The following is a 43,462-nucleotide window of genomic DNA, read 5'->3' on the forward strand; positions in this document are numbered from 1 at the left end:
GTTAAAGAATGTGTAACACCATGTGTCTATGATCATAAACAAAGAGAGAGGTGATGTTCACCTCTCTCTTTGTTGGTCGTTAATCCATTAATGATGGAGAATTTGAGAGAGAAAATTGCGCGTTCTATCGGATTGAGGATTTTCAAAAAATTCAACAGGGTTATTTTCTTCAATGATCTCACCAGCATCCATGAAAATAACGCGATCGGCCACTTCTTTAGCAAAGCCCATCTCATGGGTAACACAAAGCATCGTCATGCCTTCTCCTGCGAGTTCAACCATAACATCTAATACTTCCCGTACCATTTCCGGGTCAAGTGCAGATGTTGGTTCATCAAATAACATAATCTGTGGGTTCATGCACAATGAGCGTGCAATCGCAACTCGTTGCTGCTGACCGCCAGAAAGTTGACCGGGATATTTGTCTGCTTGATCAGGAATCTTTACGCGTTCCAAGTACTTCATCGCAACCGCTTCAGCTTCTCCTTTAGGCATCTTTTTTACCCAAATTGGAGCGAGTGTACAGTTTTCTAACACGGTTAAATGTGGAAAAAGATTGAAATGTTGGAAGCACATACCGACCTCGCGTCGCACAGCTTCGATATTTTTAAGATCTTCCGTCAGTTCGTTGCCCGCGACGACGATTTGTCCTTTTTGGTGCTCTTCCAAACGGTTAATACAGCGAATCATGGTCGATTTCCCTGAGCCTGAAGGGCCACAAATAACGATCTTTTCGCCTTTTTTAACGGTAAGATTGATGTTCTTTAGTACATGAAATTCACCGTACCATTTATTCATATCATTAATCTGAATCATGATTTCTTCAGAAGGTGCGAGGTTGCGTTGCTGCGTCATAATACGTCCTTGATTTGTAGTTATCGTTTGTGACCAGTATGGAGTTTGTTTTCAAGCCATATCGAATATCTAGACATAGAAAAGCAGAACACCCAGAACACTAACGCGACAAATATATAACTTTCAGTAGAAAAGCCTAACCAATCCGGATCGGTATTGGCAGCTTGTCCAATACCGAGCACGTCAAACATCCCGATAATGAGTACTAAGCTGGTATCTTTAAATAGGCCAATGAAGGTATTAACGATAGATGGGATCGTGATCTTCAGTGCTTGCGGCAAAATAATCAAACCGACTTTTTTCCAGTAACTTAAACCTAACGCATCGGCGGCTTCGTATTGACCTTTAGGTATCGCTTGTAAACCACCACGAACCACTTCTGCCATATAAGCCGAACTGAACATAACCACCCCAATTAATGCTCTAACCAATTTATCCGTTTCTGAGCCTTGCGAGAGGAACAGAGGCAGCATAACGGATGCCATAAACAAAACTGTAATCAGTGGCACACCTCTCCAAACCTCGATGTAAACGGTACATAGGCTGCGAATAATGGGCATCTCGGAACGCCGGCCCAACGCCAGTACAACGCCAATCGGTAACGAGACAACAATCCCAACTAAGGCAATAATCAGCGTAACTAATAAGCCTCCCCACTTATGCGTTTCAACCACTTCTAGGCCGAAAAAGCCGCCATAGAGTAACGCCGCGATAAGAAATGGGTAGATGTTGACAAAAAACAACCAAATCCACGTTTTTTTCGGTGTATTTTCATAGGCGAGCAACGCACTAAAAATAGCAAGAGTGAAATAGAAGAGGCGAGGTCGCCATAGCTCAGCTTCTGGATAAAATCCATACATAAACTGATCCCAGCGTACGCTAATAAACACCCAACACGCCCCCTCACGAGTACAATCACTACGTTGTGTACCTACCCAATCTGCATTAATAATCGCCCAATCGACCGTATGCCAAACAAGCCAGAAGACGAAATACCCTAAGATCAGTGTAACGATGGAATTGAGTGCGTTATTAAAAAGATTTTTGCGCAGCCACCCAATGAAGCCAACGGTATTGGCTGGCGGTGGCAAGTTAGGTTGAAACTGATGTACTTTCATCTTATCTCTCCACCAAAGCAACTTTACGGTTATAGATATTCATTAATGCTGATGTCGTCAAACTGAGAGTGAGGTAAACACCCATAGTCATCGCAATAATTTCAATCGCTTGACCCGTTTGATTGAGCGTTGTGCCGGCAAAAACAGAAACCAAATCAGGGTAGCCAATCGCCATCGCTAATGATGAGTTTTTGGTTAAGTTCAGATATTGGCTGGTGAGTGGCGGAATGATGATGCGCAGCGCTTGAGGAATGACCACGAGTTTTAATGTTTTTGAACGAGATAATCCTAATGACATTGCTGCTTCGGATTGGCCATGGCTCACCGCATTAATGCCAGAACGGACAATTTCGGCAATAAATGCGGCCGTATAAATACTCAGTGCAATCAGCAGTGCGGCTAACTCAGGGATAATACTGATGCCACCTTGGAAGTTGAACCCTTGCAGTTGTGGATACTCTGCTGACACTGGACGGCCCATAGCAAAGTACACAATGACAGGAAGTAGGATGCACAAGATAGCCGCAATTCTACCCATAGGCGTCTGCTGACCTGTTAAACGCTGTTTGTTTCGAGCCCAAATGCCAATAATTAAGGTGGTTAGTAAGCCAGCAAGAAAGGCAATAAAGATAAATGTGCTGCCACTTTCGAAAATGGGAGCGGGGAAGAACAGACCACGTACATTGAGAAAAATAGAATCCCCTAACTGCATGCTTTGCCTAGGCGATGGTAGAGCCTGTAACACGGCAAAATACCAAAAGAAAATTTGCAGTAATAAAGGAATATTACGGAAGATTTCTATATACACAGCAGCAAGTCGACTGACTAACCAGTTGGAAGAGAGACGAGCAATACCGATAAAAAAACCTAAAAGGGTGGCAAATACAACGCCTAAAAAAGAAACTAGCGCGGTATTGAGTAAACCTATGATAAAAGTTCGCCCATAACTAAAGGTTTCATTGTATTCGATCAAAGTAAGGCCAATCCCAAAGCCAGCTTCTTGATCTAGGAAGTCAAACCCCGTGGCAATGCCTCGAGAGCTTAAGTTAGAGAGTGCATTGGTCACAATGGTGTAAAAGAAAAAAACCAGAACGAGAACAGCAATAATTTGAAAGGCGACTGAACGAAAAGTAGGATTGTAGAACAAATTTGCGCTTTTAGCCGAGGGAGCTCCTGAGCTAGCCGCAATAGTTTTAGTAGGTTTCATACAACTATAACCTCAAATCCATTTTTCCAAAAAGGCGGTTAAAACCGCCTATTTGGGATTGTGTGACTATTAACGAAGTGGTGGAGCGTACATAAAGCCGCCAGCATTCCACAACGCATTTGCACCTCGTGCGATTTGTAGTGGAGAACCTTTACCTACAGTGCGTTCAAAACTTTCACCATAGTTACCGACTTGTTTTACAATTTGGTATCCCCAATCATCGCGAATGCCCAAACCTTTACCTTTAGGACCATCCAGGCCAAGTATGCGTTTGATATTAGGATCGCTAGATTTAAGCATTTCATCTGCATTTTTTGAGGTAATACCGTACTCTTCTGCGTTAACCATCGCATTGAGAGTCCATTTCGCCACGTTAAACCACTTGTCATCATCTTGACGAACAACGGGCCCAAGTGGTTCTTTAGAAATGATTTCAGGTAATACAACCGCGACGTTAGGATCAGTTAAGTTCAAACGTAGCGCATACAAACCAGATTGGTCGGTTGTTAGAGCATCGCAACGGCCCGCGTCAAAACCTTTTGAGGTTTGCGCTGCTGTATCGAATACCACAGGTTTGTATTTCATGCCCGTGTTGCGGAAGTAGTCCGCCAAGTTCAGCTCAGTAGTTGTACCGGATTGGACACAAACCGATGCCCCATCAAGCTCTTTTGCACTTTTCACTCCTAGGTCTTTTTTCACCATGAACCCTTGACCGTCATAATAGTTTACGCCGACAAAATTAAGGCCGAGTGCTGCGTCGCGTTGGAGCGTCCAGGTTGTATTGCGCGAAAGAACATCGATTTCACCTGATTGTAGGGCGGTAAACCGTTCTTTTGCTGTGAGTGGAACATATTTTACTTTCGATTTGTCACCAAGAACTGCTGCGGCAAGTGCCTGGCAATATTCAACATCAATGCCTTCCCATTCCCCTTTTGAGTTCGGGTTGGAAAAGCCTGGTAGACCAGTGCTCACACCACAAGTAATAAAACCTTGCGAAAGTACTTTATCTAAAGTGCTATCTGCTGCTGAAGCTGTCGTCGCCATCATGGCAGTAGAAGCTGCTACAACAGAAGCAAGAACAGTGAGTTTATTCGCCATTTGTATCCTTCCTGTATGATCCATGTTAAACCAGGTGACACCTGATACAACGTACTAAAAATGTTGTTGTGTAGCTTTCCAAGTTGTATTTGCATGCAATCGCACATTTACAAATCAACCGTTTATAAGCGTAGGTAATGATTTGTATTTTCTCAAATTAGTAATTTGAAAGATTTTTGATTAGATTCACAAACCTAAGCTGCAGCTAGAATGAACAAATGTTGCAAGATTGTAAATAGTGCAACCATGTTCAATAGTGGGGCAACAGAATAGAAGCAGTATATTTCTCTTTTAACGTAAAATTAACAATTGTGTCATTAGTGTGTTATCAGGATTTTCAACTGTCTAATGGCGAAAATTTGGTTGATAATTATTTGGCTACATTTAATTAGTGTCGCAGATGCCCTATTTTTGGTAGCATCAAGCGAATAGTTATCTAGATTATTCATGGAATGAAATGCAGTATTTTCCTCTGTTTTTGAATTTATTGGGCAAACCAGTGCTGGTTGTGGGTGGGGGCGAAGTCGCCTGTCGAAAAGTAGAAGCATTGATTCGAGCTGGGGCTCAAGTCACCGTTGTATCACCTAAGATTGAACGTTATCTTTTGGAACTGGTAGAGCAGAATCGTTGCCAATGGGTTCAAAACTTTTATTCATCAGAACTATTAACGAAAGAATACTGGCAGGTATGGGCCACAACGGATAATCCGTCGCTTAACCACCAAGTGCATAAAGATGCAAGAAAGACAGGTGTTTTGGTCAATGTTGTCGATGATCAACCATACTGTGATTTTATTACGCCATCGATGGTCAACCGTGGACGAATTCAGATCGCAATATCCAGTGGTGGTGCATCACCAGTGTTGGTGAGAAATATCCGAGAAACATTGGAAGCAGTTCTTCCGCAAAATCTCTCGTTGCTTGCTGATTTCGCTGCCTCCAAGAGAAATTCAATTAAACAATCACTCAATTCTGTCAGTGCTAGAAGAAAGTTTTGGGAAGCCTTTTTAAGTGATTCCAAAACAGAAAATGCAGTAAGCCGTGAAGAATTAGAGCGTTTATACCAACAAGCTCTCTTAGTGCCTATAGAAGAATCAGCACAATGTACATGGATAAGCTGTGGCGATGATGTTGAAATGCTGCCGATCAAAGCGCTACGTTACATGCAAAGGGCAGAGGTGGTTTTTTATGAACAACATTCTCCTTTTGAATTGATTGATCTTGTTCGCCGTGATGCTGAAAGGGAAAGTTTTAAGAATGCCGCGCAACTTGCAGAAAAGCTTGAGCAAGCAAAGTCTGATCGCAAAAGAATATGTATTTTGTTACCTAGAAACAGAGCAGAGTACGCTTTGCTTGTGGGGAAAGACTTAATGTTGTAAGACGTTGGGTATTCACTCATCCAAGTTAGAGGCAAGGAATCGATTCATTGTAAATGATAGTTATCAGTGATTGAAAAGCCACCTAATGAGGTGGCTTTGATATTTTATTCGTGGTGCTGTTAGTCTCGAAAATTGTCATATTGGAATGGCTGGCCCATATCCGATTCACGCATTAGAGCGATCACTGATTGTAAATCATCTCTCTTTTTACCCGTTACTCTTACTTTTTCACCTTGAATGGATGCTTGGACTTTGAGCTTGGCATCCTTAATGGCCTTTACCACTTTCTTGGAGGTTAACGGGTCCAGTCCTTGTTTAAATTGGACATCTTTAAACCAGCGCTTGCCGGAATGTACGGAATCTTTCGCTTCCATCGCTTTGGCATCAACACCTCGTTTCGCGAGGTTGCCACGTAAAATATCCATCATTTGACCCAATTGAAAATCATCTTCTGCAGACAGTTTTACAACTTCATCTTTGAGTTCAAATCCAGCTTCTACATTACGAAAATCAAAACGAGTAGAAAGCTCTCGGTTTGCATTATCGACAGCATTACGAAGTTCAACAGTATCGACTTCTGAAACGATATCAAAAGAAGGCATGGTGTTTCCTTATCTATTGCTTAGTATTTACTTTAAGTTACGGCGGTCAGTGATCGCTTGTGCCAGCATATCCCGCATAGTTGCTGGGTTATCCCATCCTAAGCATGGATCGGTAATCGATTGACCATAGGTGAGGTGATTTAAGTCATGCATTGGCTGATTACCTTCGATAATGAAGCTTTCAGCCATAATACCAGCAACGAAATCCTTACCTGCACGTATTTGTGTGCAGATGTCGGCCGTTACATCTATCTGTTTTCTATGCTGCTTTTGGCAATTCGCGTGGCTAAAATCTACGATGAGGCGCGGGGCTAAGCCGAATTCGATCAGTTGCTCGCAGGCTGAAGATACGGAGTCAGCGTCATAGTTTGTCCCTGTATCACCACCGCGTAAAATAACATGGCCAAAGGGGTTACCACTGGTACGATAAACGGTCATACGGCCATTTTTATCCGGTGAGTAAAAGTAATGCGATGCTTGGGCCGCTCGAATGGCATCAATAGCAATTTTGATGTTGCCATTCGTGCCATTTTTAAAACCGACAGGGCACGACAGTGCAGACGCCATTTCTCGGTGTATCTGAGATTCCGTAGTACGCGCACCAATAGCTCCCCACGTGATGAGATCTGCGATGTATTGCCCGGTGATCATGTCTAAAAATTCAGTCGCAGTAGCAAGGCCTAGCTTGTTGATATCTAATAATAATTTCCGTGCTTTATTGAGCCCTGTTTCCAGTGCATATGAACCATCCAGATTGGGATCCGTAATCAAACCTTTCCAGCCCACAACGGTGCGTGGTTTCTCGAAATAGGTACGCATGACGATAAACAGTTCATTTTTATATTGGTCTTGGATCGCACTCAAACGTTGAGCGTAATCCATTGCGGCTTCAGTGTCGTGTACTGAACATGGACCGACAATGACTAACAAGCGATCATCGTGACCAGTCAGAATATTTTCAATTTGACGGCGTGAGTTTGCGATGCGCTCTGCTACGTCGTCTGTGATCGGATGCGCATTTCCAAGCTCTGCCGGAGTCGGCATTGGGCCCAAGGCTTGAGTTCTTAATTCATCTGTTTTTAATGGCATGGTAAAGCCTGTACTCTTATTGCGAAGCGGTAAAGATAACGGAATTGGCAATAGGAATAAACTCCAAAACGGAAAACTTATTACTTATCATCTGCAAGATGAAATTTTATTCATAAATTTATCATAAATATTTACTTTTACTTGAATTAATACTCGGCTATGGGTATTTTCCTGAGCAAGATAATTAAAAATGTAGGGAGTAATGAATGAGTTTGGCACAACATGATACGATCCACCCTCAGTTGATCTTAGGTGATGCCCTTCCAGCGGCAATTGAATCAAGTGGAAATGCCCAGCATTTGTATGTATCGCTGTCCGACATTATTTTAGATTCGTTGTTTTATCATCCTTCGATCGAGCAACATTTTGCGAATCTAACTGAACTTGAGCAAGGCTCTTTGCAATCCATTCTTGATGACAAAGCGGTTGCGGAGCATTTTACGTCAACTATCGTCGATAGAGTCGTGGCAGCGGTTCAAAAAAATCACACTACGATTCGTGTCTGTTTGAGTGATGCAGATAGTTACACTTATAAGGCGTTGATCGGTGGAAGTGTTGAAACGGATGAAATTAACCCAGCGATGGGAGTGCGTGGCGTATCGCGTTTTTCTTCCAACCAGTATGCAAAAGCGTTTAGTTATGAATGCGCTGTGATCAAGGCATTGCGCAACCAAGGATTGAACATCGAAATTGTGGTGCCATTTGTTCGAACATTAAGTGATGCGGCTACGATCATTGACCGACTGGCAGAGCAGTCTTTACCTCGGAGTTTAGATGGTTTGAAAGTGCTTTATTCTTGCGATGTTCCATCAGCGGCATTGTTGGCAGAGCGTTTGATGCACTATTTTGATGGTGTGGTCATCAACATCGATAACTTAACACAATACACCTTAGGCATTGATAAAGAGAATCCTGAACTTTCCCATTTGTTTAATCCAGAGAGTGAGGCGGTCATCACGCTGCTCGATTTAGCATCAAAAGCGGCACGTCATGCGAATAAGCCGATTTTGGTCGTCACCCAAGCACTCGCAAGTTATCCAAAGCTGCAGGAGCACTTAGCTGAAAGTGTTCAGGCTGATGTTGTGGTAAAAATGTAATGATTTGATTTGGGCGCAGAATAGCTGCGCTCAACCCTAACTTTTTGTAACAACTTATTGACATTTCACAGCGTATACCTTGAACTGGTCTGACAACCATATTGAAAAGGTCAAGCCTCATGCTCTCCCCATTAACAAAAGCGAATCTTTACTTAAATCTGTTTGGTTTTTTAAAAGTGCCACTGATTTGGTCCTGCAGGCCAAAGATTTTAGTGCTAAACGAACACTCTGTAGAAATTCGAATTCCACTTAAACGTCGCAATAAAAATCATTTAAATAGTATGTATTTTGGTGTGTTAGCCGTTGGTGCAGACGTAGCGGGCGGTTTTATGGCAATGCATAAAGCACAACAGCGTGGCTCCAAAGTATCGTTGGCGTTTAAAGCGGTTAGTGCGGAGTTTTTAAAAAGGCCGGAGGCGGATGTTCATTTTCATTGCCATGATGGCCAGCTAATAGACAGTATGCTTGATGAAACTATCGCGACCGGAGAGCGAGTCAATCAGACAGTAAAGATCATTGCAACCTGTCCTTCATTGCATGGTGACGAGCCTATGGCGGAGTTTCATCTTACTTTATCGTTAAAGCGTATTGGTAAATAAGGCTGAATTAGAGACTACTCGCTTAATTCTATCGGTTCAATGTCGACAATCTTATTTCTATTTAAAACAATTTTCCAACGGTAGTAGCGGGGCTCTTCTTTATGGTTATCTTCTTTGATAATCAAGTTAAGCAAGTGCCGTTTTTCTACGGTTTCTCGACTCACTTGACCACCACTTAACTGATAAATGCGATTAGAGCCTTTGTCCATCAAACGGGTAATCGGGCGTAGATCAATGTGTAAAGTTTCGCGTGTTTCCTCATAGCCACTCATGAAGCGTGAGGTTGACATGGCCGTTTCTGAGCGATAGTGAAGTACCTGTTCCTCCCTTTGAACAATGCGTTTCTTGCGAATTGTTTTGATTCGGTCTGGTAATTTACTCAGGTTGGTATAATCAAGCCATTCAATTTTGTAACCCACAGATTTTCCGGTTGTTGGATCTATATAACGACGCTTCCATTTAGGTTTTCCTTTACGGATCCAGCGCCACAGCATATCGCGTAAGTCATCTTTAAAGATCTCGCGTAATGCATAAACAAACGACATAGCGATGATAAAAGAGGCGGTGATTTCCCCCCAATAGTCGCGAGCTGTAATGGCGATGACGGTGACAAACAGCATCACAAGCCCAGTCGCGATGCCTTTTACGGCACGCTTCATGTTATTACCTAAAGAGGTGACGTGTTCATTAAGCACAATGGGATGCTCGATTAAACGGCGTAGTAGGCGCATCTTGTTACTCAGCCGAGTGATGTCTTCCCCTGCCTTTGCCGAGTTGTAATTGTTAAGTTTACGATGTGCCTGTTCTTTCTCAACCAGTGTAATTAGACGCTCTTTGATGGTTTTATATTCACCATCGCGGTTCATGTGTGCGACTAGGGAAAGAAACTTTTGCTCAGTATACCAAGATAAATAGTTATCAATATTGGCGTAATAGCGTTTTAAGCTCTCTTCATAAGGAATGCTGCGGCGCAATCTTTTCAAAATATCTAAAGAGAGTTCAATGACACTATCAACTTCATCTGATGTGACGGTGTCACTCGTCGTATTGAGTTGTACTACAGCTTTATCTAGAGCGATAACATACTGATAAGCAAATAAACTCAAACTGACTCGATACTGAGTAGAAGAGAGATGGCCTCGTTGTGCAAGTCGGCTGTGCACTAAGGGCAGTAACGTTTTATCACTGTAATACGCACGCTCTTGGTGGATGAAGCTATAGTAAAAGTCAGATTCAGGAAGTATTTCGGGTGTTAGACCTAAATCACCGGGAATGAATAGGTAAATGTCTAGATCAAGTTCTTTGCTCTGAGACATGGCATGTGAAATTTTAAGCGTGATGGCATCTTGCTTATCGACATTAACCAAAGAAAGCTCCTGAAAAAATGCTTATTTTTCCCTTGAATGCAGGAAAGGATAACAGAGATCACGTATAATCTCTGCAAAATTGAGGTGAGACATAGTAAATGATTAACGTTGGTCAAATAAACAGTTTAGAAGTCGTGAAGATTGCTGATTTCGGCGTATTTTTGGATGCTGAAGATTTTGGAACCACTTTACTGCCTAAACGATTTACCCCAGATGGGGTTGAATTGGGGCAGAAAATAGACGTATTTTTGTATTTCGATTCAGACAATCAACTTGCCGCGACGACTGAAAAACCGATTGCAAAAGTAGGCGAGTGGGGATTGATGAAAGTGCAGGGTGTGAATAGCACTGGTGTTTTTGTTGATTGGGGTCTGAAGGGTAAAGATTTATTGGTGCCTTACAGCGAACAGCGTGCTCGTTTTAAAGAAGGACAAATGATTTTAGTGTATGTCTACACTGATAAGGCTTCCGGCCGCATCGTAGGCACAACAAAATTCAACAAGTGGCTGGACAAAACCCCTGCAAACTATACGCAGAATCAGCAAGTTGATCTATTAATTGCAGAACACTCAGAACTCGGATACAAGGCCATCATCAATGGCGAGCACTGGGGGATGATTTTCCCATCAGATGTGTTTGGTAAGTTGTTTATTGGTAAGACCTTAAAAGGCTACATCAAAAATATCCGTGAAGATGGAAAAATTGACCTAGCTCTGCAAAAAATTGGCGTAGCAAAAATGGATGAGCTAAGCACTAAGATCATAGAGTTACTTGAGAAAAAGGGTGGTTTTCTTCCATTAAGTGATAAATCGACACCAGAAGCTATTTTTTCGATGTTCCGTACCAGTAAGGGAACCTTTAAGAAGAGTATTGGTGGTTTGTACAAGCAGGGAAAAATTACCATTGGGGAAGATGGAATTCATCTTGTATAGCTGAGGCGTCCACCTCCTGTTGCAATCTATTTTCCTTGACGATAAAAAAAGGCCCGAAACTTTTCCGTTTTTGGGCCTAGGGGAATGGCTCATTTGAGCCTACGCTAATCATTAAAATAGTCGTACTTATGCTTCCCTGTAAGTATAGTCGTTATCGCTAGAAGTGCGCGTGTTTTCTAGATTTTTGTCCTATTTTGGGGCGTGTTAAAACAAATTTTTATCTTTAACGAGTTCTCTTGGTAAACCATTTTTTATGCGGTTTCCTACCCATTTCCCTAGGCCAATCACATCGTTACCGAGTTTAACCAGCACTTCGCCAGAGCCAGTTTGTAGTGCTGGTTTGACATCTCTGCCCATGTACCAATCTCGCGCTTCTTCAATCGATAGTGTGATGCAGTTTGATTCGTTACCAGTCGCTAATGATGTAGCGACTTGATGTTGCCAACGATAACCTTTTTTATGTGTTTCAGCGATTTTTATCCCCATGCGAGAGAAGCGGAATTTGCCGAGCATAGGTTCCAGTGTGTTTGGAAATAACCATACATCATTATCACGTAGCCAGACACTGGTATCATCGGGGATCGCAACTTCAAACGTTTTCATTAGTTGATCCGCGATCTCTTGTGTGAGTTTAAGGTTGGCTTTCGCAAAAGGAAATTGACCTAAGCGTTTGTTGACTTCAGGGTGGGGTACAGAGCTAAGTTTACGGATTTTCGCAACAAAAAAACCTTCACAATCATAAGTTTGAGGGAATATATGCAAAAACCCTTCGTCTGTAATAGCTGCTTTTGCATCCTCAAACAATGAGCTAAGGGAAACAAATTCAACTGATTGTGGATATTTTTCTTTTAGATGCAAGCACACTTGTTGGTTCTCTTCTGTACTCAATGTACAGGTTGAGTAGACCATCACACCGCCGGGCTTTAAAGCTTGAAACGCACTTTCAATCAAATCTTTTTGTGTTGCAGAAATCGACAATACAGATTCTTTGCTCCAGTTTTTCATCGCATCAGGATCTTTACGAATGGTACCTTCTCCTGAGCATGGAGCATCTATTAACACCGCATCAAATTGTTCCGGTAACCAACCGCCAAAGACTCGACCATCAAAATTGCTCAGTGCACTGTTGCGTACACCGCAGCGTTCGATATTAGCATGCAGCACTTTAACACGGCTGGCTGAAAATTCGTTGGCGACTAATACGCCTTCATTTTCCATACACGCCGCAATTTGCGTTGTTTTTGAACCCGGAGCCGCCGCCATGTCGAGTACTGAATTGAACGATTCATCGCCAGTGAAAAGAGCGGACACTGGCATCATAGAACTGGCTTCTTGAATGTAAAAAAGCCCTGCCATATGTTCGGCGGTATTACCTAAAGGTACGACAGACTCATCGGCTTCAATCCAAAAACCCGTATTACACCAAGGCACTGGTGATAAAGCCCATCCTTTCTCTACGGCGCGTTGACAAAAGCTATCGACAGAGATTTTTAGCGTGTTGACTCGGATACTTTTACGCAAAGGACGCTGGCAAGCTGCAATAAAATCACTCATCGTTAGATGTGTGGGCAGTATCGCTTCAATTGTCGCAAGAAAAGGTTCAGGTAGGGTTATATTGGCGTGCAAAGCAGTATCTCGTCTGGGAGTTGAGGCCGGATTATATAAGAATCGTGATGAGATCAAAATAATAAAAAATGCAGCCGATCAGCTGCATTTTATAAGAATCAAGGTTAACCCTTTAAGGTTTTGGTATGGCTGTTCGCCATTGGTGCCATTCTGGTTTGGCTTCAGGATATAAGTAAAATGCTTGGCCTTGTTTAGCGATAGGCTGTAGCTGTTTTTGCTCTGGAGTGGCAAATGTAATTCCGCCTTTCATGATGCTATCTAACGTGCCTGCTTTTATATTTGCACCAGATAAACCGATGGATACATCGACGCCAGAAGTGTTCCAAAATACGCTATTGCTGCGAACCAGATAAGCGAACTCTTTTTGGATTTCAATGGTAAACATGACGCGGTCTGCAAAGTCTCCTAGAGCAACATGGGTTACTTTGCCTACTTCCATTTCACGGTAGAGAACAGGGCTGTCTTCAGCCACTGATCCTCGTGTTTCACTTTGTAAGGTGAATTCAATACCGAGTGCTTGTTGTGGCTGTTTTTCTAGTTCAAATTGATACTGCACATCGCCAAACCCGGGTTGGACCTCAATGCTGGAACTGAGTAAGTTTTGCAGATTTTCAACACCATTGAAGCCAATCTTAGTTTTCGCTACCCAAAAGTGAGAGCCATTTCTGGCAATGCCTAATGCGTAGCTAGGCTCAATTCTCGCTTGGAGTGTAATTTGGTTTGTCTTGAAATTAGGTGTTACAGAAACAACCTCTCCCACAGTGATATTGTTATATTTGATGGATGTTCCTAGCGTAATGCCAAAGGATGCGTCAGCCGTTAAAATGATTTCTTGGCCCGCCTTACGTGCTTGATCGTAGCTGTCATAGAGTTTCCACAAGTTCTGATCTTTGTTATCAATACCTTGCAACGAATCAAATGCAATGCCTCCTTGAATTAAGGTTTTTAAAGGAGCAGCTTTGACTTTTACGCCTGCAAGTGTTGCATTAATTTCGACGCCAGAACGGTTCCAAAAAACAGTTTGATTCGTAATCAGATGGCGATATTGATTCTCTATTTTGACCTCGATTTTCACACCTTCTTTAGTGAGCTTAAAGCCAAAAACACTGCCTACTTGAAGGTTACGGTATAGGAGCGGGCTGCCCGGATTGATGGGAGGAAGCTCGTCGGCAAAAAGAGTCAGTGTCTGTGAGCCGCTTTGATTATATTTTGCAAGCTCAGCTAAGGATTTACTTTGATATAGCGGGTATTCATTACTCGCATTTTCAGCGCCTTCGCTGATGAAACTGATTGAGCCGGCGAGCAGTTGTTTGGCAGGAGGGATCGAAACATTAAGGCCTGATTCGGTGAGCTCTGCGGTGGCCGAGCCTGTAATGTAAAAACGATTCTGTGAGCGTATGAGTGATGAGTACTCTTCATCAATCAGCGTATTGAGCACAACACTGTCTTGCTGCAACTTTACGTCAATTACTGAACCTACCGCGATGCCTCGATACAAAATCTGGCTGCCCACATCTAAGCCATATGAGCTTTCCGCTGTAAGTTTGATAGCAATCGATTTTGCTTGTGACTGATTAAATTCAAATTGGCGAATTGCAGTGAAACTTCTGGCCTTTTCGCCCTTGCCAGGAATGAGTGTCAAGTAATTTCCTTTGATCAAATTACCGATGTTCTCAACTCCAGAGAGTGAGACTTTGGCCTCTTCCAACACAAAACGGCTTCCCGAATTGAGCATATCGCTAAAAGCCGGTTGGATAGCTGCAGAGGCGATGATCTGTTGGTGACTTTTACTGAGCTGCAATTCCGTGATTTGACCGACTTCTATTCCTCGGTAAATGATGGGGGCACCGGTTTGGTTAATATTATGTTGATCGGGTAGGGTGATTTTCACAGGGATACCACGCCCTGCGGTTTTTAAATCGCGATAGAGACTAAATTGGGTATTTTGTTCAACAGGCTCCCCACCGTCCGGTGAATCGACGGCAATTGAACCACCGATTAATGCACTTAAACTTTCTAAGCGGACGTCAACACCTTCAAAGCCAATGCTTGCACCAACACCGCTGACATTCCAAAAACGGCTTTCATTGGTAATAATGTGGCGATACTCGTCTTTTATCGAGGCTTGAATGAGTACCGACTTTGCATCGTCATCGAGTTTGTAGTTAAACACTTCACCAATCGGAATTTTTTTATAGACGATTTGTGAGCCAACAGAAATACCTCCGAGATCGCGAGCCTTTAGAGAAATGATAAGCCCTTGATTAGGCAGTAGATCAGAAGGTGCACCATCTAAAGCACTAAACACTTTATCGTGTTCAGCTGAACTATTTTCGTTACCCGGTTGAATCGCAATATAGTTTCCTGAAACCAACGCATCTAGGCCTGAAACGCCAGATAAACTGGCCGTTGGCTTCACTAACCAAAATCGGGTATTGTCATTGAGTAACTGAGTAGCTTCTGGATAAATATCGGCTTCCACATAGATGTTTTCTAATCCTTCGGACAGTTTAATATCTCTTACCATGCCGACTTCGAGCCCTTGGTAGCGAATTGTTGTTCGTCCTGCGACTAAGCCTTGTGCGTCCGAAAAATAGATCTGGATTCGTTCGCCAGCATCGTGAATGGCTTTAACGACTAACCAACCTGCGAGCGCCATGGTGAGTATGGGCAGTATCCACAAAGGTGAGATGCCCCTGTTTCGCTTAACATCGGGAGTGTATGAGGGCTGGCTTGAAATTTGTTTACTCATGTGAAGGCTCGTTTTGGTCTGCGATTTCTGGGTAATTATCCCAGATGAGTCTTGGGTCCATACTTTCCGTGGCGAGCATGGTGAGTACAACCACCAAGCCAAAGGCAACGGCTCCATAACCGGGAGTGAAGTCGAGAATTTGACCGCGATCAACCAGTGTCAACATAATTGAGATGACAAACAGATCCATTACCGACCATTTGCCGATCCATTTAATCGCGAAATAAATGTTCATTCTCTGACGGTGGTAAACCGTTCGCTTAAATTTAATCGCCAGTAATAGATAGGTCAGGCCGAATATTTTTACAATAGGCACGATTATACTGGCCACAAAAATGATGATTGCAATTCCGACCATACCACTATTAATCAGTGACGCAACACCAGAGAAGATGGTGTCTTCTAATCGCTGTCCGTTGGTAATTAAAATCGATATTGGAATCAGGTTCGCGGGGAAAATAGCGACACTTGCTGCAATTAAATAGGCCCAAGTTCGTTGTATCGAGTTGGGTTTCCGGTGATATAATTTTTGCGCGCAACGCACGCAGTGCGTATTTTCTGGTTGTGAAAGATGGCAATGGTGGCAATGCACCTCTTTACGCTCGAAGGCATATTGATTCTCTGGCTGCCACGCTTGCCAATAGCGCCTTACGCTAACTCGAGTCGCTAACAATACGGTTGCCAGTTGCAGCAAAACTAAACCATACAACCCCACACCGATAAAAATGTCGGAATAATCTTGAAGTTTAAAACAAGATACCGCCACGCTGACTAAAAAAACATCGAGCATTACCCATGCTTTTAATCGCTGAATAATGATCAGTGAGCCACGCAGTAGATGAAACCATCGATAACGCAAGGCGATATGAGCGGTCACTACGGAACCACACACTAAAAGTGGCGCAATAGAGCTGCAAAATAGCACCAATAAAGCGAGCGCTCCAAAGCCCTCTTCAGCCAGCGCAAAGACACCGGATGGCAAGGTGGCGGGGATCATCACCCCAACCAAGCGAATGCTGATGAATTCAAAAAAATGAGAAGGGATAAACAGTAACAAGCAAGTGATGGCGACGGCTAAATCCCCAGACAAAGAGGGAGACCCACCGCGGTACAGTTGGGTACCGCAGCGTGGGCAATAGGCACTTTTCCCATGCTCAACCTCGACGAGATCAACGGCCAATTCACAGCCGTGACACAACCTCACGCCGTTAGGTGATTGTGGATGTTGAATAAGCGCTGAATGTTGAGACAAACAATCATCCTAATTTATTGTTACCCAATCACTAAACGTACGATTGGAGATTTCCATAAAGGGTCTGATATAACCCATCTTGCTCGACTAATTCTCGATGCGTACCCATTTGGCTAACTTGACCATCTTCCAGCACGTAAATTATATCGGCTTGTTTCACAGCCGAAAGGCGGTGTGCAACAATTAAAGTAGTTCGACCTTTCAAAAATCCAGTCAGAGCATTGTGCAATGCCGCTTCAGTTACCGTATCTAACGCGGATGTTGCTTCATCCAAAATAACAAATTTAGGATTGCTCAGTACCATCCGAGCGATGGCTAAACGTTGACGTTGTCCGCCTGACAAGCGAATACCATTTCGGCCAACTAGCGTTTCTAAACCGTCACTGAGATTCGCAGTCACATCATCCAGTTGTGCAATATGCAGCGCTTGCCATAATTCCTCTTCTGCATATTGACCGCCGAGGGTCAAATTATGCCTTAAGGTGTCGTTGAATAGTATAGGTTGTTGTAATACCACGGCAATGTTATCGCGAATAATATCAAAACTTATCTCTTCAGTGGTCGCACCATTAAAACGGATCTGCCCGGAATTGGGCTGATACACACCAATTAACAGTTGGATCAACGTGGATTTCCCACCACCACTTGCGCCAACCAACGCAACTTTTTTACCCGCCGGAATCGTGAGCGAGAGATCGTTGAGCACACTCTTTTCACTATCGTAGGCAAAATTAACGTGAGAAACCTCAACATCGACCTGGCGGTTATCTGTGAATGGGTTAATTTTGCAAATAGGGCGAGGCTCTTCCTCCAGTGCAAGCAGATCATTAATGCGATGAAAGGCCGCCTTTGCACTGTACCAAGAAAATTGAATACTCAGCAGCTCTTGCACTGGGCCTAACATAAACCACAAATAACCGAAAACGGCGAAAATTTGCCCTATGGTCAAGTCGCTAAAAACCACCATCAGCATCGCGACCGCTCTAAATAGCTCAAAACCAAGTAAAAATAGGAGAAATGAGACGCGCCCTGCAGCCTCTGATTGCCATGCATATTTGTCTGCATTCTCTCGGACTTGGTTGGCTTGCTGCTTAAGTTCATTGAGAAACTCTCGCTCTTTATTAGCGGCACGCAATTGATAAATTCCATCTAATGTTTCGACTAGCCGATTTTGAAAGCGTTCATACGCTTGGTTTTCTCGCTTTTTCAGATGCTTAACTTTGCTTCCGAGTTTACGTGAAAAGTAAATCACAATCGGGTTGACCAATAAAATAAACAGCCCTAAACGCCACTCAAGCCAGAGTAGAACACCTGCTGTGCCTAACACGGTCAGTAGGCTGATGATAAATTTACTGAGTGTGCTGCCTATGAATTGATCAATGGTTTCGATGTCGGTGATTAAGTGAGCATTAATACCACCACTACCTTTGGTTTCGTACTGCCTGATACTGATCCGTCCTAATTTATCAATCATTTTGCAGCGCATTTGGTAGGTGATGGTTTTGGACACCAAAGTAAATTGACGGCTTTGAAGTATGTTGAGCGCTTGGCTGACGCTACGCATCAAGACCACTAGCAATAACGTGAGCGCAATATAGCCTGTTGGGTTTTGCATTGATGTCGGTAGAATAGTATTCATCATCGCCAAACCAGAAGCGGGTTTATTCAGCAGAACTTCGTCGACCATTAATGGCATTAATAGTGGAATAGGGACACTAACCAGCGTTGCAATAACCGCGATCGCATTGGCAAATAGAAGTGTAGGTCGATGTTTTTTTACTTGTTTTATTACCCAAGAGCGGCTAATAGTGTCATTGGAATTAGTCATTATGATGAGAATGCATCCTATTTATCGTGTGAGAAATTGTACGCTGTTCAAAAATAGATGTCTTCCGTTTTCAAAAGGTCGTTGAGTTTATATGAACATAGAAGAATACCGCCGTCTTACCAAGCAGGCGGTGGCACTGGTTGAATCTGAAACGGATTTAATCGCTAATCTTGCCAATTTGAGCGCCTTATTTAACATGGAGCTTGAAGATCTTAACTGGGTGGGTTTTTACCTAATAAAAGAAGAGCAACTGGTTCTCGGTCCCTTTCAAGGAAAACCAGCTTGTGTACGCATCCCCTTAGGAAAAGGTGTGTGTGGTACTGCGGCGGCGACTAACCGTATACAACGTGTTTATGATGTCCATGAGTTTGCTGGTCACATTGCTTGCGATGCTGCGAGCAATTCTGAGTTGGTGGTGCCATTTTCTATCAATGGCCAAGTGGTGGGAGTATTGGATATTGATAGCCCAACAATTGGCCGTTTTTCTGAAATTGATGAGAAAGGGATGGCAGAATTAATGATTGAGATAGAAAAGCTGCTCAATTCACACGCTAACAAGGCATAAATTGGTCATTGCCTGTGGTTTTTCGCATTTAGGTCACTATAATACCGAACATATTTATCTTAATGCCTCGCGGAAAGACCGCATAAACCAGGAATCCTCATGGAAAACACTGAAAAGTTAAAAAACAGCAAAGAAGTTATTGCGTACATTGCTGAATGTTTCCCTAAGTGCTTTACTTTAGAAGGTGAAGCAAAGCCTTTGAAAATTGGTATTTTTCAAGATCTTGCTGAACGCCTAAACGAAGACTCAAAAGTAAGTAAAACACAGCTGCGTGCTGCGTTAAGACAATACACATCGTCATGGCGTTATCTACATGGTGTTAAACTAGGTGCAACTCGTGTTGACCTTGATGGCAACCCATGTGGAGAGTTAGAAGAAGAACATGTAGAGCACGCACAAGCCGCATTGGCAGAAAGTAAAGCTCGAGTACAGGCTCGTCGTAAAGAGCAAGGACAAAAAGCACGCGAAGAGGCAAAAGCGAAGCAACCAAAAGCGAAAAAGCCTCAAGCACAAGCTCGTCGTCCTCAAGCGAAAGCGCCAAAAGCTGAAAAACCTGTCGAGACGCGCGCTTTAAATGCTGATGAAATGATCACTGGCAAACAAGTGAACGTAAACATGGGTAAAGGAAACATGGCTGCGACCATTGTTGAAGTTAATAAGGAAGATGTGCGCGTTCAACTTGTCAACGGCCTACAAATGGTTGTGAAAGCGGAGCACTTGCGCGCATAAAGGAGAAATTCCTACGCATGAAATGCCGTTCAAAATTAACGTTGATCGCTGCTGGCCTATGGCTAGCAGCGTCATCCGTTCAGGCCTTAGAAGCCACTCTTAGCAAAGAAGATTTACCTCTTCTTGCCCCAGAAATGCAGCATGAAACGGCGAGTAAGCGTGTGACTTCCCGTTTTACTCGTTCTCATTACAAACACTTCAACTTGAATGACGATTTCTCGCAAGCTATCTTCAATCGTTATCTCGAACTGCTCGACTACAACCGCAATATCTTTACTCAGAGCGATATTGATTCCTTTCATACGTGGTCGACACAACTTGATGATCAACTCAAGGCTGGCAATAACCAAATTGCATTTGATGTTTATAACTTATCAATGCAAAAGCGCTTTGAGCGTTTTCAATATGCGCTTTCTCTGCTCGACAAAGAAATTACATTTGAAGCCGATGAATCGATGGAACTTGATCGCTCAAAAGCAGCTTGGCCGAAAGATAAAACCGAGCTCGATAAGTTATGGCAGCAACGTGTCAAATATGATGCACTGAACTTAAAGCTTACGGGTAAAGAGTGGCCGGAAATTAAAGAAACGCTAGGCAAGCGTTATAATAACGCGATCAAACGTCTGTCTCAGACCCACAGCGAAGATGTATTTCAGCTTTATATGAATGCTTTTGCGCGTGAAGTTGATCCGCATACTAGTTATCTCTCTCCACGTAATGCCGAGCAGTTCCAATCAGAAATGAATCTTTCATTGGAAGGGATTGGTGCTGTACTGCAAATGACCGACGACTACACCATCATTCGTTCGTTAGTTGCGGGTGGTCCTGCCTCAAATAGCAAGCAGTTGGGTGAAGGCGATCGTATCATTGGTGTGGGCCAAGATGGCAAAGAGATGGTTGATGTTATCGGCTGGCGTTTAGATGATGTCGTACAACTGATCAAAGGCCCGAAAGGCACTAAGGTGAAGTTGCAAGTTTTGCCGGAAGGTAAAGACGCTAAAAGTCACGTTGTCACTATTGTTCGAGACAAAATTCGTTTAGAAGATCGAGCGGTTAAATCAAAAATCATCGAGAAAAATGGCAAGAAAATAGGCGTGCTTGAAGTCCCTAGCTTCTATGTCGGTTTAGCGCAAGACACGGACAAATTGCTGGCTGAACTGAAGCAGAAAAAAGTGGATGGCGTGATCGTCGATTTGCGTAATAACGGTGGGGGTGCATTAACGGAAGCGACGGCATTATCCGGCTTATTTATTGAAAGCGGCCCGGTTGTGCAAGTTCGCGATAGCTATGGACGAGTAAACGTTAATAGTGACACGGATGGAAAAATCAGTTATCAGGGGCCAATGACAGTATTGGTGAATCGCTACAGCGCATCAGCCTCAGAAATTTTTGCAGCGGCAATGCAAGATTATGGACGAGCGATCATTGTTGGCGAAAACTCATTCGGTAAGGGAACGGTTCAACAGCATCGCTCGTTGAATCATATCTACGACTTGTTTGATAAAGAATTAGGCTACGTTCAATATACGATTCAGAAATTTTATCGTATTGATGGTGGTAGTACGCAGAATAAAGGTGTTGTGCCTGATATTGCGTTACCCACTGCGATTGAAGCAAAAGATACCGGTGAGAGCGTTGAACCTAATGCACTTCCTTGGGATCAAATTGAGCGAGCTAAATACGACAAGTTACAAGCTAATGAAAAACTGATTGCTAAGTTATCTGCGCAGCATCAAGCTCGTATTGCCAACGATATGGAGTTCGGCTTCATTAACGAGGATATTGCAAAGTATAAAGCGGAGAAAGATGACAACACAATTTCTCTCAATGAATCTGTGCGTAAGCAAGAGAGTGACAAGGCAGATGAATTGCGTTTGGCGCGGATTAACATGCGACAAGTCGCCAATGGTTTGAAGCCCTATAAAACCTTGCAAGATGTACCTAAAGATTATGAAGCTCCAGATGTTTATTTAGAAGAAGCAGTGGCGATCACTGTTGATATGCTAAATTAGCAACCAGTAGCAATGAAAAGCGAGCCTTAGTGCTCGCTTTTTTGATCTTATTTAAACCAAATAAATAACGTGATACAGATCAAACATTTCGCTTTATCGTACAACCGGTTCTAAGCTTAAGAAAAAAGCGAGGAGCGTGTTATGAAATGGATAAGCATCATTTTTACCTGCATTGTTCTTATCAGCACCAGTGCGGCACAAAGTCAAAGTAGTGGTACGCAGACTCATCAAGACTTAACTCAGTTTGATCTCCCTTTTTTACTTGGTGATTGGTACCTACTTAACCCCAATCCTGACACTTCTTCCGATGATTTTCGTTCTATTAAACTGACCTTGGAATCGAATTATCGTTTCAAGATCGATATTCAAAAGAAAAATTATAATGTGGAGCACTGGGAAGGTGAATTTGACGCCAGCGATAACAGCTTGATTTTGGGGCTTAATTCATCGCAACCTCAAGTTTATCAATACCAAGTGAACCACAACATGCTCAACTTAAACGGCATTATGTTCACTAAAGCTTTACCAAATGCGTTGGCAGGGGTGTGGTCTAGCAAACGGATATTTGGTGAAGATGCGATAGCAACCGACATTAACCAACTTGATCTCGTTTTACAGCCGGATTTTGTATTTATGTTCAGAGTAAGTGGTGCTAATGGTAACGAATCGATCCATAAAGGGGTGTACTACACAGAAGGTGATCATTTGGTGCTCCTTTATGAAGACGGAGAACATGATACCCGCTATACGCTTGTTAGCGATATGTTAACTTTAGAAGTGGAGAATGGTTCCATGTCGGCTGTTTTAGCGCGAGTAAATCCGTAGTCTTGCAATCTTCTATCATAAGAAAGGTAATGAGTGAAATCTGTTGATATATGGGTAAATTGTCAGCGAAATAACGGGGTATTTGTCTTAAATGCCTCGTTTTTCGGTTTGAGGGGTTGTTATTAATGATAACAAGCCTTAGATCTATAGCCATCTTACTGAATGTTTATCAAAAACGTCACATTTCACTCCGTCAACAAGGATTACGACATGGCTCATACACCCCAAGCCAAGTATCGCAAAGATTATCAATCTCCATCACATACCATTACGGATCTCGAATTAACATTCGATCTCTTTGATAGCAACACCACAGTGACTGCCGTTTCTCACGCTAAGCAGCAAAAAGAGAGTAACCAATTGGTGCTGGATGGTGAAAACCTTGAGCTGAAATCGCTCAAAGTGAATGGCACCGAATGGCAAGATTTTCAGCTGCTTGAAAGCGGGCTCTCGATCTCATCATTACCTCAAGAGTTTGAATTGGAGATCGTGACACTGATTAACCCTGAAGCGAATACCGCACTAGAAGGGTTATACAAATCGGGTGGTGCGTTCTGTACGCAGTGTGAAGCGGAAGGTTTCCGTCGCATCACTTACTTCCTCGATCGTCCAGACGTTCTTGCAAAATACACCACGACCGTGATTGCTGACAAAAAAGATTACCCATTTTTATTAAGTAACGGTAACCGTATCGAACATGGCGATCTTACAGAAGGGCGTCATTGGGTGAAGTGGCAAGATCCACATCCGAAACCTGCTTACTTATTTGCTCTCGTTGCGGGTGATTTTGACGTATTACGTGATCAATATAAAACCAAGTCTGGTCGCGATGTTGCCCTCGAGATTTTTGTTGATAAAGGTAACCTCGACCGCGCTTCTCATGCGATGACATCACTTATCAACGCAATGAAGTGGGACGAAGAACGCTTCGGCTTAGAGTATGATCTCGACATCTACATGATCGTTGCCGTTGACTTTTTCAACATGGGTGCGATGGAGAATAAAGGCCTCAACATTTTTAACTCTAAGTTTGTGCTAGCCAATGAAAAAACCGCTACTGATACTGATTATTTAGGTATTGAAGCGGTGATTGGCCACGAATATTTCCATAACTGGACTGGTAACCGCGTCACTTGTCGTGATTGGTTCCAATTAAGCTTAAAAGAAGGCCTAACGGTATTCCGTGACCAAGAATTTTCGTCTGATTTAGGGTCGAGAGCCGTGAATCGCATTAATAATGTGCGCATTATTCGCGGGCCACAATTTGCTGAAGATGCCAGCCCAATGTCACACCCAATTCGTCCCGATAAAGTGATAGAAATGAATAACTTCTATACATTAACTGTCTATGAAAAGGGCAGTGAAGTGATTCGTATGATGCATACGTTATTGGGTGAAACGAATTTCCAAAAAGGGATGAAGCTCTATTTTGAGCGTCATGATGGCACTGCCGCTACCTGCGAAGATTTCGTGGCAGCGATGGAAGATGCTTCAGGCGTCGATCTTACCCAATTCCGTTTATGGTATAGCCAATCTGGTACACCGATTGTTTCAGTGAGCACTGAATATGACGCACAACAGAAAACCTATGCCTTAACCGTAGAGCAAACAACCGAACCAACGCACGAGCAAAAAGAGAAAGCAGCGCTGCATATTCCTTTTGATGTTGAGTTATACACCGCTCATGGTGATGTAGTTGAGTTACAATGTAACGAAAAGCGAATCTCTAATGTACTGAACGTAACACAGGCCAAGCAGACCTTCGTGTTTGAAAATGTGCTAGAGAAACCGATCCCTTCCTTGTTGCGCGAATTTTCAGCACCAGTGAAACTGGAGTATGACTACAGTGATGATGAGCTGATCTTCTTGATGGTCAATGCTCGCAACGAATTTGCTCGCTGGGACGCAGGCCAAATGTTGTTAGCCAAATATATCCGTAGCAATGTGTTTGGAGTGCAGTCGGGTAAGGCGGCGGATTTGCCTGAATCGGTAGTTGATGCATTCCGTGGTGTGTTACTTAGTGAGGCTTTAGAGCCTGCTTTTATTGCGGAAATGCTCTCATTACCTAGCCATAATGAGGTTTCAGGTTGGTATAAACGTGTGGATGTTGATGCAATAGCGACCGTACTTAAAGCGATGAAAGTACAGCTTGCTAACGCATTGCAAGACGAGCTCAATGCGGTTTACCACAGTTTAAAACAGACAGAATACAGCATTGAACACAGTGCAATTGGTGAACGAGCATTGCGCAATACTTGCCTTGCTTATTTAGCTTATACCGACCAAGGCAATGACTTGGTGCTGGCTCAGTATCACAGTGCCAACAACATGACTGACACCATCGCCGCTATGAGCGCTGCGAATAGTGCGCAGCTTATGTGCCGTCAAGCACTGATGGATGATTACAGCAATAAATGGAAACACGATGGATTGGTGATGGATAAATGGTTTGCACTGCAAGGGACTAACCCCGCGCCAAGTGTTTTGGATACCATTCAACAAACCATGAAACATGAAGCATTTAGCTTAAAAAATCCAAATCGTACTCGCAGTTTAATTGGTTCATTCCTCAGTGCAAACCCAGTTAATTTCCATGCAAAATCGGGTGAGGGATACCGTTTTGCAGGGCAGATACTCCGTGAACTCAATGATAGTAACCCCCAAGTTGCGTCGCGTTTAATTGATCCTTTACTTAAATTCAGGCTCTACGATGAAACTCGTCAAGCAATGATGAAATCGGAGTTGGAGACTTTGAAGTCAATGGATAATTTAGCTCGGGATCTCTTTGAAAAAGTAACAAAAGCGCTCGAATCTTAAGGATCTTAACTCTACTAAGAGCGAGGTGACAGATAGGTCTCCTCGCTCTATTTTGGTTAACGGCTATGAAGCAATACTATTTTACTCTCAATATTTCTTATCAAACTTACTTAGCGCACTATTCTGGTGTAGCAAGCTCTGTACAAGTCTACACAGATCAAGGTTTACGCCTTCAGCTACCCGCATCTCGATTTCGTCCATTTCTTAGCCAAATTGGAGTAAAAGGTCGATTTCGGCTGACAACTGACCAAAATAACAAGTTTGTAAAGTTAGAAACTCTGTGAGCTGCTGATTTTCTAGATATTTAAATAGGAATCTTAATCACATTCTCAAACATTTCACCTCAGACCTGCCCTAAAACTGTTAACTATTTGTCAATAAAGCTTTTACAATAAAGCAAGCATTACCAATGGTAAGCGCTATGCTTACCGCATACCCTACAAAAATAATAATCTTGGAGTCTACTATGACTGCGCGTGAAACTTTAGTGCCAGTTCTGCTTGAAAAAGTGTACAAACTGATTCAAGACAAACTCGATCTTGCTCATCAACCTCTCGTTACTCAACTTGCTCAACATCTATTTAGTAACATTTCGAAAGATGATCTGACTGAACGTAATGAATCTGACTTATACGGTGCGGTAGTTAGCCTATGGCACCATATTAACGAGAAAAACCCAGAGGAGCGTTCAGTGCGGGTATTTAACCCGACAGTAAGCCGCCAAGGTTGGCAGTCAACGCACACGATTGTTGAAATAGTAATCCCTGATAGTCCGTTTCTTGTGGACTCCATTAAAATGGCGCTCAGCCGTTTGGATTTATCGTCACACCTCATGCTCAATGGTCCAACGCAAATCTCGCGCACCGATAACGGTGTTATTACTTCGGTAAACCAAGGTGAGGGTGTTCTGCAATCTCTTTTTCATATTGAAGTCGACCGCCTTAGCAGCAAAGAAGCGATGACACAGTTGAAAAATGAGTTGCTTAGTATTCTGAGCGATACAGCTTTAGTGGTGCAAGACTGGCAACCAATGTCAGAAAAACTGGTGCAAGTGATTGCGCAATTGGAGACACAAAAAGAGTTCATTCCTGTAGAAAGTGATCGTTATGAAGAAACCATCAAATTCTTAAAGTGGATGGGAAATCATAATTTCACTTTCATGGGATACAAAGAATATGACCTCGTGACGGTCGAAGGCGATACTGAACTGAGACCAACAGCAGAAAAAGGGTTGGGTTTATTTTCTGATTCAAAACGTGTGCGCAGCGTAAAATTATCTGACTTTCCTGATTCCGCGCGCCTTGAAGCCAAAAAGCCTTTTTTATTGATTGTCACTAAAGGCAATACCCAATCACGTATCCACCGCCCAGCTTATACCGATTATATCGGCGTTAAAAAGTTCGACAAAGCAGGTAAAGTGATCGGTGAACATCGTTTCACTGGTCTATATACCTCGGCGGTGTATAACCAAAGTGTCGAAACTATTCCGCTGATCCGCGAAAAAGTAGAACGTATCCTAAAAGCCAGCGGTTATCGTGCAGGCTCGTATTCCTATAAAGCGCTGCACAATATTCTAGAAAACTATCCTCGTGATGAGTTACTGCAAGCACGTGAAGAAGAGATGTTAGAAGTTGGGATGGGCGTAGTGCAAATGCAAGATAGGGATTTGCTGCGTCTGTTTGTTCGTAAAGACCCGTTTGGTCGTTTCTTCAGCTGTATGGTCTATGTGACCAAAGAGCGCTATAACACCGAGCTTCGCCGCCAAACGCAACGAATTTTCAAACAGTACTTTGGTTGTGAGCAAGATGTTGAGTTCACCACTTATTTTTCAGAAAGCCCATTGGCAAGAACACACTACATCGTACGTGTTGATAACAACAATATGGATGTCGATGTAAAAACGGTAGAGCAGAATTTAATGGAAGCATCATCAACTTGGGATGATCGTTTATCAGATGCGATCGTAGCAAACTTTGGAGAGAGTAAAGGGCTGCCATTATCGAAAGAATACATGCGTGCATTCCCTCGTTCTTACAAAGAAGACATGATGCCGGGTTCAGCGGTGGATGATATCCAGCGATTGGAAGCCTTAGATGAAGAGCACAAACTCGGCATGTTGTTCTATCGTCCACAAGAAGAAGCGGCCGATTCAAAAGCGGTGCGCTTAAAACTCTATCACCGTGACGAGCCAATCCATCTTTCTGATGTGATGCCGATGTTGGAAAACTTAGGGCTGAGGGTGATCGGAGAGTCACCTTATGAAGTACGCAAGTTAAATGGACAAACGTATTGGATCTTAGATTTCTCAATGCTGCATAAGAGCGATAAGAGTGTCGATCTTCGAGAAGCGAGAGATCGTTTTCAACAAGCATTTGCGGCTATTTGGGCTGGTGAATTAGAGAGTGATGGCTTCAACCGACTAGTACTCGGTGCTTCGTTAACTGGGCGCGAAGTATCGATTCTTCGTGCTTATGCGCGTTACATGCGCCAAGTGGGTTTCCCATTCAGTCAACAATATATTGAAGATACACTCAGCCATTATCCAGATGTAGCAAAAGGGCTGGTGGAACTATTCTTAAAGCGGTTTGATCCTAAACACAAAGGGGCTCAAAAAGGGCAAACGGATCTTATCAACGCTATTACTGAAGAGTTAGATCGTGTTGATAGCTTGGATGATGATCGTATTATTCGTCGTTATATGGAGATGATCAGTGCGACGATCCGTACTAACTACTTCCAGCTGGATGAAAACAATCAGATCAAACCTTGGCTTTCTTTAAAAATGAAACCGAAAGAGATTTCTGAAATTCCAGCTCCTGTGCCGGCTTTCGAAATCTTCGTTTATGCGCCTGATATTGAAGGTGTTCATTTACGTGGTGGTAAAGTAGCACGTGGCGGATTACGCTGGTCTGATCGCCAAGAAGATTTCCGTACCGAGATTCTAGGGTTAGTGAAAGCGCAACAGGTAAAAAATACCGTTATTGTTCCTGTGGGAGCAAAAGGTGGTTTTGTGTGTAAGAAACAGCACATGTTTACCACGCGTGATGAGATCTTTGCCGAGGGACAACGCTGCTATAAACGTTTTATTCGTGCCTTACTCGATGTTTCCGACAATATTATTGAAGGCGAAGTCGTTCCACCTAAAAATGTCGTTCGTCATGATGAAGATGACCCTTACTTAGTTGTAGCCGCGGATAAAGGGACAGCAACATTTTCCGATTTGGCTAACTCAGTGTCAGCAGAATACAATTTCTGGCTAGGTGACGCTTTTGCTTCTGGTGGTTCAAATGGTTACGACCATAAAGCCATGGGGATTACAGCAAAAGGGGGATGGGAGTCAGTCAAGCGCCACTTCCGTGAGATGGGCATTAACTGCCAAACCACAGATTTCACAGCGATTGGCATCGGCGATATGGCTGGAGATGTGTTCGGTAATGGTATGCTGCTGTCTAAACACATCTGTTTGCAAGCAGCGTTTAACCATTTGCATATTTTCATCGATCCAACACCAAATTCAGCAAAAAGTTGGGAAGAGCGCAATCGCTTATTCAACACGCCACGATCTAGCTGGGAAGATTACAACGCAAAGTTGATCTCAAAAGGTGGTGGTATCTTCTCTCGCAAAGCGAAATCGATCACCTTAACGCCTGAAATTCAAAAAATGATCGGCACTAAGAAGGCTTCTGTTGCGCCTAATGAGCTGATTAAAATGATCTTGAAAATGGAAGTGGATCTTTTGTGGAACGGAGGCATCGGCACCTATGTTAAATCATCGAAAGAGAGCCATTCTGATGTAGGTGACCGTGCTAACGATGCTCTAAGAATTGATGGACGCGATCTTCGCACAAAAGTGATCGGTGAAGGTGGTAACTTAGGTATGACTCAACTTGGACGTGTTGAGTATGCATTAACTGGTGGTCGTGTTAATACCGACTTTGTTGATAACGTTGGCGGCGTCGATTGCTCGGATAATGAAGTTAATATTAAGATCTTCTTGAATGGCTTGGTGGCGAATGGTGATCTTACCGTCAAACAACGTAATCAGATCTTAGAGTCGATGGAAGACGAAGTAGGAGGCATCGTTATTGAAGATGCTTACGCTCAATCTGAAGCTATTTCTGTCACTGAGCAACAGGGTGTATCGTTAGTTAAAGAGCAAATTCGTTTCATCCATGCCATGGAAAAAGCAGGGCACCTTGACCGAGCATTGGAATACATTCCAGATGATGAAACTTTGCTTGAACGTGAGAAGCAGGGATTTGCATTAACCCGTCCGGAGCTATCGGTATTAGTGGCATACGGCAAAATGGTGTTGAAAGAGGAATTGGCTTGTGAAGAGATTTCACACGATGAATTCCATTCACAGCAGTTGATCAACTATTTCCCTACTGAGTTACGTCGTAACTATTCTCAGCACATGCAACAGCATCCACTTCGTGCAGAGATCATTGCTACGGCTCTGGCCAACCAGATGGTGAACGAAATGGGATGTAATTTCGTGACCCGTCTGCAAGAAGAGACTGGTGCGAATGTTGTCGATATTGCCAATGCTTACACTGCGGCAAGAGAAATCTATGGTTTAGGCCGTGTTCTTGAGCAGGTTCGTTTACTCGACAATAAAGCAGAAGCCGATGCACAGTACGATGTGATTTTCTTAGTACGCCGAACCTTACGCCGCTTATCTCGTTGGTTGCTGCGTAATCGTTCAGGCAAACAATCAGTCAAAGATTTGATTGCGCTTTATCAAACTGACGTCAATGCCGTTTCCGCTGAACTAGACAATATGCTCGTTGCTGAAGAGGTTGCAGAGCATAATGCCATGGCTCAAGTCTGGATTGATAAAGGCATTAACTCAGAACTGGCGAATTACGTTGCTCGTTTATCAAGCCTGTACTCAGCACTGGATATATCCACAGTGGCACGTGATAAAGGTAAGACCGTTGCTCAGACAGCTAAGCTTTACTTTAACTTAGGTGATCGTTTATCACTGCACTGGTTCTTAAAACAGATTAACGGTCAAGCGGTGGATAACAACTGGCAAGCACTAGCTCGCGCTGCATTCCGTGAAGATTTAGACTGGCAGCAGCGTCAACTCACTGCGCAAGTATTGAATTGTACTTGTGCGCCAGAAGAACTCGATGTAATGAAAGCACTGGATGAATGGATTGCTAGTAATGAAGTATCCTTAATGCGCTGGGAGAGTATCCTCAACGAATTTAAAGTTGGTGCAGTACATGAATTTGCAAAATTCTCAGTAGCATTAAGAGAATTAGTACTTTTAAATTTGAATTGTGCGGCAAATGAGTAAATAATAACGCCCCGTTTATACGGGGCTTTTTATTTCGGAGGCACAATGCTCTACCGCTTAGCCAGGACTGGCTTTTTTCAACTTGATGCCGAAAAGGCACATGATCTCGCCATTGAAAACTTTAAACGTTTCACAGGCACTCCTCTTGATCTCTTCTATCGTCAACACTTACCCAATCGCCCAGTCGAATGCATGGGTTTAACTTTTAAAAACCCTGTAGGTTTGGCCGCTGGCCTAGATAAAAATGGGGAATGCATAGAAGCTTTTGGTGCAATGGGGTTTGGTTTTGTCGAAGTTGGTACCGTGACTCCACGTCCTCAATCTGGTAACGATAAACCGCGTTTATTCCGTTTGATCCAAGCGGAAGGTATTATCAATCGAATGGGCTTTAACAACTTAGGTGTCGACAACCTGGTTGAGAACGTTAAGAAAGCTAAATATGACGGCATTATCGGTATCAACATTGGAAAGAATAAAGATACACCGATTGAAAATGGGGCAGATGACTATCTTATTTGTATGGAGAAAGTTTACCCATATGCTGGTTACATAGCGGTGAACATTTCATCCCCCAACACTCCTGGGTTACGAACGTTACAATATGGTGAGGCATTGGATGATTTGCTTGCCGTACTGAAAGCGAAGCAATCTGAATTGGCTAAGCTGCATAATAAATACGTTCCGCTAACATTAAAGATCGCTCCCGATCTTTCTGATGACGAACTTAAACAAATTTGCCAATCGTTACTCAAGCATAATATTGATGGCGTTATCGCGACTAATACCACATTGGATCGGTCGCTGGTGGAAGGTATGAAATTCGCGAATGAAGCGGGTGGGTTAAGTGGCCGTCCTGTTCAATCAAGAAGTACTGAAGTGATTAAGTGCTTGTACCAAGAGTTGGGTGATAAGCTGCCCATTATTGGAGTGGGTGGTATTGATTCTTGTATCGCTGCAAAAGAAAAAATGTTGGCGGGCGCGAAACTAGTACAAGTCTATTCAGGATTCATTTACCACGGCCCAGGCTTAGTGAGAGATATTGTCAAGAACCTGTAAATAAGTGCGATTTAAAGGTATTTACTCAGAAAAATAAAAAGTGACTGGGTCAAAGTAAGAGGGAATGAGTTATTCATTTCCTCTTTTTTTTTATATTTCTGTTCTTAAAATTACATTCACTAGCTGGCAAAGGTAATTAAGCGTTTTACCTAATAGTTTGATAATTCATTAAAATTAGAGAGTGGAACGATGCTTAAACCAAGTGACAAATGGAGTTGGTATTATTCAGATAGCGAAAGCTGCCTGATGTTATACCTTGGTGATGAGATGGTTTTTAAGACCAATCTTTACCGTAATCTGCTCGTCGATTGTGCTTTTGCTGAGAATCATTTTTCAGTCGATGATGCGAGTGCTTTCCAAACCTACAAAGAGCAAATTGCCTATTTAGGTTTAAGTGAGCCAAGACAAGCCGAATTAGCACTCTATTGTGTTGCCGCTAAGCGTTTTCATAAACCTGTCCAGCCTAAAAGTTGGTTTTTTGATCATCAAGGCTACGGTTTTGAACCGAGTGAAGGTGACATTGTTCGGTTGGTCAACGGCTACAGCCAAGGTTATTTCATCGTACTTGAGGTAGGGGACTGCGCTAGTCTTTGCGCCTTAGTCGATTTGGATGCGTTCATACTGAATGGTTCCAAACAGCTGGAATTCGGACAGGTCATTAAGGTTATGCATGACCGTATGGCTTGCGCCAATCATATTTTGCTCGAAGAGCACGTTGCTCTTGTGAGTTAACTTTTCCCTAATAGCACAACGTTTCGTTCCTTTGTTTCATTTCCCATCGGCTTAATAGCCGATTTTTTTTGCCTAGAGCTTTTCCCCAACTCAATCCTATCCGTCTGAATTCGATCTTAAATGTGAGATTTGTTCAGGATTCTGATGTTTTTTTCTTCAAAAGTGACGTTATAAACAGTGTCTACATTGCTAGAAATGGCCGACATATTCCCATTTTTAGCTCATTTGTAATTAATTTACACTACAAAAATCAATCTGGTATAGTCCAATTATGCGGTGAATAAATACTCACTTATCCCGTAGGCCTTGCTATATCTAGTGAGATGTTTTTGCAATGCTCGAAGCTTGTCTATTTGTAAAATTGGCGAGTAGTTAAGCAATTGAATGGTTGAGAAGGTGAAAGAGACACTTTGTTTTACTCAAGCGTGGGATTGTCAGGTATAATGCGTGGTCATTTTTATCAGTAAAAGAGCAGTATGAATCAATATCTAGCGGTTACCTCAAACGGTCTTGAGAACCTATTAGTTGAAGAACTAACCAAATTAGGGATTACGGACGCAAAACCCGTGCAGGCCGGGGTAAAATTTAAAGCGTCGAAAGAGCAGATTTATCGCTGTTGTTTGTGGAGCCGTCTAGCATCAAGATTTGTTCGCGTCCTCTCTGAATTTACCTGCCAAAATGATATGGATCTTTACTTGTTAGCAAGTTCAGTGAACTGGGTTAATCATTTTCATAGTTCGAAAAAGTTTGTTGTCGACTTCAACGGCACAAATAACGAAATCCGCAACAGTCAGTACGGCGCGATGAAAGTAAAGGATGCGGTTGTCGACTGTTTCACCAAAAAGAACTTACCGCGCCCTTCGATCGATAAAGATCATGCAGATCTTCGTGTCCATGTACGCTTGCATAAAGATAAAGCCATTTTAGGGATTGATATGGTGGGCGGTGGTTTACATCAGCGCGGTTACCGTACCGAAGCGGGGCGAGCACCACTTCGTGAAACATTAGCAGCGGCTATTATTTTGCGTAGTGGATGGAGTGAAACGAAGCCACTGCTCGACCCAATGTGTGGTTCTGGCACTTTGCTCATTGAGGCGGCCATGATGGCTGCTGGTATGGCCCCTAGTCTCAAGCGTCCAAAGTGGAGTTTCGAAGCTTTAGAGGATTTTGATGCAGAACTATGGGCGCAAATAAAATCAGAGGCCAATGTTCAAGCAAGACGTGGTGTCAAGAAAGTTGACTGTAAGTTCTTTGGTTTTGATAACGATGCACGAGTGCTGCAAACCGCGAAAGATAACGCTCGCCGCGCAGGGGTTGAAGAACTGATTACCTTCCAGCTAGGTGATGCGGCACTGATCAAACGTCCTGAAGGGTTTGAGGATGGTGTAGTTATCTGTAATCCACCCTATGGTGAACGTTTAGGTACACATCCTGGTTTGATTGCTTTATACACGGCATTTGGTGGGCAATTAAAGGCTGAATTTGGCGGTTGCCAAGCGTCGATTTTCTCAAGCTCTGACGAATTACTCAGTTGTTTGCGTATGCGCGCTGAAAAGCAGTTTAAGTTAAATAACGGTGCGTTACCTTGTCACCAAAAGAACTACTCAATTTCATTGCGCACGGTAGAGCTGGGAGCGTCTATTTCTCAAGAATCGGTGATTGCTCCTGATTTTTCGAATCGTTTAAAGAAAAATATTGCGAAAATTGGTAAGTGGGCGAAACGTGAATCACTCGATTGCTATCGTATTTATGACGCTGATTTGCCTGAATACAATGTTGCGATCGATGTTTATCTCGACCACCTAGTGATCCAAGAATACGCCGCACCTAAAGATATTCCAGAAGAAAAGGCTAAACGCCGTTTAACAGATATCATTCGTGCCGCGATTCAAGTCACCGGAACAGAAGCAAATAAAGTAGTACTCAAAGTTCGTGAAAAACAGAAAGGGCGCTCTCAATATCAAAAATTAGGGCAAATTTCTGAGACAATGGAAGTGAACGAGTATGGCGTTAAACTGATTGTCAATTTACATGATTATCTCGATACGGGTTTATTCCTTGATCATAAATTGACGCGTCGTCGCTTAGGGCAAATGGCAAAGGGTAAAGATTTCCTCAATCTATTTGCTTACACCGGCTCTGCAACCGTTCATGCCGCTTGCGGTGGAGCAAAATCAACCATGACGGTTGATATGTCTAAAACCTATTTAGAATGGGCTAAAGACAACTTAAAGCTCAACGGTCAAGTTGGACACCAGCATCGCTTTGAACAAGCCGACTGTGTGCAATGGCTAGAGACTGCAAAAGAACAATTTGATTTGATATTTATCGATCCGCCGACATTCTCAAATTCCAAACGTATGGAACACACATTTGATGTGCAACGCGATCATATTAAGTTGATGGAAAATTTAAAACGTATCCTACGTCCAGAAGGTACGATTGTGTTTTCAAACAATAAACGACATTTTAAAATGGATTTAGAAGCGTTAGCTGAGCTTGGTTTAGTTGCTCAAAATATTTCAGCGCAAACATTGCCACTGGATTTTGAACGCAATAAGCAGATCCACAACTGCTGGACCATTTCCCATGCACGCAGTGAATAGGGAATGAAGTTGTTCACGCTTTACAGTACTGAAGGATGCCATCTCTGTGAGATGGCATTTCAGCTTGTTCAGCAGGCAAACATTGCTGAACAAGTACAACTTGTTGATATTGCATTTGATGATGCGCTCTTCTCTCGTTACGGGGTCACCATTCCGGTTCTTAAATACCAAGAATCCGAACTGAGCTGGCCCTTTGACCAACAAACATTACTTCATTGGTTAGAAAATAATGGCATTAATTACCATCCATAACGGTCAATTAGCATTTGGTGACCACCCATTACTCGATCATGCAGATTTCGCATTACAAGAAAATGAACGAGTTTGTCTCGTCGGCCGAAACGGTGCAGGCAAGTCGACTATGATGAAAGTTCTTGCGAGAGAAATCATCATGGACGACGGAAAAATGCAGATAGAACAAGATGTTGTTGTTTCTCGATTAGAACAAGATCCGCCTAGAGATGAAGCTGGCACCGTTTTTGATTATGTTGCTGGTGGATTAGCGGAAGTTGGTGAGTATCTAAAGATCTATCAAGATCTTTTAGATCTCATCGTTATCGATCCAAGTGAAAGTAATATCAATAAGTTATCTCGTATTCAAGAGCAGCTAGAGCATACAGGGGCATGGCGTTTTGAAGAACGCATCCAAAATGTTCTTGCGGCATTGAAGCTGGATGGCCACACCAAACTAACGGATTTATCGGGTGGATGGCAGCGTAAAGCGGCCCTTGCAAGAGCACTAGTGTGTGATCCTGATGTCCTTTTGCTTGATGAACCGACTAACCACCTCGATGTAACGACCATTGAATGGCTTGAAGGCTTTTTGAAAGATTTTAGAGGCTCGATCATCTTCGTATCCCATGATAGGACATTCATCCACTCAATGGCGACACGTATTGTTGATCTTGACCGCGGCAAGCTCAGCTCATTTCCTGGTGATTATGATCAGTATCTTGTAGCTAAGGAAGAAGCCTTGCGCGTAGAAGAGATGCAAAATGCCGAGTTTGATAAGAAATTAGCCCAAGAAGAAGTTTGGATTCGTCAAGGAATCAAAGCACGCCGTACCCGTAACGAAGGACGCGTAAGAGCACTCAAGAAGCTAAGAGAAGAGCGTAATGATCGCCGTGAGGTGCAGGGCAAAGCAAACTTGCAAATCGATGACGCTGCGCGTTCAGGAAAAATTGTCTTCGAAGCGAAGGATATTAGCTATAGCATTGATGGCAAAAACATTGTCTCGAACTTCAGTTTCAATATCATGCGTGGTGATCGCATTGCACTTATTGGCCCTAACGGATGCGGTAAAAGTACACTGCTGAAACTGCTGTTGGGTGATTTACAGCCTCAGAGTGGCAAATTACATTGCGGTACCAAACTTGAAGTTGCTTATTTTGATCAGTACCGTGAGATCCTCGATCCTGAGAAGTCGGTAATTGACAACTTAGCTGACGGAAAACAAGAAGTGATGGTGGCTGGGCGCCCACGGCACGCATTAAGCTACTTACAAGATTTCTTGTTTGCCCCTAAACGTGCGAGAACGCCAGTAAAAGCGCTATCTGGTGGTGAGAAAAACAGACTGTTGCTTGCTCGTATTTTCCTCAAACCGAATAATTTATTGATTTTAGATGAACCAACCAACGATTTAGATATCGAAACTTTGGAACTTTTAGAAGATTTGCTTGCCAATTACCAAGGCACATTGCTGCTTGTCAGCCACGATCGTCAATTTGTTGATAATACTGTAACAACGAGTTGGATTTTTGAAGGCGATGGCAAAATTGAAGAATTTGTTGGAGGCTATCACGATGCTCAGCAACAAAGAGCTCAGGTTTTGCAGTCACGAGTTGCTGAAAATGTCAGCAATAAAGAAAAAGTGGTTGAGGAAACTCTCAAAACAGCGCCAATTAAGACAAAACCTAAAAAGTTATCTTATAAACTGCAGCGAGAAATGGATGAGTTGCCCGCAATGTTAGAGCAACTTGAGAATGATATTGAAATGCTTCAACAGCAAGTGAACGATCCTGAGTTTTTCATGCAATCAGCAGACAAAACACAGCCCGTTTTAGATAAGTTAACTGCGAAAGAGCAGGAGCTTGAAATTGCTTTCGAGCGCTGGGAAGAGCTCGAAGCAATGCAACAGGAAAGTTAGAGATTATTAATGAGTAGTAAAACATTTAAAATCACCGTAATTGCGGCCAGTATTCTGGCTGCCACTCAAGCTCATGCTGCACTTTACCAAATTGTAGAAGTGACACCCGGTAACTTAGTCGCTAATGAATATTATGGAAGGGCAATACAAAAAGATAACCTTTCAGCAAATCCTCTTGGATGTTTTACGGCCGGAAGTAGCTGTAATACTTTTGCGCTCGGTGGCGATACGCTCAATGGTTCTGATGGTATTTCATACCGTGATGAAGTGCCATTCAAAATGGATAATCGTTTTGTTTATCAGGATATTGATGAGCTCAAAAGCTATTGCTCTAGCGAACTCGGTTATTCTACTTGTGAGGCATGGGCTGATAAGCAATGGCATGGTTTTGAGTACAACAATGTTGAAACTGGCGGTTTGAAGCGTGAGCGTGATGCTTGGGATAATGGTAGTTATCTACAAAATGCAGCGGCCTTTGTTAATTCATCGCAAGTTGTTTTGACTTTTGGCTCTATTGCAAATACTCAGAATACCGTTTTAACTGGGTTAGACGGTACTTATGCTTTTGGTATTACGAGCAGCGGTTACACACAGTCTGGGAGTAATTACGCTCTAGGCTACCGTCAACGTGGTTTTTATAATGGCAATATTTTAAATCCACCAACAGACACCACAATTGTCAAAGACACAAATAATAAAATTGTTGAAAAAATGGGTCGGACGTTCGCTTATGATGTATTCAATGATGGTACCCATAATTTCGTGGTTGGTAGTGCATCAGTTAGCCCTTATTTAACGGGTAATGGTGATGATGATAACAAAGACTACAATGGCGATGTTAACACTTGTGTGAGTGATGGTCTCGATCCACAGTTAACTCGTCAGTGTCAAAATTTTGCATTTGCAACGCAAGCTTATATGTGGGATACAGCATCTACATCGACGGGTTACCGCGTAACAGGGTGGGTCGGTGATGTTGAAGCAAACCGTAGCGGATACTCTGCACAAGCAAGTGTAAGAGGCGCTGCTATTCCTACATCTGGCAGTTACGCTAACAAGCCGGTTATGGCTGGTTTTAATACCTATCGCGATGATAATGTGTTTAGAATGCAAGCAACAGTATTCTATCCTAATGCAAGTTACGACGTAACAACCCCTAAGCATGATATGTGGAGTAGTAAGGTTATTACTGGCACAGAACTGAAAGTGGATGGAGATGTGATTTACTCCAACTCATTAGCGACAGATATTAATAACCATTTAATCGTGATCGGTGAAACAAAACGCAAAGGCGATAAACCTGAAAGCGGCGCAGCAGCAAACCGTATTTTCGTGGCAGATGCTAATAGCGGAACACCTGTAGCTAACTATCTATCAGGTGGAATTTTCTTTACTGGTGCTGGCGGTGAAGCGAGAGCGATCAACAATTTCAATGAAATTGTCGGTCAAATCGATGCAGAAAAAGGTCGTGAAGATGGAGGCAAACAACGTCGTCATCGTGGCTTTATCTATCCTTTCAACGGTACAGGGAGTAATGCAGCAAGAATGGCATTGTTCCAGAACCAAGGTTGGTGGTTAGATGATCTAACCAACGGTGGGGCTTACTCACAACATAATAACCAGTTCCGTATTTTTGAAGCCTCAGATATCAATGATGATGGTGTGATTGCAGCAAGTGCATTTAAATGTACTGGTGGCTATGACGATTTCTCCCATAACTCATACTGTACTTCTGGAAGTGAAAGCGTTGTCGCGATTAAACTGATCCCGATTGCTGGCGCGGCGGATAGCGATATTGAAGTCCGCAGCACGGCACTTCCGCCCGTTGAACGTAAAGGCGGTAGTATGGGGTGGATTACTCTGACACTACTTGCTCTCTTTGGGTTCCGCAGAAAATAATTAAATAGTGTAAAGAATGGCGCAAGTTCACAATTTAGAATCTGCGCCTTTTTTGTAACTTGAGAAAGTCGAATTTTTGAGCAATTCTTAATTGTGGCGTAACAGATATGCCATGTAGATTTAATAGTTGTATGTAAGACACAAGTTACTGTATGAGGACTACACTATGATGAAGAGACAAAAGCGTGATCGCCTTGAAAGAGCACAGTCTCATGGGTATAAAGCTGGCTTAAACGGACGTTCCGTAGAGGCTTGCCCTTATCAACAAACGGACGCTCGTTCATATTGGCTAGGTGGTTGGCGCGATGCCAGAGATGACAAACAAGCTGGTCTCTACAAATAAACTCCCACATACATGCAAAAGGATTTAAGCCCCGGAAGGGGCTTTTTAGTATTCAAGTCACACTAAAGCACTATAACTAAGTGTTTTGATGAGAAAAAGCGACTCTATGAGTCGCTTATGAATAGTTTAACGTCATTAAAAAGCAGAAGTATCTTGGAAAAGACCTACTTTTAAGTCCTTTGCAACGTAAATCTCTTTGCCATCGACAAGAACGCGACCATCAGCTAGGCCCATTACAAGTTTACGGTTAACAACCCGTTTCATCGTGATTTCGTAAGTTACTTTTTTTGCTGTTGGTAGGATCTGACCTGTGAACTTAACTTCACCAACACCTAATGCCCGGCCTTTTCCTTTGCCACCAACCCAGCCAAGGAAGAAACCAACCAATTGCCACATCGCATCTAAACCTAAACAGCCAGGCATTACAGGATCGCCAGGGAAATGGCAATCGAAGAACCATAGATCAGGAGTAATATCTAACTCAGCAAGAATAAGGCCTTTACCATACTCGCCCTCGGTTTCTGACATTTTGGTGATGCGGTCCATCATCAACATATTTGGCGCTGGCAATTGAGGGTAGCCAGGCCCAAAAAGCTCACCTTGGCTAGAGGCTAGTAAGTCTTCACGATTATATGAATCTCGTTTATTCTGCATTATCAGTTACTCCAATTTTTGATAGGGTGCATATTAGGGAACACGTGTACGCTAAACAACTCCGATCAGTGCTACACAAACCAGTTTTTAATGCGCTCTGCAATACTGTGTGATTGGTCATGCCTTTCAAAGTTTTCAATACGTTGAGCAATTTTATTAATGATGCTTTCTTCGTCATCGCCTCTGAATGACGCACCCATAAGGATCGGTACTGCTTCATCAACTGTAGCGACTGGCCAAATATGAAATTCATCATTTTTAATGCTATTGACTACATCTTTATGAAGCGCAAGATGTTTTAGATTTGTTCTTGGTAGAATGACGCCTTGTCCACCCGTGAATCCCTGATGCTTACACACATGGTAGAAGCCTTCAATTTTTTCGTTTAGCCCGCCAACAGCTTGGACTCGCCCGAATTGATCAACCGCACCTGTCACAGCGATTTGTTGGTTAATGGGATGTTCAGATAAAGCGCTTACTAAAGAACATAGCTCGGCTAGTGATGCACTGTCGCCATCCACTTCGCTGTATGATTGTTCGAAGACAACCGAAGCAGAATAGGGAAGCGGTGCGTCAAGGTTCATTGAACTGCTTACAAAGGCTTGCATTATCATCATGCCTTTTGCATGCAAATTACCACCGAGCTCGGCTTTGCGTTCGACATCGGTAATATCACCGTCACCAAAGTGCACAACGCATGAGATACGAGCTGGTTCACCATAGGAAAGAGGATGGCCAGCAACATCGATCACTGTTAATCCATTGACTTGGCCGACTTGTTCGCCTTGAGTTTCGATAATGACCTGTCCATCAAGTATATCGTCGAGTGCTCGTTGCTGCAGATAAGACTCTCGATAATAGCGTTTGTCTAAGGCGCTTTCGATATGAGATTTAGTAATCGGATACTGATTTGACTCTAAGGCCGCTTCTTCTATGAGTGTTCTGTGCCATATTACACATAACGGTGTGTAATGTTGATCTTCCGTGAAACGGGCACCTGCGGTCATAAGAGCAGGAATGGCATCTTCAGTCAGTGTAGGGAGTTGGTATTCTTCAGATATCCAACGTAAATAAGCGAGATAGGTCAATATCGACTGTTCATCAATTTTCAGGTCCAACTCTAATTCGGTGTAGAAACAAAAGCTTGAGCGGACGTCTGCATCCAAATAGTCGACATCGGCTAACTGGTTCCTATCACCTAAAATGATCAGTTTGACCTCATATCTTTTAGAGATTGGTGAGGGGTGTGGTGATTTAGCATCACAATTAATGGGGCTTACATCTTCGCCTAATACTGCCGCTTTTAATAATGGCCACATTTTAGGATTAGCCAACAGCATATTAGCGGAGATCAGAAGATAACCACCATTGGCTTTATCCAATAAACCAGGAATTTCGCTGGTGATAAGCCCATTTTCAGCGCGGTATTGGCCAAAGATAGTCCCCATATCGAGGGACTCCGTACAAATAACGTGCGAGTTTGGCTTTATTACTTGAAGTTTTTGACTGACTAATTGACGATAGATTGAGTTATCTGGCGCGTTGATCAACATCACTCGTGTAAAACCTTTCAATTGAACAAACTGCTGAATAGCGGTTGCTAGTCTGGGCTGTGTGTCGAGTAATGTTACCGGAGATAGACTAGGGTACTGAGCTAGTTGTGAGTGGAATTGATCATACTGAGGTGTGACTGAACGCCAAATATTTTGAGTCATTGAAATCTAGTGTTTATTAAAAGAAGCCAGATTATATAGAAAAATAGCAATGTCTAACAGCTCCATTATTATGCTTGATCTTGTTCGCTTTTTTGAATCCAAAAATTGAACTCTGGACGATGGTGGGTTACGCTGTCACCCTAACTTGGCATGGATTTTACGTTATGAAATATCAACAGCTTGAAAATTTGGAATCGGGTTGGAAGTGGCAATACTTAATTAATAAGTGGAAGGATGGCGAAACAATCACTCGTTATGTAGACAAAAGTGAAGCTCTAGCTGCAATTGAACAGTTAAAAAAAATAGAGCATGAACCCAATCTGGTTCTTGGGTGGATTGATCAGCACATGTCACTTGAACTGAGTAATAAACTCAAGCAAGCAATTAGAGCCAAACGCAAACGCCACTTTAATGCCGAGCAACTACACACCAGAAAGAAATCTATCGATCTCGATTATCGTGTGTGGGAAAAATTATCATATCGAGCCAATGAGCTTGGTTGCACTTTGTCTGACGCGATTGAATACCTGTTAAGTGAAGCATCTCGTAGCGAAAAAGCAAGTAGAACTGTCTCAAGTTTAAAAGAAGATTTAAGTAAATTACTGTCTGAATAAGAAAGGAGATAAAAATGTTGTATGTCATTCTGGCTGCTGCTGCAGTTATCTTTTGGTTAGTCGCTGTTGATCGGCCTATATTGAGAGTTAAATTCAAAGATGGTGTCGTAGCACAAGTTAAAGGTCATTTCCCTCCAAGTTTTAAACATAATGTGACTGAGATTGCTGAAAAGACAGACTTGAGCGGCGAACTAAAAGTTTACCAGCAGAGAACGGGTGTTAAGTTGGTTTTTTCTAAAGACGTACCTAAAAAAATTCAACAGCGTATTCGCAATGTTTTTCCTCATCAGGGATTTCATACAAAAGAGCAACGAACCAAGAAGTCACATTGAGTCTGCCATTCTTAAGTTACAGATTGTTTTCATTAAAAAACGAACATCGTCGAAACGATTAACTTTACATATCGTCCATTTATAACTCGCTGATATCATGATGGAAGTCTCTGTAAAGGTTCTCGACGATGAAAAAAATCTGTGTAGTTATCATTTCGTTAGTGATAGTAGTTTTCTGTTCAAAGGGTTATGCCGACGATTCAGAAAGTAATCCTGTCGCGAAATCAATAAAACAGCAAACGCTGAAAGCTCTTAAAAAATATAGATCTAAGCTTGATGGATATTGTGACGTGATGATCGAAATGAAGC

Annotated in this window: 33 protein-coding genes and 1 pseudogene; 21 read left to right on the forward strand and 13 right to left on the reverse strand. The window is 42.8% G+C overall.

What is annotated here, in order from left to right:
* Positions 1–87: 87 nt before the first annotated feature.
* The 4 genes from AACQ21_RS07230 to AACQ21_RS07245 all read right to left on the reverse strand — a co-directional run bounded on the left by AACQ21_RS07230 (position 88) and on the right by AACQ21_RS07245 (position 4,278).
* Positions 88–855, reverse strand: a complete 768-nt coding sequence (locus AACQ21_RS07230; protein ID WP_013856933.1) for an amino acid ABC transporter ATP-binding protein — start codon at positions 853–855, stop codon at positions 88–90.
* Between the two features lie 20 nt (positions 856–875).
* The gene (locus tag AACQ21_RS07235) at positions 876–1,973 is read right to left on the reverse strand and encodes an amino acid ABC transporter permease (protein WP_105977458.1); all 1,098 of its coding nucleotides are present in this window, start codon (positions 1,971–1,973) and stop codon (positions 876–878) included.
* Between the two features lies 1 nt (position 1,974).
* The gene (locus AACQ21_RS07240; protein ID WP_017044681.1) at positions 1,975–3,180 is read right to left on the reverse strand and encodes an amino acid ABC transporter permease; all 1,206 of its coding nucleotides are present in this window, start codon (positions 3,178–3,180) and stop codon (positions 1,975–1,977) included.
* Between the two features lie 69 nt (positions 3,181–3,249).
* The gene (locus AACQ21_RS07245) at positions 3,250–4,278 is read right to left on the reverse strand and encodes an amino acid ABC transporter substrate-binding protein (protein ID WP_026027113.1); all 1,029 of its coding nucleotides are present in this window, start codon (positions 4,276–4,278) and stop codon (positions 3,250–3,252) included.
* Between the two features lie 457 nt (positions 4,279–4,735).
* On the opposite strand from AACQ21_RS07245, the gene AACQ21_RS07250 reads away from it, so the two are divergent.
* Positions 4,736–5,656 carry a precorrin-2 dehydrogenase/sirohydrochlorin ferrochelatase family protein gene (locus AACQ21_RS07250; protein WP_017044682.1) on the forward strand — a complete coding sequence of 307 codons (921 nt, stop codon included), beginning with the start codon at positions 4,736–4,738 and terminating at the stop codon, positions 5,654–5,656.
* Positions 5,657–5,775: 119 nt separating this feature from the next.
* On the opposite strand, the gene AACQ21_RS07255 is transcribed toward AACQ21_RS07250, so the two are convergent.
* Positions 5,776–6,258 (reverse strand): YajQ family cyclic di-GMP-binding protein, encoded by a 483-nt coding sequence (locus AACQ21_RS07255; RefSeq protein WP_010319065.1) that lies wholly within the window; start codon positions 6,256–6,258, stop codon positions 5,776–5,778.
* A gap of 27 nt (positions 6,259–6,285) precedes the next feature.
* Complete coding sequence (locus AACQ21_RS07260) at positions 6,286–7,347, reverse strand: 3-deoxy-7-phosphoheptulonate synthase (RefSeq protein WP_105977459.1); 1,062 nt, start codon at positions 7,345–7,347, stop codon at positions 6,286–6,288.
* Between the two features lie 206 nt (positions 7,348–7,553).
* On the opposite strand from AACQ21_RS07260, the gene AACQ21_RS07265 reads away from it, so the two are divergent.
* Positions 7,554–8,444: a putative PEP-binding protein gene (locus AACQ21_RS07265; protein WP_019282708.1), complete on the forward strand. Its 891-nt coding sequence runs from the start codon at positions 7,554–7,556 to the stop codon at positions 8,442–8,444.
* A gap of 119 nt (positions 8,445–8,563) precedes the next feature.
* Complete coding sequence (locus AACQ21_RS07270; protein ID WP_026028837.1) at positions 8,564–9,043, forward strand: DUF4442 domain-containing protein; 480 nt, start codon at positions 8,564–8,566, stop codon at positions 9,041–9,043.
* Between the two features lie 14 nt (positions 9,044–9,057).
* Here the strand turns inward: AACQ21_RS07270 and AACQ21_RS07275 are convergent, their stop codons facing one another.
* Positions 9,058–10,410: a hypothetical protein gene (locus AACQ21_RS07275; protein WP_105977460.1), complete on the reverse strand. Its 1,353-nt coding sequence runs from the start codon at positions 10,408–10,410 to the stop codon at positions 9,058–9,060.
* 98 nt (positions 10,411–10,508) lie between these two features.
* Here AACQ21_RS07275 and AACQ21_RS07280 point away from each other — a divergent pair, with 98 nt between their 5' ends.
* Positions 10,509–11,342, forward strand: a complete 834-nt coding sequence (locus tag AACQ21_RS07280) for a CvfB family protein (RefSeq protein ID WP_013856923.1) — start codon at positions 10,509–10,511, stop codon at positions 11,340–11,342.
* 204 nt (positions 11,343–11,546) lie between these two features.
* Here the strand turns inward: AACQ21_RS07280 and rsmF are convergent, their stop codons facing one another.
* The 4 genes from rsmF to AACQ21_RS07300 all read right to left on the reverse strand — a co-directional run bounded on the left by rsmF (position 11,547) and on the right by AACQ21_RS07300 (position 18,800).
* The gene (gene rsmF, locus AACQ21_RS07285; RefSeq protein ID WP_219884460.1) at positions 11,547–12,968 is read right to left on the reverse strand and encodes a 16S rRNA (cytosine(1407)-C(5))-methyltransferase RsmF; all 1,422 of its coding nucleotides are present in this window, start codon (positions 12,966–12,968) and stop codon (positions 11,547–11,549) included.
* A 112-nt stretch (positions 12,969–13,080) separates the two neighbouring features.
* Entirely contained in the window at positions 13,081–15,720 is a 2,640-nt protein-coding gene (locus tag AACQ21_RS07290) for a PqiB family protein (RefSeq protein WP_105977462.1), read from the reverse strand.
* Complete coding sequence (locus AACQ21_RS07295; RefSeq protein ID WP_013856919.1) at positions 15,713–16,972, reverse strand: paraquat-inducible protein A; 1,260 nt, start codon at positions 16,970–16,972, stop codon at positions 15,713–15,715. The genes AACQ21_RS07290 and AACQ21_RS07295 overlap by 8 nt, the downstream gene beginning before the upstream one ends.
* A gap of 31 nt (positions 16,973–17,003) precedes the next feature.
* Positions 17,004–18,800 (reverse strand): ABC transporter ATP-binding protein, encoded by a 1,797-nt coding sequence (locus AACQ21_RS07300; protein WP_013856918.1) that lies wholly within the window; start codon positions 18,798–18,800, stop codon positions 17,004–17,006.
* A 91-nt stretch (positions 18,801–18,891) separates the two neighbouring features.
* Between AACQ21_RS07300 and AACQ21_RS07305 the strand changes: the two genes are divergently transcribed.
* The 14 genes from AACQ21_RS07305 to rmf all read left to right on the forward strand — a co-directional run bounded on the left by AACQ21_RS07305 (position 18,892) and on the right by rmf (position 39,838).
* The gene (locus tag AACQ21_RS07305; protein ID WP_017041971.1) at positions 18,892–19,365 is read left to right on the forward strand and encodes a GAF domain-containing protein; all 474 of its coding nucleotides are present in this window, start codon (positions 18,892–18,894) and stop codon (positions 19,363–19,365) included.
* A gap of 99 nt (positions 19,366–19,464) precedes the next feature.
* A complete protein-coding gene (gene proQ / locus AACQ21_RS07310; protein WP_017044692.1) occupies positions 19,465–20,094 on the forward strand; it encodes an RNA chaperone ProQ in 630 nt (209 codons plus the stop codon).
* A 17-nt stretch (positions 20,095–20,111) separates the two neighbouring features.
* Entirely contained in the window at positions 20,112–22,106 is a 1,995-nt protein-coding gene (gene prc, locus AACQ21_RS07315; RefSeq protein WP_047689483.1) for a carboxy terminal-processing peptidase, read from the forward strand.
* 141 nt (positions 22,107–22,247) lie between these two features.
* Positions 22,248–22,931 carry a hypothetical protein gene (locus AACQ21_RS07320; RefSeq protein ID WP_013856914.1) on the forward strand — a complete coding sequence of 228 codons (684 nt, stop codon included), beginning with the start codon at positions 22,248–22,250 and terminating at the stop codon, positions 22,929–22,931.
* A gap of 210 nt (positions 22,932–23,141) precedes the next feature.
* Positions 23,142–25,748, forward strand: a complete 2,607-nt coding sequence (gene pepN / locus AACQ21_RS07325) for an aminopeptidase N (RefSeq protein WP_105977463.1) — start codon at positions 23,142–23,144, stop codon at positions 25,746–25,748.
* A 65-nt stretch (positions 25,749–25,813) separates the two neighbouring features.
* The gene (locus AACQ21_RS07330; RefSeq protein ID WP_013856912.1) at positions 25,814–26,032 is read left to right on the forward strand and encodes a DUF2835 domain-containing protein; all 219 of its coding nucleotides are present in this window, start codon (positions 25,814–25,816) and stop codon (positions 26,030–26,032) included.
* Between the two features lie 182 nt (positions 26,033–26,214).
* Entirely contained in the window at positions 26,215–31,056 is a 4,842-nt protein-coding gene (locus AACQ21_RS07335; protein WP_105977464.1) for an NAD-glutamate dehydrogenase, read from the forward strand.
* A gap of 45 nt (positions 31,057–31,101) precedes the next feature.
* Positions 31,102–32,112 carry a quinone-dependent dihydroorotate dehydrogenase gene (pyrD, locus tag AACQ21_RS07340; RefSeq protein ID WP_013856910.1) on the forward strand — a complete coding sequence of 337 codons (1,011 nt, stop codon included), beginning with the start codon at positions 31,102–31,104 and terminating at the stop codon, positions 32,110–32,112.
* Positions 32,113–32,301: 189 nt separating this feature from the next.
* Positions 32,302–32,844, forward strand: a complete 543-nt coding sequence (locus AACQ21_RS07345) for a cell division protein ZapC (protein ID WP_010320557.1) — start codon at positions 32,302–32,304, stop codon at positions 32,842–32,844.
* Positions 32,845–33,320: 476 nt separating this feature from the next.
* On the forward strand, positions 33,321–35,450 hold the full coding sequence (rlmKL, locus tag AACQ21_RS07350) for a bifunctional 23S rRNA (guanine(2069)-N(7))-methyltransferase RlmK/23S rRNA (guanine(2445)-N(2))-methyltransferase RlmL (protein ID WP_105977465.1): 2,130 nt from the start codon (positions 33,321–33,323) through the stop codon (positions 35,448–35,450).
* Positions 35,451–35,453: 3 nt separating this feature from the next.
* Positions 35,454–35,702 carry a glutaredoxin family protein gene (locus tag AACQ21_RS07355; protein ID WP_013856908.1) on the forward strand — a complete coding sequence of 83 codons (249 nt, stop codon included), beginning with the start codon at positions 35,454–35,456 and terminating at the stop codon, positions 35,700–35,702.
* Positions 35,680–37,596 (forward strand): ABC transporter ATP-binding protein, encoded by a 1,917-nt coding sequence (locus AACQ21_RS07360; protein ID WP_017041963.1) that lies wholly within the window; start codon positions 35,680–35,682, stop codon positions 37,594–37,596. The genes AACQ21_RS07355 and AACQ21_RS07360 overlap by 23 nt, the downstream gene beginning before the upstream one ends.
* A gap of 9 nt (positions 37,597–37,605) precedes the next feature.
* The gene (locus tag AACQ21_RS07365; protein WP_105977466.1) at positions 37,606–39,495 is read left to right on the forward strand and encodes a DUF3466 family protein; all 1,890 of its coding nucleotides are present in this window, start codon (positions 37,606–37,608) and stop codon (positions 39,493–39,495) included.
* A 169-nt stretch (positions 39,496–39,664) separates the two neighbouring features.
* Positions 39,665–39,838, forward strand: coding sequence for a ribosome modulation factor (rmf, locus tag AACQ21_RS07370; RefSeq protein ID WP_010320553.1), 174 nt, complete (start codon positions 39,665–39,667; stop codon positions 39,836–39,838).
* A gap of 135 nt (positions 39,839–39,973) precedes the next feature.
* Here rmf and fabA read toward each other — a convergent pair whose 3' ends face one another.
* Both fabA and AACQ21_RS07380 read right to left on the reverse strand, forming a co-directional pair.
* Complete coding sequence (gene fabA, locus AACQ21_RS07375; protein ID WP_013856904.1) at positions 39,974–40,492, reverse strand: bifunctional 3-hydroxydecanoyl-ACP dehydratase/trans-2-decenoyl-ACP isomerase; 519 nt, start codon at positions 40,490–40,492, stop codon at positions 39,974–39,976.
* A gap of 71 nt (positions 40,493–40,563) precedes the next feature.
* A complete protein-coding gene (locus AACQ21_RS07380; RefSeq protein WP_017044702.1) occupies positions 40,564–42,207 on the reverse strand; it encodes a S16 family serine protease in 1,644 nt (547 codons plus the stop codon).
* 164 nt (positions 42,208–42,371) lie between these two features.
* Between AACQ21_RS07380 and matP the strand changes: the two genes are divergently transcribed.
* The 3 genes and pseudogenes from matP to AACQ21_RS07395 all read left to right on the forward strand — a co-directional run.
* Positions 42,372–42,821 (forward strand): macrodomain Ter protein MatP, encoded by a 450-nt coding sequence (gene matP / locus AACQ21_RS07385; protein WP_026027109.1) that lies wholly within the window; start codon positions 42,372–42,374, stop codon positions 42,819–42,821.
* Between the two features lie 14 nt (positions 42,822–42,835).
* Positions 42,836–43,153 carry a DUF3634 family protein gene (locus tag AACQ21_RS07390; RefSeq protein WP_013856901.1) on the forward strand — a complete coding sequence of 106 codons (318 nt, stop codon included), beginning with the start codon at positions 42,836–42,838 and terminating at the stop codon, positions 43,151–43,153.
* Between the two features lie 128 nt (positions 43,154–43,281).
* Positions 43,282–43,462 (forward strand): annotated as a pseudogene (locus AACQ21_RS07395) (hypothetical protein); the annotation flags it as partial.

This window comes from Vibrio sp. V01_P9A10T6 (assembly GCF_963877065.1).
GTDB lineage: Bacteria > Pseudomonadota > Gammaproteobacteria > Enterobacterales > Vibrionaceae > Vibrio > Vibrio anguillarum.

Coding starts and splice junctions, on each gene's coding strand:
- AACQ21_RS07230 (WP_013856933.1), bottom strand. CDS start 855: ATGACGCAGCAACGCAACCTCGCACCTTCTGAAGAAATCATGATTCAG.
- AACQ21_RS07235 (WP_105977458.1), bottom strand. CDS start 1,973: ATGAAAGTACATCAGTTTCAACCTAACTTGCCACCGCCAGCCAATACC.
- AACQ21_RS07240 (WP_017044681.1), bottom strand. CDS start 3,180: ATGAAACCTACTAAAACTATTGCGGCTAGCTCAGGAGCTCCCTCGGCT.
- AACQ21_RS07245 (WP_026027113.1), bottom strand. CDS start 4,278: ATGGCGAATAAACTCACTGTTCTTGCTTCTGTTGTAGCAGCTTCTACT.
- AACQ21_RS07250 (WP_017044682.1), top strand. CDS start 4,736: ATGCAGTATTTTCCTCTGTTTTTGAATTTATTGGGCAAACCAGTGCTG.
- AACQ21_RS07255 (WP_010319065.1), bottom strand. CDS start 6,258: ATGCCTTCTTTTGATATCGTTTCAGAAGTCGATACTGTTGAACTTCGT.
- AACQ21_RS07260 (WP_105977459.1), bottom strand. CDS start 7,347: ATGCCATTAAAAACAGATGAATTAAGAACTCAAGCCTTGGGCCCAATG.
- AACQ21_RS07265 (WP_019282708.1), top strand. CDS start 7,554: ATGAGTTTGGCACAACATGATACGATCCACCCTCAGTTGATCTTAGGT.
- AACQ21_RS07270 (WP_026028837.1), top strand. CDS start 8,564: ATGCTCTCCCCATTAACAAAAGCGAATCTTTACTTAAATCTGTTTGGT.
- AACQ21_RS07280 (WP_013856923.1), top strand. CDS start 10,509: ATGATTAACGTTGGTCAAATAAACAGTTTAGAAGTCGTGAAGATTGCT.
- AACQ21_RS07290 (WP_105977462.1), bottom strand. CDS start 15,720: ATGAGTAAACAAATTTCAAGCCAGCCCTCATACACTCCCGATGTTAAG.
- AACQ21_RS07300 (WP_013856918.1), bottom strand. CDS start 18,800: ATGACTAATTCCAATGACACTATTAGCCGCTCTTGGGTAATAAAACAA.
- AACQ21_RS07305 (WP_017041971.1), top strand. CDS start 18,892: ATGAACATAGAAGAATACCGCCGTCTTACCAAGCAGGCGGTGGCACTG.
- proQ (WP_017044692.1), top strand. CDS start 19,465: ATGGAAAACACTGAAAAGTTAAAAAACAGCAAAGAAGTTATTGCGTAC.
- prc (WP_047689483.1), top strand. CDS start 20,112: ATGAAATGCCGTTCAAAATTAACGTTGATCGCTGCTGGCCTATGGCTA.
- AACQ21_RS07320 (WP_013856914.1), top strand. CDS start 22,248: ATGAAATGGATAAGCATCATTTTTACCTGCATTGTTCTTATCAGCACC.
- pepN (WP_105977463.1), top strand. CDS start 23,142: ATGGCTCATACACCCCAAGCCAAGTATCGCAAAGATTATCAATCTCCA.
- AACQ21_RS07330 (WP_013856912.1), top strand. CDS start 25,814: ATGAAGCAATACTATTTTACTCTCAATATTTCTTATCAAACTTACTTA.
- AACQ21_RS07335 (WP_105977464.1), top strand. CDS start 26,215: ATGACTGCGCGTGAAACTTTAGTGCCAGTTCTGCTTGAAAAAGTGTAC.
- pyrD (WP_013856910.1), top strand. CDS start 31,102: ATGCTCTACCGCTTAGCCAGGACTGGCTTTTTTCAACTTGATGCCGAA.
- AACQ21_RS07345 (WP_010320557.1), top strand. CDS start 32,302: ATGCTTAAACCAAGTGACAAATGGAGTTGGTATTATTCAGATAGCGAA.
- rlmKL (WP_105977465.1), top strand. CDS start 33,321: ATGAATCAATATCTAGCGGTTACCTCAAACGGTCTTGAGAACCTATTA.
- AACQ21_RS07355 (WP_013856908.1), top strand. CDS start 35,454: ATGAAGTTGTTCACGCTTTACAGTACTGAAGGATGCCATCTCTGTGAG.
- AACQ21_RS07360 (WP_017041963.1), top strand. CDS start 35,680: ATGGCATTAATTACCATCCATAACGGTCAATTAGCATTTGGTGACCAC.
- AACQ21_RS07365 (WP_105977466.1), top strand. CDS start 37,606: ATGAGTAGTAAAACATTTAAAATCACCGTAATTGCGGCCAGTATTCTG.
- rmf (WP_010320553.1), top strand. CDS start 39,665: ATGAAGAGACAAAAGCGTGATCGCCTTGAAAGAGCACAGTCTCATGGG.
- fabA (WP_013856904.1), bottom strand. CDS start 40,492: ATGCAGAATAAACGAGATTCATATAATCGTGAAGACTTACTAGCCTCT.
- AACQ21_RS07380 (WP_017044702.1), bottom strand. CDS start 42,207: ATGACTCAAAATATTTGGCGTTCAGTCACACCTCAGTATGATCAATTC.
- matP (WP_026027109.1), top strand. CDS start 42,372: ATGAAATATCAACAGCTTGAAAATTTGGAATCGGGTTGGAAGTGGCAA.
- AACQ21_RS07390 (WP_013856901.1), top strand. CDS start 42,836: ATGTTGTATGTCATTCTGGCTGCTGCTGCAGTTATCTTTTGGTTAGTC.